Source organism: Algibacter lectus, from assembly GCF_004368925.1.
Taxonomy (GTDB): domain Bacteria; phylum Bacteroidota; class Bacteroidia; order Flavobacteriales; family Flavobacteriaceae; genus Algibacter; species Algibacter lectus.
This window is the reverse complement of record NZ_SORL01000001.1, coordinates 57,672-115,342: the sequence shown is the minus strand read 5'-3', so window position 1 is coordinate 115,342 and position 57,671 is coordinate 57,672. Positions and strand designations below refer to the sequence as shown.

Genomic DNA, 57,671 nt, shown 5'->3' with positions numbered 1-57,671 from the left:
TTTGATGATAATCAAAAAGAAAAAGACTCACCAAATTGTTCTGCCCTATAACAATGTAAGCATATTGCAGATCATTTAAATTCACCACACAACTATATATACCATGGTTCCCTTCACAAATAATTGTATCATTTTCAATATTTACGATGCCATCATCACCTTCTTTTGGAAAAACATTATCGTTCCCTAATTGATTTTTAAAAAGTTTATTGAAAAGATTCATCATTTGAAATGTAATAAATTATTGGTTCTATTTCTTACAAAGGTTTTCATAAAAATAAATTTCAATAGAAAACCCAAGTAAACATTACTGACACCTTATTATGTTGTGAAGTAAAAATATAAATATTTCTTGCAGATTGAATCTGTTGTGGTAATTGTTTTCTAAACCCATTCTTAATTAAATAACGTACTTACCTCTAAATAAATCCGTTAAACAAACAAAAAAGAGAAAAAACATCACAAAAACGTAAGTTAAAGCTTCATTATCCTTAATAAATAGTTAAGTTTGTTTCCCCTAAATACCGAACTAACTTTTATAATTATGATTAAACTCAAAAAAAACATGAGTAATTTCGATAGACTCGTAAGGTTTATTGTAGCCATACTCCTGTTATCTTTATTTTTTTTAGGTGAAATTAGAGGTCTTATTGGTATAGTACTTATTGCGATTTCATTTATGTTCGCCTTTGCCAGTATAACTGCTTTTTGCCCTTTTTACAAAAGCGTAAACTTTAACACCAATAACAAAGACGATTATATTTAAGTATTACAAAATCTTGTAAATTTATCTACCCTCATTTTATTTTTTAAAATTACATTTTAAGTTTAAATACATCCTTTAAGTTTTCTGGTTATTCTACACTAGCTTAACTTAAAACAGGACACTCTCTTTCTTATATCAAAAAATACGTACATAATATTTCCTAGCAGTATTAGTTATTCTTAAATTTGAAAAATCAGCAATGTGTTTTATTTTTAAATTATGAAGAAAATTGATTTCTCTAGAAACCTTCTACTCCGTTTTGTCTTTTGTTTGGCTCCTATTTTAATAAACGGACAAACTTCAAAAAAAATTACAGATCAATGGATTGATAAAGATGAAGATGAAAACTATACTGCACGACACGAATGCTCTTTTGTACAAGCCGGTGATAACTTTATACTTTTTGGAGGAAGAGAATCTGCACAAACTTTAGAATTATACAATTTTAAAAATAACACCTGGAAAAAGGCAACCACTAAAGCGCCAAAAGAGTTTAACCACTTTCAGGCGACCTTGTATCAAGGTTTTGTTTGGGTTATTGGTGCATTTAAAACCAACGCTTTTCCTAAAGAAACACCTGAAGAAGCTATTTGGCTATACCATCCACCAACCGATAAATGGATAAAAGGTCCTGAAATTCCAGAAAATCGTAGACGTGGAGGTGCAGGTTTGGTTGTTTACAACAATGCATTTTATTTAATTGGCGGGAATACTATAGGCCATAATGGTGGTTACGTAAATTGGTTTGACACCTATAATCCAAAAACAAACACCTGGACGGTTTTAGAAAATGCATCTCAAAAAAGAGATCACTTTCATGCCGCAGTTATCGGCAATACACTTTATGCTGCTGGTGGCAGAAAATCTGGTGGAGAAGGTGGTGTTTTTTCTCCATTAATTGATGTTGTGGACACTTATAATTTTGACACAAAAACATGGTCTACTTTAAAAAATAATTTACCAACACCTAGAGCTGCGCCGGGCATCATGGCTTTTAACAACGAGTTGTATGTTATGGGTGGCGAAGGCGAGAAAAAAGGTCCTGCTTTTAAAATTGTAGAAGCCTATAATCCTGAAACTGGGATTTGGACAAATAAAGCACCAATGCTTTACCCTCGACATGGCTCTCAAGCTATTTTATCTGGTGAAGGTATTTATATTGCGGCCGGATCTCCAAAGCGAGCTGGCGGCAGACAACTTAACATGGAGGTATATAATAAGGACAAACCTAAAGGAAAACCCCTAATTGCTTCGAAACTCGTTACTCCTAAACAAATAAAGGTACAAACAAACGGCAATACATCTATTACCGTTAAAAATAAAAAGGGTAATACAGGTAGTTTTATTAGCGCAATTAAAATAATAGGTACAGGAAAAGACAATTACAAAATAGAATCTAAAACTGAGCACTTTTTAGTAGATGCCAACTCAACATTTAACATTGAAGTAAAACATCTTGAAAAACTATCTAATAAAAAAGCAACTTTAGAGATAGTTTACAATGGTGATATTGTTAAAACAATTGCTTTAATAACGGAATAACTTGAGCTTATCTTATTTTCGAGATAACCTCTACTCCAACCAGTTTTTAAAATCTTTTACGCGTTCGCGTGCCACAATAACATCTTGCTCGTTATAAGACTGTAACTTAATTTGCAACCTCGAATTGGTGTAACTCACCATATCTTTTATGGCATTAATGTTTACAAAGAATTTTCGATTTATTCGGAAGAAGGTTTGTGGTTCTAGCTCGTCTTCTAATTGATCTAGCGTGCTATCTAATAGGTAATTTCTGCCTTCTGTAGTATGCGCATAAGTGCCTTTGTTTTCGCTATAAAAACATTCAATATCATCTATATTAATAAGTTTTAGATGCTGCCCTACTTTTATAGAGAAGCGCTTTTTATAAACGCGATCTATTGGGTTAACAAGCAATTTTTTAATGTCGTCAAAATCTAAGGTAACGCCTTGTTTTTGCGGAGCACGTTCTTGATACTTTTTTACGGCAACCTCTAAATCGTCGTCGTCAATGGGTTTTAATAAATAATCAATGCTATTTAATTTAAAGGCTTGTAGAGCATACTCATCATAAGCTGTAGTAAAAATTACAGCGCTTTTAATTTCTACTGTTTCAAAGATTTCGAATGAAAGTCCGTCGCTTAATTGAATGTCTAAAAATATTAAATCAGGATGTGGATTATTTTGAAACCACTCAATTGATTCTTCTACGGAATGAAGCATAGTTTCGGCTTCAATATTTAATACTTTTAGTTGACGTTGAAGTCGGCGTGCCGATGGTTTTTCGTCTTCTATAATAATGACTTTCATAGGTTGATTTTTATTTTCTAATTAATGATAATGTATGATTTCTACACACACATAACATCATTTTAATTGACACTTTACTTAGCTGATTGGCCAGCGTTAGGGATTGATGCAGCATCCTTTTTTGGTGTTTTAAAACCAATGCTTACTTTAAAAATAAGGTTTCTTTTTAAGTTAACAACTGTTCATGGAAACCAAACGCCAAAAAAGATATAGCGGAAAGCCCGACCCTTGGGTAACGTCCAAATTATTTAAACAATCTGAACTTTGTTTATACTACTCCCATTTGGTTTCATCTTTTTGCATGTATTCTCGAACTTTACGTTCTTCCCAACTTTTACTGAATAAGGCATGTTTACCAAATACGCCCAAAGCGTGAAAAGACAAACCGATACCCCAGAAAAAAGCAGTACTAAAGGTTCCAAAACTCCATAAATCTCTACCAGAATTGAAGGCTACCATACCTATTAAAAAAAGATTTATTATCACGTAAAATGAGGCATGAGAATAAAAACCTTTAAGTTCTTTTACTCGTTTTTCTGCACGTAAGTAAGCATCTTCGTTTTCAAAATTATTATCGATATTGTTGTTTATTCTTTCCATGATGTTTTGTTTAAAATTAAAAAAATTTGATTCAATATTGTTCTACTTATTTTGTTCGTTACGCATAAATTCTTCGATTTTGCGTTTTTCCCAGTTGCTACCAAAAAGGCCATTCTTTACGAATACTCGATAAGCATGGATGCATAAACCTAGACCCCAGCCAAGCATTGGAAACCAGAACCATTGTACATTCCAAAAAGTTTTATAGTTCACGAAAATTAGAAAAGGAATTACTAAACAGTATGATAAAAGGCTGTAATAAAAACTTTTTAATTCGTCTACATGATTGCGTGCGCGTAAATATTGATCGTTAATTTGTGTATTTTGTGTTTGCATGATTGTTGTTTTTTTTGTGAGCATCGGTATGCTTACCGCAAAGGTGCTCGCTTGTTGATTAATGTGTATTGTTTTACTGGTTAAGAGTTTGTAGCGTTGTTTTATATTATTTAAACCTACACCTGTACTCTTTTTTACTATTTGTTTGGGTTGTAAATTATTTTCTACCACTAGGTTGCCGTTGCTTTCGTAAATTTTAATATGCAATGGTTTGCTACTTGTTACCATATTGTGCTTTACCGCATTTTCTAATAATAGTTGCAGAGATAGCGGCACGACTTTGCTTTCTGGGTTTTTAGCCATTTCGGGCATTGTAAAAACTATACTGTCTTCGAAACGCATTTTAAGCAGTAACATGTAGGTTTTTGCAAATTTAAGTTCCTCGTTAACGGTTACCAATTCTTTACTTTTTTGTTCTAAAACATAACGATATACTTTAGATAAAGAAGTCGTGAATTTTTGAGCATTTACCGGGTTTTCTTCTATTAAACTACTTAATACATTTAAACTATTGAATAAAAAATGTGGGTCTAACTGGTTTTTTAAAGCATCGAACTTTGCGCTTGCGGTACCTGCTATTACCTTTTGTTCTTTTATTCGGTTTTGTTGATAGCGGTTGTAAAAAAACACCACATGAAACCCAATAACGATAGTTAAGGTAATCCATAAACCAAACTGATAATTTTGCCATCTTTGGTTAGCTAAAAAGACACTAAAGGTGCTCCCAAAGTAAAAGACATTGGTTACGGCTCGCATAATAAAGAGACCAATAAGAGTTATTACTGTAGAACCGGCTATACCAATGGCTATACGTTTTAAATACATACCTTGTTTCCAGGTTCTGTTCTCTAGATAATCGAAATAAAACATATTTGAATACCCTAAAACAAAGGCATAAAGCTGATAAAAAACAAAACTGATTAATAAATCGTTAAAAGTTTTAAACTCAAACTCATTATATAAATAGCCTCCTATTAAAAACACTAAACACCCTAAGATAAAAGTGACTATAATATATTTTACTGATTTTGCCATGTTTTGTTTTTAATAGATTGGTATACTTAATTTACTTTAATTTTTGTTATTTTTTTTGAATCGCTGCCTCTAATTTTAATAATACATTGTTCCATAATTGTTCTTGTTTTGGTTATTGATAGTACAAATATCGAACAGAACTACGTGTTTTTTAAAATTGAATTACCGAACTGTATTTTTTTTATGCTGAATTGTAATTTACAAAAAAAAAGCAGCCTAAAAAATATTTTAGACTGCTTGACTATAACTTGATGGCTTTTATTATTAACCCTCGTATTTAAAGAATATTGGCACGGCATAGGCTACTTTTACGGGTTTGCCACGTTGCTTGCCTGGTTCCATTTTTGGTAACTTACCAATAATACGTTCGGCCTCGGTTTCTAAAATTCTATCTGGACCTCTAGAACGAATATTAGTGGTAACACCTTTAGAATCTATAATAAAGATAACTGATACACGACCTTGAATCCCCATATCTAATGCTGCTTGTGGGTAAGTAAAGTTTTTAACCACATGCTCTTGCATTTTTTTCTGGAAACAATCTTTTGTTTTTTGTTTATCTAAACCTTCACATCCAGGAAAAACAGGTACATCTTCAATTACGGCAAAAGCAACCTCTGCTTCTTCTTCTATTTTCTCAACAACAACATCACCTACTGCTACAATGTGTTCTGAAATAGCATCATCTTGTCCTGTTTCTGTACTTTCGAAAACAGTTTCTTCAATATCAACCATATCTTCTACTACCTCAATCGTTTGCGTAATTACAACCGGAGCAGCTGCCGGAGGTGGAGGTGTAGCTGCTTTTACAATAGGAATATCGTCCTCATAGATTACTTCCATGTCTAAAACATCCATTGCAATTTCATCTTGTGCATCGTAAGTCTTAAATTCTAAGGCTTGCCAAGACAAGAATAACATCAAATTAAGTCCGATAGCGAAATATAAACTGCTATTACGACCAATTTCTAATTGTGGGTTCTTTTTAACTTCCATGACTACTTATTTTGATACTATAAAATTATTGTAATTAGCAAAAATCAACTATGATAATTATCATATTCTCTCAATACCCTTCAAATAATTAAGAAATCAAATAATTTAGTAAGCCATATAAACAAAAAAAGGCCACTCCAAAGAGCAGCCAATTAGCATTTTATATTATAAATAAGTATTCTTATTTTATTTCATTCAGAATAAAACCCAACATTATCTAGTTAAACGTCCTGATGTGTTTCCTCCTAAAATCCCCATCACCTCTTTTACTGTTGCTAAATTTACATCACCTTCATATGTATGTTTTAAAGCACAGGCTGCACTTGCAAACTCTATGGCTTTATAATCATCGTCCAGTTTTTGTAAACCATAAATAAGTCCAGCTGCAAAAGCATCTCCTGTACCTATTCTATCTACAACGTGTGTAATATCTAAATCTTCAGTTTCTCTAAATTCAACACCATTCCACATTCTAGCACGTATTTTATGCCAAGATGCGTTTACAGAAGTTCTAATTTTATCAAAAACTTTTTCTATGGAAGGAAATTCTTTTATCAATTGCTTACTTGCTTCAATAAAAGCCTCGTTAGAGTAATTATATTCAGTACCTAAAACTTCATTTATTTCATTTATACCACCTATAAAAATGGTAGAATAATGAAGTAATTCTGTTAAAGCTTCTTTTGGATCCTTATCATATTTCCATAATCCGCTTCTATATGTAGGGTCGGCAGAAATAGTAAGTCCTTTTTCTTTTGCTAAAATTAACCCTTGTTTTAAAGTATCAAAACTACCTTGGGTTAATGCAGGTGTAATTCCCGTCCAATGAAACCATTTCCCATCGTCTAAAGCACGTTCCCAATTCACCATAGAAGGTAAAATCTCTGAAAACGAAGAGTGCGAACGATTATACGAAATATTACTTGGGCGCATTACAGCCCCTACTTCAAAGAAATAAACACCTAACGGACGTTTAGATAAACTTATAGACGAGGTATCTACACCAAATTTATTAATATAAGATAATGCCGTTTCTCCAATAAAATCGTCAGATACCGCACTAATATGTCTCACATTACCTCCAAAATTAGCAATTGAAATTCCAACATTTAATTCGGTGCCTCCAAAATAAAATTCAACCATGTTAGATTGAATAAATTTTTTGTGTCCACGAGGTGAAATACGCATTAAAACTTCTCCAAAGGTGATTACTTGACTCATAAATATACATGTAAAGTTATTCGAACAAATTTAACATTTGATTTTGGTAATACTCAGCAAACCCATGATTATTTTGTCTTAATTACATAAATCGCACCTAATTTGTAAGCTTATTAAAATTAGAGTAAATTCGTAACGCATCTACTAACAAAACATAAATTCGTTTTATTAATTATGAAAATTATTGCCACCAACCTTGCCAAACCAACAACAATAATTTGGAACAAAAAGGAAGTCGTTACTGGTATCTATAAAACACCAACAGCCTCGCCTATTTTTCTTGGCAAAACCGATGTGGATAATGATGAAGTAACCGATAGAAAATATCATGGTGGCCTATTTAAAGCTTGTTACCTTTTTTCTGAAAAACATTATGATTATTGGAAAGAACGCTATCCCGATTTAGAATGGAATTGGGGCATGTTTGGAGAAAACTTAACCGTTTCTAATTTCGATGAATCGGAAATTTATGTAGGCAATATATATAAAATAGGAGACGCTTTAGTACAAATAACGCAACCTCGTGAACCTTGTTTTAAATTGGGTGTAAAATTTAATGACCAAAATATACTTAAGGCATTTATAGATTATGGATTCCCAGGCTCTTATATTAGAATACTAAAAGAAGGTTTTGTAAAAGTAGGAGACCATATGGTTTTACAAGAAGAAGCTAAAAACTCCTTAACCATAGCCCAAATGTATCAATTGCTATACGCTAAAGAAAAAGACCAAGATTTACTGAAACGCGCTATAGAAAATGATGCCCTTCCGGAGAAAAAAAGAAACAAATTAGCTGCATATTTAAAATAAGCTGAAGCGGTTTATAGTATCTTTGTAGCAAATTATTAATACATGTCATTTAAAGACTTACAATTAAATCGCCCAATTTTAAGAGCCGTTGCCGAAGCAGGTTACGACAATCCAACCTTGGTACAAGAAAAAACCATTCCTTTGGTTTTAGAAGGAAAAGACGTTATTGTTTCTGCACAAACAGGAACAGGAAAAACGGCTGCCTTTGCGCTCCCTATTTTACAGCGCTTATTTAATAACCAAGAAGCTCCTAAAAAAGGTAAAAAAATTAAGGCTTTAATTATTAGTCCTACTCGCGAGTTGGCTATTCAAATAGAGAATAACTTTAAAACCTATAGCACATATACAAACTTAACAACCTCTGTTATTTTTGGCGGTGCACCTATCGAGCCTCAAAAGGACGTGTTAAAAAAAGGTATAGACATTCTAATTGCTACACCTGGACGTTTATTAGATTTACATAAACAAGATGCTTTAAATTTAGATTATGTAGAAACACTTGTTTTAGATGAAGCCGATTTAATGCTAGACATGGGCTTTATTGACGATGTTAAAAAAGTAGCACGCCTTTGCACCAGCGAAAAACAAATTTTATTGTTTTCTGCAACTATCCCTTATAAGGTAGAGCAATTAGCAAACACGATATTAAACGAGCCAGAACGTGTAGAAGTTGCACAAAACTCTTCTACCTCAAAAAACGTAAACCAACTACTCTATTTTGTACCAAAACAAAATAAAATAGAATTAGGTTTACACTTACTACGCAATACTATTAAAGGAAACATCATCATTTTTAGACGTACTAAATTTGGTGTAGAAAAACTGGAACAAACCTTATCTAAAAACGGTTATAAAGTAGAAAGTCTTCATGGCGATAAAAGCCAAACTGCTCGACAAGATGCCTTATTACGTTTTAAGAAAGGCGAAGTAAATATTTTAATTGCTACAGATGTTGCTGCCCGTGGTATTGATATTAGCGATTTAGATGCTGTTGTAAATTTCGACTTACCCAATATACCAGAAACTTATGTACACCGCATTGGTAGAACGGCTAGAGCAGGAAAAGCAGGTATGGCATATTCTTTATGTTCTGCCGATGAAAAAAGCTATGTACTCGCTATACAACAACTTATACAAATGCAACTTGATGTTATAGACGATCATCCTTACCCTTTAGATCCAAAAGCAAAGCCAATAGTGCATAAGTCTCAAAAAACAGGAGGCAGCAAGCATAAAAAAGGTAGAAAAAGTGAAGCTTCTAAAAAGAAGAAAAAACGTTGGTACTAATAGCGTACACAAATATTAAAAATTCAGTATAAAACAAAAAAAAAGAGCCTTAATAGGCTCTTTTTTTTGTTTTATACATTTCACGCTTTTATTTACTCGCAAATAGCTTAACATCCTGCTCGCTAACCTCAGCACCACCAAGAATAATAAGGCGCTCGACTACATTACGCAGTTCACGAATATTACCCGTCCAGTCGTACTCTTGTAATAATTTAACCGCTTTTTCGGTAAACTTCTTTTCGTTTGTACCTTGTTCACCAGATATTTTTGATGAAAAATGTTTTATCAATAACGGAATATCTCCACGTCTTTCATTTAAGGCCGGTACTTTAATTAAAATTACCGCTAACCTATGGTACAAATCTTCTCTAAAACGTCCATCCTCAATCTCTTTCTTAAGGTTTTTATTAGTTGCTGCAACTACACGTACATTAACTTTAATATCCTTATCACTTCCTACACGTTGAATTCTGCTTTCTTGTAAAGCACGTAATACTTTGGCTTGCGCCGAAAGACTCATATCTCCAATTTCATCTAAGAAAATGGTTCCACCATTAGCCGCTTCAAATTTACCTGCACGATCTTTATTCGCACTTGTAAAAGCACCTTTTACGTGTCCGAATAATTCACTTTCTATTAATTCGCTAGGTATGGCAGCACAATTCACTTCAATTAAATTTCCTTTTGCTCGATCACTCTTTTCGTGTAACCAATGAGCAACAAGTTCTTTTCCTGTTCCATTTGGCCCTGTAATCAACACACGCGCATCGGTTGGAGCTACCTTATCTATAATATCTTTTATTTGAGAGATTTCGTCGCTCTCACCTATCATTTCGTATTTCTTACTTACTTTTTTCTTCAGAATTTTGTTTTCTACAAACAACTCTTTTCTGTCTAAAGCATTACGAACCGTGTTTAATAAACGATTTAAATCTGGCGGTTTAGAAATATAATCAAAAGCCCCTAAGCGCATGGTGTTTACAGCCGTATCCAAGTCTCCATGACCAGAAATCATAACCATAGGGATCTCTGGTTTTATTTTTTTAGTAGCTTCTAAGACTTCAACACCATCCATTTTAGGCATTTTAATATCACAAAGCACTAAATCGTAATCTTCGTTTTTTATCTTTTCAATACCAATTAATCCATCTTCTGCTTCTTCAACTTGATAGGTATCATTTTCTTCCGAAAGGATTTTTATAAGCACACGTCTAATGGCTGCTTCATCTTCTATTACTAGTATTTTTGGCATCTTTATATTTTAAATTTTAGTCCACTTCTTAAATAGAACGCATTAATATCGTCTAATTTAAAAATTTCATCTCTATTTTTACTTCTAATTACATTATTTAATCTCACAGTATAACCAGTGTACAAATATGCAGCTAGATGTTTTGTAAAGCAATATTCATACCCCAATCCGCTAACAGCAACAGATAATGATATATGCTCAGCCTCTTTTTCATTAATTACTAAAGGTTTTTGTAAATGCGCCAAGTAACCATCGAGACCTGTAAATACTTGTAAATTATTTTTAGGATTAAAATGATACTTTAAATTCGATTTAGGAATTCCGGCTGTATAACTCCAATTATCATCAATTTTTCTATAATAACTAACAAACGGTAACGGAAAAGGCAAACCGGTTGTAGCATTATAAGTTAAACCTAAAATTAATCGACTGTCTTTTTTTATCTCTTCACCTGCAGTTCTTTTATTAATAAAAAACACGCCACCATTCATAAAAAAATCATCTGAATTTAATTTATGCGTAAGTGTTGATGCTATTCTTGGATTAAATTTAACTCCAAAACGCCATTTTTCATTCCACTTAAACGTATAAGCCAAGTTTAAATCTATAATGTGGATTTTATTTAAACCCGAAGTTTCAAAATCATACTCATCTTCTAAGTTTAATAGAATTCGGTTATACTCGCCACCAACAATAAAATAAGAATCGTTTTTAAGTTCTATAGGATAATTTAATAAGGCCCTTAATCGTGTATATTGATCTTCGGAATTACTCTTTGGAATAAATGAGTATTCTAAGCGTGCCAAATCTGTTAATTGTGCATGCGCCATATAAAAACTGGTCATAAACAATAACATTAACACCTTTTTAAATTCCAGTTTTTCTATCACAATTTAGTCAGTATCTATTGTTTAATAATATGAATATCTCTTTGAGGAAAAGGGATTGAAATTTTATTCTCTCTAAATAAACGATCTATTTCAAAACGAATTTCACTTTTAGGAATTGCCCCTTGAAAACTATCGTTTATAGTGAATACTAATTTAAACTCTAAAGCACTATCTCCAAAATTTGTAAAAAACACATAGGGCTCTGGATGTTGCATTACCGACTCATGATTTGCTGCTGCTTCTAACAATATTTTTTTTACAAGTTGCACATCACTGCCATATGCTACACCAACCTCAACAGCTTCTCTGGTAGACGATCCGTTTTGCGTCCAGTTATACAAACTATTCGCTAAATATAAATGGTTAGGTATTATTAACACTCTATTATCTATAGTTACAGCTCGCGTTGTGCGGAGTTTTATTTCTTCTACGCGCCCAACTTTACCTTCTATTTCAATAATATCTCCAACATGTACCGATTGATCAATTAATATAAAAATTCCAGAAATAATATCTTGGAATAAGGTTTGAAGCGCCAAACCAACACCTATTAATAAGGCTGCTGAAGCGGCAAATATAGCCGTAACATTAATACCAATAGAATCCATGGCAATAAGCAATACAACTAAATATATTAACCAACGAGCAAATGAAAAAACTGTAAAGAATTTACTTTTATCATCATCCGACATTTTACGCGTCATTATATTTCGTGCAAAGCGTAAAAAATAGGTAGTTAATATTAAAATGATAAGCACCAGCAAAACAGACTTTACTTTTAGTACGCCTGTTTCTATGCCACTCCCATCTTTAATGGTATAGGTATAAACATTATAATTTAAAAACCCCATGAACTGTTCCCAAATGGAACTATTCTCGATAGTGTCTTCTATTTGATCTATAACCTTGTCTTGCATTTTAATATTTAATCCATTTAATTAACTCTTTGTATGTTGGTTTTTTGCCATACATTAAAATACCAACGCGGTATATTTTTGCAGCAAACCAAACCGTAAGCATAAATGTGCCTACTAAAATAGAAAACGACAACACTTGCTGCCAAATTGGAACCCCAAACGGAATACGCATAAGCATAACCACAGGCGACGTTAAAGGTATAAACGAAAAAACTGTCGATACGGTTCCGTGTGGATCTTCTACCACTGTAAATATACCAATATAAACGGCTAAAACTAGAGGCATTATAATAGGCATCATAAATTGTTGCGTATCTGTTTCGTTATCTACAGCTGCACCAATAGCCGCGTAAAACGAACTGTAAAGCAAATAACCACCAATAAAAAACAGTATAAACGCCAACACTAAATTCAATAAAGGCAAATTGTAAAATGCTGTTAAAACATCTTGAATTCGCATGTTAAGCTCAGGGTTTTCCATGGCTTGTTGCACCATTTGTTGCTGCGGCGTTTGCACTTGTGCCAAATCTATCCCAAACACCGCCGAAAGTACAAACATTAAAATAAAACCTAAAATAGTCCAAATTAAAAACTGTGTTATTCCTGCTAGAGAAGTTCCAAAAATTTTACCCAACATAAGTTGTACAGGCTTTACAGAAGAAATAATAACCTCTATAATTCGGCTTGTTTTTTCTTCTATCACACTTCGCATAATCATGTTTCCATAAATAATGATGAACATAAAAAGCAAATATCCTAAAGCGCCACCAAAAGCAATTTTGATAACACTGTCTATTTTTGATGTTTTCTGTCCATCAAAACTTTCTTGTGCTATTTCAACGCTAATTTTAGAAGCATTAATCATATCTACATCTACTCCATTTTGCAGAAGTTTCATATTAGTTAACTTAGCTTCTATCTGATTTTCTAAATCTGAAATAGTATTTATCGATGGAGATTCTTCAGAATAAAATGTGATATGCTTAGATAAGTTTTTTAAATCTTGTATTTTATCTACATGCAATAAACCGTAAGCTTCCGTTTCTTTAGATAAATCTTTAGCATCGTCTAAAGACATATCTTCCAAAACATGATATGTGGTATGCTCTGAATCTTTAAAAGTATCTTTTACTAATCCAGATTCGTCCAATACAGATATTAAACGAATTTTATCGTTGTTTAATTGTGTTAAGTATGCAACAACACCAATAAGCGCCATAAAAATAATGGGACTTAAAAACGTCATAATTATAAACGATTTATTTCTAACTTTATTTAGATATTCTCGTTTTATAATAAGTGGTAAATGGTTCATAAAAATTAATTATTCTTTACTGTTTGAATAAAAATATCGTTAACGCTTGGTATTAATTCTACAAAATGAGAAACTTCGCCTTTACTTGCCAAGAAGCCCAATAAATCGTTAGATTTTTGAGAGTCTTGAAGTTTAATATTTAATTTTAATTCGTTTTCTAAAGTTTTAAAATAAGCATCGGACACATCGAATTTTTGAGCTAATTCTTGTTTTAATTCCGGTTGATTATTTGATCGAATTCCAACTTCAAAAGTATTTGATTTAAATTGACGTTTTACATCAACCAATTTCCCTTCTAATATTTTATTCGATTTATGAATTAATGCAATATCATCACATAATTCCTCTACAGATTCCATTCTATGTGTAGAAAAAATAATGGTAGCACCTTGATCTCTTAAATGTAAAATTTCATCTTTAATAATATCAGCATTTATAGGATCGAATCCTGAAAATGGCTCATCAAAAATTAATAGTTTAGGTTCGTGTAAAACCGTTACAACAAACTGAATTTTTTGCGCCATTCCTTTAGAAAGCTCCTGGATTTTTTTATTCCACCAATCGCCAATATCCAAACGATCGAACCAATATTTTAAACGTGCTTTAGCTTCAGTTTTACTTAAGCCTTTTAATTGAGCTAAATAAAGAGCCTGCTCGCCCACTTTCATGGTTTTATACAAACCACGCTCTTCTGGCAAATAACCAATATCTCTAATATGATTTTCGCGCAAGGCTTCGCCATCTAAAATAACAGATCCCGAATCGGGCATTGTTATTTGATTAATAACTCGAATTAAGGTTGTTTTCCCTGCTCCATTAGGTCCTAAAAGTCCAAAAATGCTGCCTTTAGGCACTGATAGAGACACTTTGTTTAGTGCGGTAAAGTTGCCGAAATTTTTAGAAACTTCGTTAACTTCTAATAAATTACTCATTAATTTTTTAGTTGACTTGTTTGCCGTAAAGATATTAAATGTTTAGTTGCTAGCTTAAGTTGAACGGATGCTTTCTTAAAAAATTAGTTTTAATCTTTTCGCTCAAAATTAAGATGTTTTAATAGTTGTAAACCCTATACATTATTTGCTTCTAATTCTATTGTTTTAAACAAACTGATAGCGTTTTTACGTACTCTATAATGCTCTAAAAACAAAACCCACCCTTAAAAAATTAAGGATGGGAAAAAAATTGCTATGAAAAAGAAAAATTATCACTAAAATAAATTAGTGATACATCAAATATAACTTTTTTTTAACAATTATTAACATATCCATTAAGTTTATTCGAGCGTAAACAAAAAAAATCCGCTAAAAAGCGGATTTTTTATTTTGACCTATATTTTTGGTTATGAGAACATATCCTTTACTTTTTCAAAAAAAGATTTATCAGATTTCTCTGGTTTTGGAGAGAAATGATCATCGTCTCTCATAGCTTCAAAAAATTCTTTTTGTTGCTTGTTTAACGTTTTTGGTGTCCAAACATTTACGTGTACTAATAAATCTCCGGTTCCGTACCCATTGATACTCGGGATTCCCTTTCCGCGTAAGCGTAAAATTTTACCAGATTGAACTCCTGCTTCTACTTTAATACGTACTTTACCTGTTACGGTATCTATTTCTTTAGATGTACCCAATACTGCGTCTGGCAAGCTAATGTACATATCGTAATGTAAATTATCGCCTTCACGTTGTAATGTATCGTGTTCTGCTTCTTCAATAGCAACTAGTAAATCTCCCGAAACGCCATTACCTGGTGCTTCGTTACCTTTTCCAGATACTTTAAGTTGCATACCATCTACTACTCCTGCAGGGATTTTAATAGTAACTGTTTCTTCAGATACTTTTAAACCTTGTGCATCAGCATCAGCTGGCTTTTTATCAATAGTTTGTCCCGCTCCACCACAAACATTACATGGTGCAGAGGTTTGCATACGACCTAAAATAGTGTTAGCGATACGTGTTACTTGCCCGCTACCATTACAAGTAGAACAAGTTTTATACGTAGTACCATCGGCTTGTACTTTACGTTTTACTTTTATTTTCTTTTCTACACCGTTAGCAATTTCTTCTAAGGTTAATTTTACGCGAATACGTAGGTTGCTTCCTTTAACACGGCGTTGGCCTCCGCCACCACCAAAACCAGAAAATCCGCCACCTCCGAAGCCGCCACCGCCGCCACCGAAGATGTCTCCGAACTGACTGAATATGTCGTCCATATTCATGCCGCCGCCGCCAAAACCGCCGCCACCGCCGCCGTTTTCAAAGGCTTGATGACCAAACTGATCGTAACGTGCTTTTTTATTCTCGTCGCTTAAAATTTCATATGCTTCGGCTGCTTCTTTAAATTTACCTTCGGCACTTTTATCATCTGGATTTTTATCTGGATGAAACTCAATTGCCTTTTTTCGGTAAGCTTTTTTAATTTCGGCTGCCGTTGCTCCTTTGCTAATGCCTAATATTTCGTAATAATCTCTCTTTGCCATTGCTGTGTAAACCCTTCCGAAAAGGAAGCATTTGTTTTAATTAATAATACCTTCTTATTGTCCGATAACTACTTTCGGGAAACGAATTACTTTTTCACCAAGTTTATAGCCTTTTTCAATTACATCAATAATTTTTCCTTTCATATCATCTGTTGGCGCAGGAATTTGAGTAATCGCTTCGTGATTATCGGCGTTAAAAACTTCACCTTGTTCTACCACAACTGCTTTTAAACCTTTTTGTTCTAGTGTGTTTACCAATTTTTGGTAAATTAAAAGTACACCTTTACGTAATTCTTCAGCTTCTTTATCATCTTCAATATGACTTAAAGCACGTTCAAAATCGTCCAAAATTGGCAGTAATGTTTTCATTACATCTTCACTAGCCGTAGAAAACAATTCAATACGCTCTCTAGAGGTACGTTTTTTGTAGTTTTCAAACTCTGCGAAAAGTCTTAAAAACTTGTCTTTTTCTTGCTTTACTTCAGCTTGTAATTTTTCTTCAACCGTCAGTTCTTCAACCTCTTGCTCTTCTACTGCAACGTTTTCTGCTTCGTTTGCTTCAACTTGCTCGTTCTCTATATCTTTGTTATCTTTATCACTCATTGTAATTTCAATTTTGCAATTCTTAAAATTAGTTGGCAAAAGTACTGCCAATATTATTAAAATGCCATAATGTCATTAATTTATTTTGTACTAAATTCCTTTATATTGCATTCACTTTTGTGTAATTTTACACGATAAACCTTAAAAAAACTATAACAATGAAAACAAAATTTGTAAATATTTTATTCATTACGGCTTTAAGCCTTTCTGTATTTAGCTGTAAAGACAAAGCAAAAGAAGCAACAACTACAGAAGCTGAAACTCCTGCTGTAACTGAAGCTGTTAATACCGAAATTTACACTGTAGACAAAGCTAGTTCTACTATTGCATGGACAGGTTTTAAGCCAACAGGTTCACATAACGGAACTATTGGTTTAGAAAGTGGCGCGCTTAATGTTGCTAATGGAAAAGTTGTTGGTGGATCTTTTATTATTGATATGGCATCGATAACTGTTTTAGATATTCCTGCTGATGATAAAGGAAATGCTAAATTAGTAGGTCACTTAACAAATGCTGACTTTTTTGATGTAGAGAAATACCCAAGTGCTGTTTTTACTATTACAGAGGTTACTGATGCAGAAGGTAAAACTATGCTTTCTGGTAATTTAACACTTAAAGAGGTAAAAAACAATGTAACTTTCCCTGTGACTATCGCTAACGAAGGTGGCGCTATTACTATTATTAGTGAAGCTTTTTCTATTGATAGAACAAAATGGAACGTACAATACGGATCTAAATCTATTTTTGATAATTTAGGTGATAAATTTATCAATGATGATATTGAATTAAAAATCACAGTTAAAGCTGCGAAGTCTTAATTATAATATACCTTTTACCGAAAAGCCACCACGTGAAAACTTGGTGGCTTTTTTTATTTTAAAAAAGCACGTAAACACTAAAGGTTAGCCATTGTAAAACACATCTTAAAACTTAACTTTGTAAAAAAACTATGAAAATAAAAACTAATTTAATCCTTAGCGCCTTTACTATTTTTGCTTTAACATCTTGTAAAAATGAAGGGAAAGAAAACAAAGCAGAAACACCTATTGATAAGGCTGTAGAAGAAAAGCAAAAATTTCAAAATCAGGCTCACGAGTTAGTGTACCAAATGACACAAAAAGTTGGTGATTACAGTAAACTTGCCAGCAAAAAAGATGTAGTCTATACTTACACCTACCGTATACCAGATGGCAAAACCGATATTATTACGGAAAAGTATATTTTTAATGATGAACTATCTTACGGAGCTTATCAAAAGCACGAGCGCACACTTCCTGATTTAGAAGGTTTAATTGAACAAGGTTACGATGGTAATGAATTTTGGATAAAACTTAACGGAGCACCATTAAACGATGCGGCAGCATTAAAGAAAGTTGCTTTTAACAGACCTACAAATTTTTATTGGTTTGCCATGATGCAAAAATTGCTAGATCCGGGTTTACAATATGAGTACGTAAAGGAACTAACTATTAACAATACCACCTATGATGTTATTAAGGTTTCTTTTAACACCAGTAAACCATCAGATATTTATCAATTGTATATTAATAAAGAAACTAAATTGGTCGATCAGTTCTTGTTTACCGTTATGGATTTCGGTAGAACCGAACCTATGTTAATGATAATGGAATATGAACAAGTTGAAGATTTACTAATACCTACAAAACGTAAATACAAAAAATCTAATTGGGACGCAGAAGTAACCGAAGAACCTTGGATACTTGTAAACTGGACCGATATAAAATTTAATAACGGTTTAACGAAAGCTGATTTTAAAAAATAAAACATTCTGAAAAGTGGCTCTTAATTTAGGAGTTACTTTTTTTTTTGCAGAACCGCTTAACCTAGTAAATTATCTAAAGCCGGTTGTAAATGATGAAATTTAAAATCGTAGCCAGCATCTTCTATTTTTTTAGAACTTACACGCTGACTTTCAAACAACAAAAGATGCATTTCGCCAAGTACCAATTTCATGACAAACTTTGGTACATTAGGCATAAAAAAGGGACGGTCTAAAGTTGTGGCTATCGTTTTAGTTAACTCGTAATTAGTCGTTGGGTTTGGAGCAACGGCGTTATAAACACCACTTAACTTTTCTTGTAGTGCAAGCATAAAAATCTGAGACAAATCTTCTATATGAATCCAAGATTGCCATTGCTTTCCGCTACCAAAAGCAGACCCTAAACCTAATTTTACAGGTTTTACCATTTCGGTTAATGCACCGCCATCTTCAGCTAAAACTAAACCAATTCTAATTTTAGCGACTTCTATATTTAATTCTGAAAAACGATCTACAGCAGCCTCCCAAACATTTACAACTTCACTTAAAAAAGAATCGCAACTACTTATTTTAAAATCTTCGGTGTAATAGTTTGTTAAAGAATCGGGATACAAACCAATTGCGCTAGCCGATACCATTTGCGTTACCTGATGCTCTATTTTTTTAAGACTCTCAAAAAGTAAATGAGCTGTATCTTCTCGACTCGATAATATTGTTTTTTTATATGAAGTCGTCCAACGTTTTGAAATAGTAGCACCTGCCAAGTTAATAATAGCATCTACATTTTTAAAACAATCTAAATCTATCTCTTTAGTTTTGGGTTGCCAGTAAAAACCTTGATAGTTTTCGGTGTTTTCAAGTTTAGATTTACTTGTAGTTAAATAGTTAACCTGAATATTTTGAGCATGACAGCGACTAACAATTTCTTGTCCAATTAATCCCGTAGCTCCTGTTATTAAAACTCGCATCTACTTTTTATTTAAAGTTACAAAATAGCCACTTTATTTGCTACTCTTTTAGGGAAGGTTTAACACAATATTAATTATGCGCTTAATCTCTCTTCATTTTTAATAAAATGAAGAATAACGCTCTAAACCTATTGATATATTATAATGAGTGAACTAGTAAGTATCTCTACTATTTTGTACCTCGTAACATTTCGCGCTTTCCTGGAGGCCCCTCTAAACGCTCCACAGTAAACCCAACGGTTTGCATAGCACGACGCACACTACCTTTTGCTGCGTAGGTTACCAAAACGCCACTGGTTTTTAAAGCTTTATACATGGTTTTAAAAACAGACTCTGTCCATAATTCCGGCTGAACGCGCGCACCAAAAGCATCAAAGTAGATGATATTAAAAGCTTGCTCGTCTTCAATTTCTGCAAAAAACTTCTTTTGTTTTTCGATTGAGAAGCTAGGCGTTAAAGCATGTTTTTCGTTCCAAGCAACGTCATGGAGTGCTTTAAAAACAGATTCGTTATTTTCAGCTTTGAGCTCCTTAGCGTAGTTTAATAAACGTATTTCTTCCGTGGAAACGGGGTACGCTTCTACTCCAACATAATCTATTTTTAATTTTAGTTTATCAGCTTCTAGAAAAGTGATAAAAGCATTTAAGCCTGTACCAAAACCAATTTCAAGAATGGCCACTTCTTCACCTTCCGTTTTTATGTTTTCAGAATAAAAATATTGCAAACCATGTTTTATAAATACATGGTAAGCTTCTTGTATGGCACCATGTTTAGAATGATATTGCTCGTCCCAATCTGGTAAATGTATGGTTGAAGAACCATCGGCTGTAATTACAACTTCTCTTTTCAAATTTATTGTTTTAAGAGTACACCATCGGCCTCAAAAGAAAATGTTCTTTTGGGTGCAATAATTTGCTCTATTTCTTCTTTAGTTTTTCCTGCATCTGCGGCATAATGACGTTGCTCATCAACTGAAACTTCAGAAACAAAAGCATTACCATTAATAATAACTTCTTGACCGCTGATATCTTTTGGCATAAAAAAACCATAATCTTTAAATTTCACCATGACCTCGTTACCATCTTCCAAATCTAAACGCATCCAACAGCCTTTTGCCTGACAAACACTATTAACTTTTGCTTTTATTTTTGAAGGAATACTGTCGCCCACATTCATAGATTTATAATGCGAAGCCATAGAGATTGCCGGAATAGCATCATCGGCTATAATTTTATTTCCGAAAGAAGCATAACTAATCGTTTCTGTTTTAGTAGGTTCTGCCTGTTGCACATCTGCTTTCTTTTTACATGATATCATAAAAAAAACGCAAATAAAAGTGAGAAAAAGAGATTTCATTTGATGAATGTTTAGATTTTATACAATTTCTGTAAATATACCCAAATTTTAAAAACGAATTTACTTAAATTTACAATCTAAATAAGAACAATATGAGTGCTATAATCAACAACATCGAGATTATAAAAGCAAAATCGACAAAAATTAATGATGTAGATTTTGACAATTTAAAGTTTGGAAGTGTTTTTTCAGACCACATGTTAGTGTGCAACTATGAAAACGGTAAGTGGCAAGCCCCAAAGGTTACGCCTTACGAACCGATTACTTTAGACCCATCGGCTAAGATTTTCCATTATGGTCAATCGATTTTCGAGGGAATGAAAGCATATAAAGATGCCGATGAGAAAGTCTGGTTATTCCGCCCTTTAGATAATTTTAATCGATTAAATATTTCTGCAAAACGTTTAGCAATTCCTGAATTACCTGAAAATTATTTCATGGAAGGTTTAAAAGCGCTTTTAGAAGTTGATAGCGATTGGATTCCTAAAAATGAAGGAAGTTCTTTATATATACGTCCGTTTATTTTTGCTTCAGGAAATGGTTTTCATGCCTCACCTGCGGATGCTTATAAATTTATAATTTGTACAGCACCATCGGGAGCTTATTTCTCAGGAAAAGTAAAGGTGTTAATTGAAGAAAAATACTCACGTTCTGCTAATGGTGGTGTAGGTTTCGCAAAAGCTGGAGGTAATTATGCTGGGCAATTTTACCCAACACAATTAGCGATAGAGAAAGGTTACCAACAAGTAATTTGGACTGACGATAACACCCACGAATATATTGAAGAAGCTGGCGCTATGAATATTTTTGTACGTATAAACGATACATTAATTACAGGCCCAACGAGTGATAGAATTTTAGATGGTATTACTCGTAAGAGTATTATTCAATTAGCTGAAGCTGAAAACATACCTGTTGAAGTTAGAAAAATTACAGTAAAAGAAGTTGTTGAAGCGGCTAAGAACGGATCGCTAAAAGAAATGTTTGGAGCAGGAACTGCTGCGGTAATTTCACCTATTTCTGGATTTGGGTTTAAAGATGAAGATTTTGATTTACCAGAATTGGAAGATACATACGCTAGCTATTTAAAAAAGCGTATTACTGATATTCAAACGAATAAAACAGAAGATCCTTTTGCATGGAGATACGAAGTAAAATAATTTTACTTACCTCCTATCAAAAATGATAGATAAAAAAAGAGAGAAATCTAAATTAGATTTCTCTCTTTTTTTATGAAATAAATTTAATATTTTAGCTTCTACTTGCTTTTATTGGGCATCCAATAGCTTTTGTAATTTCTGGGCTTGGTTTTGTTCCGTTCTCTAAAGCCGTGATAGCATTTTCAAGAAACTTAACTTTAACATCTTCAGCAGATTTTGCATTATTATCTATAGTACCTATATATTGTACTTTACGTTCTGCATCTAATAAAAACACATGAGGTGTTCTTACCGCACCGTATTGTGGGTATATTTTTTGTCCTTCATCTACAAGGTAAGCAAAAGGAAACCCTTTTTCCTTAGCACGAGCTTGCATAGCAGCATAACCTTCTTTTTCATTCTCAGGACTATTTGGGTTAATAGCTATTACAGGGTAACCTTTAGGCGCATATTCATTATGCAATGCTATTAAACGATCTTCGTACATTTTTGCAAACGGACACTCATTACAAGTAAACGTTACAATGTAACCTTTAGCATTATCATAACTTGCTAGGGACACCATAGAACCATCAACATTTTTAAGATTGAAGTCGGTAGCTCGTTCTCCTATTTTATAACCGCCAATTTCTTCTAAACTCCTAGTTTGTTCCGGAGAACCTCCTTTAGGTGGCCCTTTTCTATCACCTCCATGTGGTGGAGGTCCTGATCTATCTCCATCATGAGGAGGTCCTTTTCGGTCTCCATCGTGCGGATGATCTTTATGATCGCTTTGGTGATTTTCCGCAGATACTTCACTGTTTTTTTGAGAGCTATCTTTGCATGATACTAAAACCGCAAGAGACAATGTTAATGTAGCTATTAATACACTTATTCTTTTCATTTTGAATTCTATTTATTTATTAAAATTTTTACTAATTTCAATTTCGATATCTTGTAAATCATCAAAAGAACGCTCGTAATAAAAACGTTTTTCGCTATTAAACATAATAGTAAACGGTATAGCGCCAGACCATTCAGGATTTATTTTATTTATCCAAGAATTAGCATCAGGATCGTCTAAAAGAACCACTTTAGTCGTTATATTATTTTTCTTTAAGAAGGGTTTCAGCTTTGTTTCGATGTCTTTTGGAAAGTCCATACTAACTAAAATAACTTCTACATTTGGGTTTTTGTTCGCATATTCTTGAATATACGGCAACTCCTCTACACATGGTAAACACCACATGGCCCAAAAATTTATTAAATATGTTTTATTGTTCTGAGTATAAAGTAAAGGCTCTAAGCCTTCAAAGTCGTAAACCGGAATATCTTGAGATATTATAGCTTCGTTTTTATTGTCTTTACAGCTTACCAAAAAACATAGAGTAACAATAAAACTAACTAATATACCTTTCTTCTTCATTCAAAAAATAACTTAATCTTAATTAGACTTCTTTATTTACAAAAGGTTTAATCTTAATAATAAATATTCAAAAAAGTTATTTCTTTAAAATATCGGCAATATTAGGTTGAAAATAATTTGGCCCCTTTAAGACTTTGCCATCTTCTCTATAGATAGGCTCTCCATCCTCACCTAACTTACTCATATTACTACGTTGAATTTCTTCAAACACCTCTTCAATTTTATATTGCATACCATGCTCTATAATAGTACCGCATAAAATATAAAGCATATCGCCTAAAGCATCAGCAACCTCTACAAGATCGTTATTATTAGCAGCTTCTAGATACTCTTCATTCTCCTCTTTCATTAGATTGAAACGCAATGTATTTTTCGCATCACCTAAATCCGCCTTTGGAGTTTCTCTGTATCCAATTTTATATGCCGTATGAAAGGCTTTTACTGCTTCTATTTTATTCTTCATAAATTATATTTTTAAACTTCTACAACCGTAGAAATCTCGTAAGTATTAATTAAATTTGCATAAAAATAGGGATATGTTTAGTAATGGTCAAATGATTTTCGGAGTAATATTTTTTATTGTTTTTGCCATTATTATTGGCTTTACCTACCGAAAAGACTTTAAACTGCACAAACGTTTCTATAGCGGTAGTATTTGGGTTTTAGTTGGGTTTATTGGCTTTATACTTTCTATTGTTGCTATTAAATTCTTTTTTAAATAATTCGTTTTTTTAAACTACCTCTTCCTGTAATCTACAAACGGGATTAATCTTTCATTTTTATAACAATCTTCAATAAAGAATACATTTTCTGTCTTATCAGGAATGCTCCTTTGGAAATTATAATATTAAAAATAAGCACTGCTTACTTATAAATTAGATGCTTTTTAATTCTCTTTCAAGTATTTATCAAGCATATTTGGGGTATTTATAAAAATTTACAACTTTATAACGCAACCTTTTTAAAAACGGTGCATCTACCTAACAGCTATTAAACTAATTTAAAAATGAAACTACTTATCATTATCGGTGTACTCATCTTATTAAATTTAATTCTATTAACGTTTAGTGTAAACAAAAAAACAGAACCCTGAATAAAGGTTCTGTTTTTTTTTATTTACAATTAACTTATTACTTAGTTAACTTCTGGAAGGAAACTATAATGCTTACTGTATGTTAACATTTGATCTACGAAAGACTCCGGATACTCTACATTTACTTTAGTTATTTCTCCTGCATCATTAGTTTCTGGAACTAAAATAGGATTCACATAACCTGTGTAAGGTGCCGAACTAAATTGTTTGTTACGCTCCAAAACATTTGCATGAATATCTTGGTCTACTTTTACACCATAACCTTCAACTAAAGCCTCTACAGCTTTATAATCACCTTCAGATTTTATACGTTGTGTTTCTTTTAATAATTCACCAAAAAGATCGTGTAATTTCGCATAATCATTGATGTTAAAATATGTTTTTCCGTCGCGTGTTACTTTTTCAATAACGTTATCTGCTTTTCCTTTTTCAAAAGCCCAAGCCGATACCCATTGTCTGTTTCTCATGTGAGCCTCTTCAACGTTATCTCCTAAATTTAAACGGATTAATTGCGTCATTAAACCATTTCTAATGTAACCGTCGTAAGCTGTTTTACCAATCTTTTCCCAATCGGTTACTAAACCTAGTTCTTGTAATTTAGGATTGTATAAATAATATAAACCAACTAAATCCGCACGACCTTCTTCTAACGTAGATGCGTAGTTTTTAAGCGTTTCTTTAGTTTCACCAACACCAGGATTTAACTTTCCGGAAGCATGACCAATAACTTCGTGTAAAGCAGTATGTAATTTATCGGCTAATTGCCCATACTCTTCTTCTAAAAGTAATTCTTCTTCATCATGAACAAATTCTTTTAAACGCCCAGTAGTTCCTGCATTGTTTGATGCATTTACAATATTCCCTAAGGATACAGATTTACTACCAACAGCGGCACGAATCCAGTTTGCATTTGGCAAGTTAACACCAATTGGAGTACTTGGAGACGCATCACCAGCCTCACCTGCGACATTAACAACTTTGTAAGTTACACCAACAACATTCTCTTTTTTATGCTCTGCCATTAATGGAGAATTGTCTTCGAACCATTGTGCATTATCTGATAATACTTTCATTTTCTGAGACATATCAAAATCGTTAATTTGAATGATACTCTCGTAAGATCCACGGTATCCTAATGGATCATTATACACCTCAATAAAACTATTAATGTAATCTATATTTCCGGCAGTAGCCCCAGTCCAAGCTACATTATAATCATCCCAAGTTTGTAAATCTCCCGTTTTATAATATTCAATTAAAAGACCTAAAGCATGACCTTGAGCTTCATTTTCGGCAACACCTTTAGCCAATTCTAACCATTTAATAATTTCGTCTATAGCTTCCCCGTAAAGTCCACCCGATTTATAAATACGTTCTTTTAAAACACCATCCTCTTTTACTAATTGGGAGTTTAAACCAAAAGATAAAGGCTTATCAGCATTTGGAGATTGCTTAGCTTTATAGAAACTTTCAACATCGTCGTTAGTAACATTTGGTCCGTAAAAATTAACTGCCGAAAGCGCTACATTATCAACACCTTTTGCCTGGTTAACTTTTTTAGTATCCGCATCATTAAATATAGCATCAAAAGCATCTGCATCTAAAGTTGTATTAGTTGCAGCCAATAATTCTTTTAAATAATCTGCAGAAAACTCAGGAGTTAATTTATCTGTAGAATAGTGATGGTGTATACCATTACTAAACCAAACACGTTTTAAATAACTCTCAAAACTTGCCCAATCTTTAGCATTTTTATCACCAGAATAGCTTGTGTAAACTTGCTCTAAAGCCTTTCTGATTTTTAAATTATAACGGTAATTTTGATCCCACATAATATCGCGACCAGACAAACCCGCTTGAGTTAAATAGTAAACTAACTTTTGCTCTTTTAAAGTTAATTTATCCCAACCCGGAATTTGATACTTTAATATTTTAATATCGGCAAATTGATCTACATTATAATTAAATGCAACAACCTCTTTTACCTCTTCAATAACCTTACTATCACCTTTTTCATTACCACATGAAAACAGCATTAAGTTTATTATTGCAATACCTACAATTGATTTTAGTTTCATAATTTAAATTATTATTATTTTTTAACTTACAAAAACAACTCTTTAAAGCGACTTACTATTCTTATTTTTATAAAAAAAGAACATTTCACTATTAAAACGTTATTATTAATTCAACAAATGTAATAATTTATTAAACGAATTTTAAAATTGATTATCTTTGAGTTAAATATTCTCTCTCTAAACCATATACAATGAAAGCTTTTAAGTATATTTTATTTCTTTTACTTATTACAATTATAGGCGCATCTATATATATTGCGGTGCAGCCCAACACGTATACGTTTTCTAGAAGTAGAATAATTGAGGCTCCAAGTACTGTGGTTTTTAATGAAGTGAATGACTATAAAAACTGGCCAAACTTCTCCCCATGGCTTGAACAAGAACCACTAGCAACACTTACTTATTTAGATAAAACCAGTGGTATTGCTGCAGGTTATGCTTGGAACGGAAACATTTTAGGAGAAGGTAGCATGAAGACTTTGGCTGTTGAAGAAAACAAATCTATTGCACAACAAATTAATTTTGTAACACCTTTTGAAAGTCAATCGGATATTAGTTGGTCTTTTGAGCCTGAAAACAATGGTACAAAAGTAACTTGGACCATGAGTGGGAAGCAAGATTTTATGACTAAAATGTATACCGCTTTTTCTGGACCTATTGAAGAGTCTGTTGGCCCCGATTTTGATCGTGGCTTATTTAAACTAGACAGCGTTGCCGTTGCTAGCATGAAAAAATACAGCATCAATGTTTTTGGAGTTACTCAACACGGTGGTGGCTACTATTTATACAACACCGCTTCTTGTAAAATAAACGAACTTTCTACCAAAATGCAGAATATGCTACCTAAAATTATAGCTTACGCTGAAAACAACAGCATACAAACCGCAGGTAAACCTTTTGTAAATTACCATCAATGGGATGAAGAGAATAACGCCGTTATGTTTTCGTGTTGTGTACCAACAACCGAAAAAGTAATATCTAATGATAGCGATATATTAACGGGACAATTACCACCTTTTAAAGCTGTAAAAACGGTTTTAAAAGGAAATTACACCAACTTAAAAGAAGCATGGGAAAAAGGCATGAATTATATTCCTGAAAATGGATTAGAAGCTTTAGAAAACGGACCGACTATAGAAGTGTATAGCAATTTAGCAGAAAACAACCCAAACCCTGCAAAATGGCTAACCGAAATATATATTGCCATAAAACCACTTGACGATTAATTTTTAAATGAAACAACTTGTATTCGTTTTTCTGGGTGGTGGTTTTGGTAGCGTACTGCGCTATGTAATTGGTAAACTTTTAAACAACACAGAAAACGGAATACCTTATGGTACTTTTGTGGCCAATATTTTAGGAAGCTTGCTTATAGGTATTGTTTTAAGTCTCGCTGTTAAACACGATTCGCTTTCACAAAATCAAACGTTACTTTTAGCTACTGGTTTCTGCGGTGGTTTTACAACTTTTTCTACCTTTGCTTACGAAAACCACATGTTTTTAAAATCTGGAGATTTCACCAGTTTTGCAATTTATACTATTGCTAGTTTTGTGGTTGGATTTTTAGCAGTATTCTTTGGCATGTATTTAGCCAAATAACTAAAATGGTTAATAAAAGCGTGTATCAAATTATTCAATATTTTAAATTTCTTTTAAAATCGACCAATGAGCACGGTGTGCACTCCCCTTTTGTATACGATTTAATTACCAAATGCTTTTACGATAAAGCAAACTACCCAGGTTATAAAACAATAATTGATTATAAAGCAGCACTTCTAAAAAACAACAACCTTATACAAGTAATCGATTTAGGCGCAGGTTCTCAGGTTATGAAACAAAAAGAACGCAGCATTTCTAAAATGGCTAAAAACGCAGGTTCCACCAATAAGCGCGCAAAACTACTATATAGATTATCAAACTACTTTAAACCCGAAAACAGCTTAGAATTAGGCACCTCTTTAGGCATAGCTACAGCAGCTTTACATTTAGGAAATCCCCAAGCTAGCATTACAACTATTGAAGGCTGCCCAAATATTTCCGCTTTTTCTAAATCTAATTTTGAAGTATTTAAGCTGAAAAAAATTGAGGTTATTACAGGTGATTTTAATGATGAAATTGAACAACTTAAAACCAATAGTTACGATTTAATTTTCTTTGATGGTAACCACAAAAAGCAAGCCACTTTAGATTATTTTGAAGCGCTTTTAGAAACAGCTCACAACGATTCTGTTTTTATATTTGATGATATTTACTGGTCTAAAGACATGACCGAAGCATGGGAAACCATAAAAAAACATCCAAAAGTAAAAGTTACTGTAGATACTTTTTTCTGGGGATTTGTTTTCTTTAGGAAAGAGCAAGTTCGCGAAGATTTTATAATTCGTGTTTAACTAAAATTTCACTTTACGTTCTCTCCTTTATTCGATATTCCAAAAAACAAACAAAAGCCTCAGAGTTATTAAACTCTGAGGCTTTTGTTTAAATAAAAACTATCTAAATATTATTAAGTAAAAATTACTTTACTAAGTTAATTTCTACTCTTCTGTTATCAGCTCTACCTGCAGATGTTGCATTAGTCGCAATTGGTCTAGTTTCACCAAAACCAATAGCAGATAATCTAAATTCATCTACACCATTTTTTACTAAATAAGCTTTTACGGCATTTGCCCTAGCATCTGATAGTCTTTGGTTTAAAGTATCACCACCAGAACTATCTGTGTGACCTTCAATAGAAAATTTAGCATCAGGATATTCACCTAAAATGTTAACAATTTCAGCTAACACTTTATTAGATTCTGTTTTAATAGAAGATTTTCCAGAGTTAAACAAGATAGTTTTAGCGTAAGCATTTAAAGTCGCTTGCACCTCTACTGTAGGCACAACTACTTCAGGACAACCTTTGTTTGCTACTGTACCAGCAACGTCTACACATTCGTCAAATTTATCTGCTACACCATCGTTATCTGTATCTTTCCATGGGCAACCACTGTTTTCTACAGGACCTGCAACTTTAGGACAAATATCAATATTGTCTAAAACACCATCGTTATCTGTATCTCCCCAAGGACAACCTTTATTTTCTTTAGGACCTGCAACTTCAGGACAATTATCCTCATTATCCATAACACCATCTACATCACTATCTAACCATGGACAACCGTTGTTTTCAGCTGGCCCTGCTTCTCTAGGACAACCATCTAACTTATCGATAACACCATCATTATCTCTATCTTTTGGCTTTCCTTGGTACACTGGCACTTTTAAACCTGCATAAACATCGGCACCTTTTGTATTATCACTAGCTAAAGCAGTAATTACAGACCCAGAACCTATGTATAGAGGTCCTGCTCTAAATCCTGCTCCGGCTTGAAATCCGTTATACTGCACTAAACTAACTGGTACGTAAAAACTAAACCACTTACTCTCAAAGCGAGGAGTTAATGACACCATGTTTGCAATACGACTCGCTTTTTCTTTTCCTTTAGCAATAAGAGAAAAATCAGTATTTAAGTTTAAAAAGAAACGCTTAGTAAAGCTATAATCTGCATTTAAATGAACAGCCGTTGGTAACTTTACTTTGTAACCATTAGTCACCGTACCAATACCGTAGATATTTTCTAAAGCATCTGCAAAATCATCACCATTATCAAAATCGTCTTCATTAATGTTTGCACCGTTAATATCAAAAACTTCTTGAGTTCCTTCTTTATAATTAATTTGACCGATATCTGTAATAGATAATCCAATTTTCAATTTATATTTATTTTGATCCTTATGATTATAAGCCGGTCCGTTCACACTTTCTGTTTGGTAATCTCTATAATCTGGTCTCCATTCGTAAACAAAACCTAAATCTGCGCCAAAACCAGAAGCATCTGGAAGTTCGTAATCATAATCATCATTATCGAAGTTATCATAATAACCGTAAGTTAACTCGCCTGTAGTATCTAAACTTCCTGTAGTTGGATTTGTACCATCGGCATCATAATCTACAGTTACATTTTTACCATAAGCATAAGCAGTACCACCACCTTGTAAATACTTTACGGTAAGACCACCTTTTAAAAAGTGTTCTTCTTTGTTCATTAAAACTCTAGCATAAGTTACACCTACTTCTGCCCAAGCTTGAGCAAAGGTTGTAAAATCACCTTCGTTTACAACAAAATCATCGGTAGTGTCATCATCAACATTATCAATAGTTTCTCCATTAATTTCGGTTACATTAACCATAGAGCGTGCTCTAGTAAAAATAGCTAAAGAGCTAGTTTCGGTTAAATTAAACATAAATGCTGGCCCCATAACATCTAAATTAATAGCTGCATTGTTATCTGTAGATGGCGATTTTTTTGCATCTAAATCAAAATCGTAATCGTCTTTAAGCGCATCCAAAAGGTTAACACCATAATAGTCGTTACCTGCAAAAGCACTAACACCTACAATGTTAATATCTGTTTTAAAACGAGAATCTGTAATATTAGCAGGGTTAGCAATAACGCTATTTACACCGCTGTAATTATCTGTAAGAAACCCTACGTAAGACTGCGCCTTAGCACCGAAGGAACCTAAAAGTAATAATACTACTAATGAGATTTTTTTCATAATTAAGTTTTGTTTTTTTATGTTGTTTTGTGCAAAAATAATAGTTTTACTTTTAATCTATAAGTGATAATTAACTTACAAGCAATTATTACAAAGTTTCTCTTAATCCCCCCCTTTTTAAAACAGTATTATTAACAATACTGCCAATTTCTTAAAGAATTGTTAAATAATATTCATAGAATAAAATAGCTTATTTAAAAATCTATAACTCAAATACTTCTAAAACGCATCTCCATATTTACAGTAATCTTTTTTGAAATTTCCTTTTTTAACAATTACCTTTAACCTATGAAAATTTACACTAAAACAGGCGATAACGGTACCACGGCATTATTTGGCGGTACTCGTGTACCAAAACACCATATCCGTATAGAAAGTTACGGCACTGTAGATGAGTTAAACTCTCATTTGGGTTTAATTCGCGACCAAGACGTTAATGAAGATTACAAGGAATTACTTACCGAAATTCAGCATAAATTATTTACGGTTGGCGCTATTTTGGCTACCGATCCAGAAAAAGCTGTTTTAAAAAATGGCAAAGACCGACTTAATATCGAAAAGATATCGATTAAGGATATTGAGCGTCTAGAGCTTGCTATGGACAGTATGAACGAAGCTTTACCAGAAATGACGCATTTTGTGCTTCCGGGTGGCCATCAAACCGTGTCATTTTGTCACATAGCGCGCTGTGTATGCCGTAGAGCCGAGCGTTTAGCAACAGCACTTAACGACTTAGAACCTTTTGAAGCGAATGCTTTAAAGTATTTAAATAGACTTTCGGACTATCTTTTTGTATTGGCACGAAAGTTGTCTTTAGACTTACAAGCAAATGAAATTAAATGGATTCCTGAAAAATATTAAATTATTTATTGGAAGTTTAAATTAAAAAGCTATATTTTGATTTGGAAGCGAAATCTGCGTTAGGGATTGAGGCTTTGTTGAAGCTCTCTTTTGTTTTTCTCAAAAAAAGCGACTGCCGAAAACCCGACCCTTGTGGTAACGCCCAAAACAAAAATAAAGCAAAAGTATTGCTACAATTATTAACTATGCAATAATAAATTTCAACTGTTTAGAGTACAAAAGGATACGTTCTTAAAATTAATGATTAAATAATTCATTTTTTACTTGTGTGTTTAAACTAAAAATTTATTTTTGCAAAAAATTAAACGCATTAACACATGTATTGGACTTTAGAATTAGCATCTTATTTAAGTGATGCGCCTTGGCCTGCAACCAAAGACGAATTGATAGATTACGCCATTAGAACTGGTGCACCTTTAGAGGTTGTAGAAAATTTACAGTCGATTGAGGACGAAGGTGATTCGTACGATTCGATTGAGGAAATATGGTCGGATTACCCTACAGATGAAGATTATCTGTGGAATGAAGATGAATATTAAAAATATAAGCATAAAGAATAGTTAAAAAGTCTCGAATTGAGACTTTTTTTTTGTTCTAAAAGGTATCTTTGGTATTAATATAAGCATGGCTTACCCTATGCCTTTAAGAGCCTATAAAATGGCTTATTTTAATACTATATTTTAACTAAAAAACACCTAGGATTGTCCTAGAAAACATATTTATATAAAATTAATAACATGACATTTTTAGATTCTATACTAAAGGTATTTGTTGGCGATAAATCGAAACAAGATGTAAAAGCCATTACACCTATAGTTAAACAAATTACTACATACGAGGCGGCTTTAGAAGCATTATCGCACGATCAATTAAGAGCAAAAACAGCAGAATTTAAAGCTAAAATTGCCGAAGCCACTCAAGCTACCAACGACAATATTGCGAGCTTAGTTAACGAAGCAGAATCTACTGAAGATATTGACCGTCGTGAAGATATTTATCAAGAAATTGATAAATTGAAAGACGAAGCTTATAAAATTACCGAAGATGTTTTAAATACTATTTTACCAGAAGCTTTTGCTGTGGTAAAAGAAACAGCAAAACGTTTTACGAAAAACACACAAATTACCGTTACCGCTAACGAGTTTGATAGATCTATTTCTGCCAATAAAGCTTATGTTAGTCTAGAAGGCGACCAAGCTACTTGGGCAAACTCTTGGGATGCTGCAGGAAAAGCTATTACTTGGGATATGGTGCATTATGATGTGCAACTTATTGGTGGTATTGCTATGCACCAAGGTAAAATCGCAGAAATGCAAACGGGTGAAGGTAAAACGTTAGTTGCAACCTTACCTGTTTACTTAAACGCACTTGCTGGTAAAGGTGTGCATTTAGTAACCGTTAACGATTACTTAGCAAAACGTGATAGCGCGTGGATGGCTCCTATTTTTGAGTTCCATGGTTTAAGCGTTGCTTGTATAGATTATTTTAAACCAAACTCGCCAGAACGTAAAGCGGCTTACAATGCAGATATTACTTATGGGACTAATAACGAATTTGGTTTCGATTACTTACGTGATAACATGGCACATTCGCCAGACGACTTAGTACAGCGCCCACATCATTATGCCATTGTAGATGAGGTGGATTCAGTTTTAGTTGATGATGCGCGTACGCCATTAATTATTTCTGGTCCAATACCACAAGGTGAGCGTCACGAATTTACAGAGCTTAAGCCAAAAGTTGACGATATTGTAACAGTACAACGTAAGTATTTAACAGGTGTTTTAGCAGAAGCTAAAAAACTTATTAAAGATGGTGATACTAAAGAAGGTGGCTTAAAATTACTACGTGTTTATCGTGGTATTCCAAAAAACAAAGCCCTTATTAAGTTTTTATCTGAAGAAGGTGTTAAACAATTATTACAAAAAACCGAAAACTATTTCATGGCGGATAACAACCGTGAAATGCCAAAGGTTGATGAGGAATTGTACTATGTAATTGAAGAAAAAAATAACCAAGTTGAATTAACAGATAAAGGTGTTGAGTATATTTCTGGAAAGGATAATCCAGATTTCTTCATCTTACCAGAAATTGGACTTGAAATTGCTAAAATTGAAAGTCAAGGCCTATCTAAAGAAGACGAGGCTGAACAAAAAGAAGAATTGTATAAAGATTTTGGTGTAAAATCTGAACGTATACACACTCTTAATCAACTTTTAAAAGCTTACGCTTTATTTGAAAAAGACACCCAATATGTGGTGATGGAAAATAAAGTAATGATTGTAGATGAGCAAACCGGTCGTATTATGGATGGCCGTCGTTACTCTGATGGACTACACCAAGCCATTGAAGCTAAAGAAAATGTAAAAATTGAAGATGCTACCCAAACTTTTGCAACGGTAACACTACAAAATTACTTTAGAATGTACCGCAAACTAAGTGGTATGACGGGTACAGCAGTTACAGAAGCTGGTGAGTTCTGGGAAATTTACGAATTGGATGTTGTAGAAATACCAACCAACCGCCCTATTGCTCGTGATGATAAAGAAGATTTAGTTTATAAAACTAAGCGTGAAAAATACAATGCGGTTATTGATGATGTTACCAAATTAGCAGAAGCTGGACGCCCAGTTTTAATTGGTACAACATCGGTAGAAATTAGTGAATTGCTTGGTAAAATGCTTAGTATTCGTAAAATACCACACAATGTATTAAACGCGAAACAACATAAAAAAGAGGCAGATATTGTAGATCAGGCTGGTAAATCTGGACAAGTAACTATTGCAACCAATATGGCTGGTCGTGGTACCGATATTAAATTATCTGCCGAGGTTAAAGCTGCTGGAGGTTTAGCTATTGTTGGTACAGAACGTCACGATTCACGTCGTGTGGATAGACAGTTACGTGGTCGTGCTGGTCGTCAAGGAGATCCAGGAAGTTCTCAATTTTACGTATCTCTAGAAGATAATTTAATGAGATTGTTTGGTAGTGAACGTATTGCCAAAATGATGGATAAAATGGGATTACAGGAAGGTGAAGTCATTCAGCATTCTATGATTTCTAAGTCTATTGAGCGTGCACAGAAAAAAGTTGAAGAAAATCAATTTGGAGTTCGTAAGCGTTTATTAGAATATGATGATGTTATGAACGCGCAACGTGAGGTGGTTTACAAGCGTCGTCACCATGCATTATTTGGAGAACGTCTACGTGTAGATTTAGCAAATATGATTTTCGATACATCGGAAGGTATTGTTGAAACGAACAAAGCTGCTAACGACTATAAGAATTTTGAATTTGAATTAATTCGTTATTTCTCAATGAGCTCTCCAGTAACCGAAGCTGAATTTGGAAAACTTGCTGCTCAAGATATTACTGCTAGAATTTACAAAGCTGCTTTCGAGAATTACAAACAAAAAATGACACGCAACGCTGAAAGTGCATTCCCTGTTATTAAGAATGTATTTGAAACACAAGGCGATAAATTTAAACGTATTGTTGTGCCTTTTACAGATGGTATTAAAACATTAAATGTTGTTACCGATCTAGAAAAAGCATACGAAACTCAAGGTAAACAATTAATTACCGATTTTGAAAAGAACATTACTTTAGCCATTATTGATGATGCTTGGAAAACACATTTACGCAAAATGGATGAGCTTAAGCAATCGGTACAATTAGCGGTACACGAGCAAAAAGATCCGTTACTTATTTACAAATTTGAAGCTTTCGAATTATTTAAAGCTATGATTGATGAAGTGAATAAAGATGTAATTTCCTTCTTATTTAAAGGTGAATTACCTCAGGAAACACAAAACACTATTCAAGAAGCTCGCGATAGAAAACAGGAAAACTTAAATACTCAAAAAGAGGAAATTCCTAATTTAGATGAACGTTCTGCACAAAGCAGAGCTGCCGGAAATACACAATCGCAACAGCAACAAGTTACAGAAACGATAGTGCGTGATCAACCAAAAATTGGTAGAAACGATCGTGTTACTATTAAAAACGTAATGAACGGTGAAAATAAAACAGTAAAATTTAAACAAGCTGAACCTTTATTAGCCAAAGGTGAATGGGTTATTGTTGAAGAATAATCTCAACCCTTTTAAAAAAGGAATCTTATAATATTAAAAATCCCAACAGAAAACTGTTGGGATTTTTTTTGTTTTAAACATATAATTTAATCATACAACTAAAAGAAAACTAAAAAATTAGCCGTTTAAAACCTCTCATATAAAAATGAATTTGAACCTTGACATTGTAAGAAAAAAAGCATACGTTTGTATACCTGTGGTTTACGTGCCCTCAACGAAATTCCATATGCACTTTAGAGATTAATAACTTCATATATATTTAAATATGACACTACGCCGCCTAATCTACTCTAGTCAAGCTGTTAAACAATTTACAAAACGCCAGTTACTAGACCTACTGCATGACTCTCGAGGTTTTAATGCCATTGATAATATTAGCGGTGTTTTAATGCATAAACACGGTTATTTCCTGCAGATAATAGAAGGTGAACCTGAGGTTATAGACGACCTTTTGGTTCGTTTACGCAAAGATACTCGCCATAAAGATTTAAAAATTATTCACGATAGTACAGTACAAGATCGCCTTTTTACAAATTGGGCCATGGGCTGTGTTGACTTTGATGATGCCGAATTAAGTATGCTACCAGGTTTTAGAACCGACTTAACCGACCCTGAAGTGATTGAAGAATTAATTAAACATCTACCTGAAGTTGCAACACTTTTACGTGAGAATTTTGTGGATCAATAAGTTATGTTTTGGAAGGTTATAGGTTTAGTATCAACTTTGGATCCGGACAATTACGCTCATAAAACGTCAAATCCGTTTTAGAACAAACTCCCGGGTAATCACCTTTAAAACCTTGAATATCTTTAATAATTTGAAAATGTAAGTGCGGTGGATAATCACCATTTATAGAAGCATCACCCAATTCGGCTATTTTATCAGCTTGCTTGAAACGCTGTCCAACTTCAAGATTGTCTATGGAAGCTAAACTTAAATGACCATAGAGCGTGTAGAAATCTACACCCGAAATATGATGCTTTAAAATAATCGTTGGTCCATAATCACCAAAGTTCTCATTATTATTAAAGCTATGCACCACGGAATCAAACGGTGCGAAAATAGACGTTCCAGCAGAACACCACAAATCGACGCCTAAGTGGATATTTCGTTCCTCTTCAGCTTGACTGCTAAAATGCGTACTACGCTTATAAATGTTTCTTACCTCTAAATAACCACCATAAGCTACTTCAGCATTATGATTTTTAATATGGGTGTTTACAAAATCAGCTAACACATCAGATGATGATACATCTATGACATTTAGGACGTCGTTAGATTCAGATAAACTTATTGGTATATATTTAGATTTCGGAATATTAGCATCCAAAACAGACATACTTTCAGCACATAAATCTCTTAGAAATTTCAAAAAATTGATATCCTTCATCATACCAATACTTAGAAACTAAAGAACTACTTCTGCATATAAATCAAAATCTTCTGCTTCTGTTACTTTTACAGTTGCAAATTCGCCTGTTTTTAAATAACATTTAGAGGCATCGATTAATACTTCGTTATCTACATCTGGAGAATCAAACTCAGTACGACCAACAAAATAATTACCTTCTTTTCTATCGATAACCACTTTAAACGTCTCTCCTATTTTATGCTGATTCAGTTCCCAAGAAATTTGAGATTGAATTTCCATGATTTGGTTTGCTCTATCAACTTTAACCTCTTCTGGCACATCGTCCTCTAGAGTGTAAGCATGTGTGTTTTCTTCATGAGAATAAGTAAAACAACCTAAACGCTCAAAACGCATATCGCTAACCCATTGTTTCAATTCTTGGAAATTCTCTTCTGTCTCTCCAGGATATCCAACAATTAAAGTTGTTCTAATAGTCATCTCTGGCACAGCTTCTCTAAACTGACTAATTAATTTTGTTGTTTTGGCTTTATTAGTACCACGGCGCATACTTTTTAAAACAGCATCTGAAATATGCTGCAATGGAATATCTAAATAATTACAAACTTTAGGTTCGCGTTTCATAACATCAAGTACATCTAACGGGAAACCTGTTGGAAATGCGTAATGTAAACGAATCCATTCGATACCTTCTACTTTCACTAAAGCCTCTAAAAGCTCTGCTAAGTTTCGTTTTTTATAAATATCAAGACCATAATACGTTAAATCTTGAGCAATTAAAATCAATTCTTTAACACCTTTGGTTGCTAACTTTTCCGATTCGGTAACTAAATCTTCAATCGGTGTACTTTTATGTTTCCCGCGCATTAAAGGAATGGCACAAAAAGAACATGGCCTATCACAACCTTCTGCAATTTTTAAATAAGCATAGTTTTTAGGTGTTGTTGTTAAACGCTCACCAATTAACTCGTGCCTATAATCGGCACCCAAAGCTTTTAGTAATCCTGGCAACTCAGTGGTTCCAAAATACTCATCCACATTAGGGATTTCTTTTATTAAATCCGGCTTATAACGTTCACTTAAACAACCGGTAACAAAGACTTTATCTACATCGCCATCGTTTTTTTTCTGTACGTATTCAAGAATAGTATTTACACTTTCTTCCTTCGCATTATTGATAAAACCGCAAGTGTTTATAACCACAATATTACCTTCTTCTTCATGTACAACATCTTTTCCGCTGGCCTTAAGTTGCCCCATAAGCACTTCGCTATCGTAAACATTTTTACTACAGCCTAGTGTTACTACGTTGATTTTGTTCTTTTTAAGTGTCTTTGTTCTCATACCAAAAATTAAGTGTGCAAAGATACGCAATGCGGATTGATTTACTAGGAATGATTGAAGAATAACACCATTAGAAATTTAGATTAAACCAATAGTCCGTTTTACAGTCTAAATTATTAAATTTACTACAATGAAGTCTTTATACTATATACACCTGTTTTTTGCGCTATTCCTTTTAAGTTGTTCTTCTGAAAACAAACCAATTACAGAAGAAGAACACAATACCGAATCGACTTATTTCCCCTCCATAAACTCTGATGTTTGGGAAACAAAATCCATAAGCGATTTAAACTGGAACGCTAACGAACTACAACCATTACTCGATTACTTAGAAGAAAAAAATAGTAAAAGCTTTATCATTTTACATGATGGCAAGCTTGTAGTTGAGCACTACATGAACGACCATAACAGTATAAAATCTTGGTATTGGGCAAGTGCAGGAAAAACATTGACCACAGCAACCGCAGGAATAGCACAAGACCAAAGTTTTTTAGATATAAACGCTAAAGTATCCGACTATTTAGGAACCGGATGGACTAGTGCTACAATAGAAAAAGAGAACCTAATTTCAACTAAAAACTTACTATCTATGAGTTCTGGTTTGGACGATAGTTTAGGAGACGAAGTAACTCCAGAAAACCTACAATATATAGCGGATGCAAACTCGCGTTGGGCCTACCACAATGTTTATGTAAAAACACAAGATGTAGTCGCCGCAGCAACTGGCCAAAATTGGGACACTTATTTCAGTGAAAATCTTAAGGATAAAATAGGTATGAGTGGTCAATGGATTTCTCTCAATAATTTAAGTGTTTATTGGAGCAACACACGAAGTATGGCACGCTTTGGACTTTTAATGTATGCCAACGGAACATGGGATGAAACACAAATTATATCTGAAGCTTTTTTAAATGAAGCGACTAATACCTCGCAAAACATTAATGAGGCTTACGGCTATTTATGGTGGCTTAACGGAAAATCGAGCTACCGTTTACCGCAAAGTCAATTAGAGTTTAATGGAACACTAATTCCGAATGCCCCTGATGATATGTATGCCGCTTTAGGTAAAAACGATCAGAAAATTTATATTGTACCAAGTAAAAAACTAGTAATTATAAGAATGGGTAACGCTGCCGATAGCGAAAATTTCGCCTTATCTAGTTTTGATAGCGAGTTATGGGCTAAAATCAATGCTTTAATTGAGTAAGCTTTACCTATCTTCTTCATATTAAAAATAAAACGAACACTGTCATTTATCTAAACAGTCTGATTAATACAATTGACAAATACTTACTAGCAACATCAATGAGCCTCTATTGAAACTTTAAACGCAAGTTTTTCTTCTAAAACACATCTAAACGTTATTACTAAATCAGCGTATTAAAAAGTAAAGTATTAGTAAAACTTTGTTATTACTACTTCCTGCTGAAAAACTCGTTTAAAGAAAAGACTTTGCAAAAGAAACATTTATTCTCTCTACTTACAATATTCTGTATTTACATCCAATCTCACGCGCAATTATGTGAAGGTAGCTTAGGCGACCCTATTGTAGAAATCGACTTCGGATCGGGCTCAAATAGAGGAAGCGCATTAGGTTCGGCCATTACAGCTTTCACTTATAGAGCTAGTGGTGAGTTAGACGAAGGTGAATACAGCATAGTAAACTCTTCAAGTGGCCTAAAAGGGAATGCCTGGCACGTAACTACCGATCATACCGGTAATTCAAACGGTTATATGATGGTAATTAATAGCGCCGTAATAGCTAGTGAAGGTGTGTTTTATACTAAAACAATTTCAGGGCTTTGCCCGAATACTACTTATGAATTTTCTGCATGGTTAATAAATTTACTAAACCCCAACGCAGGACTTACGGATCAATATAGTCCAAATGTAACGTTTAGAATTAGTGATACTTCCGGCACCATTTTAGGGTCTTATAGTACAGGGAACATCAACCAAACATCGTTACCAACATGGTTACAATATGGTTTATTTTTTACATCTGGTGCAGACGCGGAAGTTGTTATTAGTATTTTAAATTCTGCCCCTAGCGCTCATCCGGGTAACGATATTGCATTAGATGATATTAGTTTTAGACCTTGTGGTCCAACTATAATCAATTCTATTGATAACGGCGCTGCAACAGCTTTATCTATTTGCCAAAACGAAAGTGTAAATTATACTTTTCAAGCTGATGTTTCATCCGGATATACCGCCCCACAATATCAATGGCAGTTTTCTAATGATACTGGTAATACCTGGACGGATATTGTTGGGGAGACCACCCCAAACTATCAATTTTCGGACACAAGATCCTCTGGATCATTTCTATATAGATTAACTATTGCCAACGGCAGTAATATAAACTCTGCCTTTTGTAGAATTACTTCAGATGATTTTGAAGTAGAAATTATTGCAACCCCACAAGCCCTAACTGGTGAAGCCGAACAGTTATTTTGCACCACACAAAACCCAACTATAGCGAATATTGAAGTTAGCGCAACTGCCATTTGGTACGATGCCCAAATAGGAGGAAATATTTTACCAGATGAAACAAGTTTAACCAACGGAGTTACTTATTACGCAGCAAAAAAAACTATTAATGGCTGTGAAAGTGGTGATAGATTGGCTGTTTTGGCAAACATAGTATCGCCCACACTCTACATAAATAACATCTCAATTGTAATCTGTGATAATTTAAATGATGATGAAGAAGTTATTGATTTTACAATTTACGAATCTCTATTAACCAACTGTAGTGATTGTAATTTCAATTTCTTCACATCTCTATCGGGAGCAGAAAACTATTATGAAGACCAACATATGACTGAACCGACTAGTTATAATTGGTCTATAGAGACCCCTACAATTTACGCTCGAATTGATTCGGCCGATCATTGTTATCAAATAGCAGAAATAGCTGTTTCGCTACAAGCGACACCAATAATTGATATTCCGGACTTCATAGGCATGTGTGAAGACGATAATGAAATAACGGTAGATGCAGGAAATGGTTTTGATAGTTACCTATGGTCTACCGGAGAAACAACACAAACTATAAATATTCTAACTTCAAATATTGGCAGTTACACCATAACAGTAACTAAAGATTATGCCACCTACACCTGCTCTACAACTAAAGATTTCGAAGTCATATTATCTAACGAAGCCATTATTCAAAATATTGAAATTGAAGATTGGACCGACACTAACAATTCAATAACCGTTCATTTATCTGACTTAAGTCTTGGAGATTATGAATTCTCTCTAGATGACACCAACTACCAAGATAATAATGTATTTACAAGATTACCAATAGGAGAATACACTATTTACGTAAGAGACAAAAATGGTTGTGGTACTATTACAGAAAATGTTTACATATTAAATGCACCTAAATACTTTACGCCTAATGGAGATGGATTTCATGACACATGGTATATTAAGTATTCCGAAACGGAAGAAACTTTAGATATAAAAATATACGATAGATTTGGAAAACTACTTAAAACCTTAGATAAAAACACATCATGGAATGGCAGTTATAATGGAAGAAACATGCCTACTTCAGATTATTGGTTTGTAGTAACACGTACCGATGGCAAGAATTACACCGGACACTTTACACTAAAAAGATAATTTCTATTTGAAAAATGAATCTACAAATTCATATTTATTGAACACTTGTAAATCTTCGATACCTTCACCAACACCAATATATTTTACAGGAATTTTAAATTGATCGGAAATACCAATAACAACTCCTCCTTTTGCCGTACCATCTAGTTTGGTAACTGCTAAAGATGTAACCTCTGTAGCCGCAGTAAACTGCTTAGCTTGCTCAAAAGCATTTTGCCCTGTAGAGCCATCTAAAACCAAAAGAACATCGTGAGGCGCATCTGCAACAACTTTTTGCATAACACGCTTTACTTTGGTAAGCTCGTTCATTAAGTTTATCTTGTTGTGTAGACGTCCCGCTGTATCAATAATAATAACATCAGCATCTTGATTAACACCAGACTTTAATGCGTCGAACGCTACAGAAGCAGGATCACTACCCATTTCCTGACGAATCATTGGTACATCTACACGATCTGCCCAAACTTGTAATTGATCTATAGCTGCCGCACGGAAAGTATCTGCTGCACCTAAAACCACATTTAGACCTTGTTTTTTAAATTGATAAGCCAACTTACCAATAGTGGTTGTTTTACCAACACCATTAACACCAACGACCATTAGCACATAAGGTGTTTTTTTACCATTCTCTTGTTTTGGTAAAGTAGGTATGGTATAATCTGTATCTTCTCCAGAATTTGTTTCGCTTAATAAGGCAGCAATTTCTTCTCGAAGTATTTTATTAAGCTCATCAGTACCAAGGTATTTGTCCTTTGCAACGCGTTCTTCAATACGCTCTATAACTTTAAGCGTGGTATTTACACCAACATCACTAGACACAAGAACTTCTTCAAGGTTATCTAAAACCTCGTCGTCTACTTTAGATTTTCCGGCTACCGCTTTACTTAGTTTTCCAAAAAAACTAGATTTAGTTTTTTCTAATCCTTTATCAAGGGTTTCCTTTTTATCCGACGAAAATATTTTTTTAAAAAAGCTCATTTTCTTGTTAGTTGTTAGTTATAGAGTGGTTATGCTCTTTATATTTCTACTTTAATTGTTAGGTTCGTTATCATAAATTAAACAAAGTTACTTTTACATAAATGTCTTTTTTGTAGAACGTTCCTAATTACTCTTGTCAAAATCCTTACCACATTTTTTTACTGCTAATGTGTCAGTTAAATTAACATATTCAAATATAAAAATAAAAAAGCTGCTTTCGAAAACGAAAGCAGCTTTTAATATTGTATAACACTGTAAATTACTTTTTAGCTAAAAAGTCACTTACTTGTTCTGGATTCATAATAGATTCAACAAACATGTAAGCTCCAGTTTTAGGAGACTTTACCATTTTTATTGCTTTTGTTAATCTTTTAGATCCTGTTTGTAATGATGCTACGGATTTCTTTGCCATGACCTATATATTTTTAAGGTATTTGAAATTTTATAAATAAAATTCCTAATTATTTAATTTCTTTATGAACTGTCATACGCTTAAGAATTGGATTAAATTTCTTAATCTCCATTCTATCTGGCGTGTTCTTTTTATTCTTAGTAGTAATGTAACGAGAAGTTCCCGCTTGACCAGATTCTTTATGCTCTGTACATTCTAAAATTACCTGTATTCTATTGCCTCTTTTTGCCATTTCTTTATATTTTTAATACAGCGAATTACTTCGTTAAAAATCCTTTAGATTTTGCATCTTTAATTGCTGCAGAAATACCTATTTTATTAATTGTTTTTAAAGCAGATGTTGAAACCTTTAAAGTTATCCAGCTGTCTTCTTCTGGAAGGTAAAAACGTTTCTTTACTAAATTCGCATTGAATTTGCGTTTAGTTCTGTTTAATGCATGAGACACGTTGTTTCCAACCATCGCCTTCTTTCCTGTAAGTTCACAAACTCTTGACATTCTATATAACTTTAATTTTGTTGCTTAAAATCGAGGTGCAAATATATAAAATCTTTACGGTATGACAATCAATTTTTTATCAATTTTTAAAAATTTCTTTCAATAACATTTCAAAAGCCTTGTTAGCCCCTTTATTTATTACTTTTAATCTCAAATCACCTAACATAAATTTTTCTGAATAAACTCCGGTTTTTGTCGCGATTGCAATAAAAACTGTTCCAACCTCAACATCAGAATCTCCTTTTGTTGGTCCTGCATTACCCGTTGTAGCAATTGCAAAATCCGTGTCAAACAATTCTAAAACTTGTTTCGCCATAGATTCTGCTACTTTTGCGCTCACCACAGAATCGGTGTCTATAGCCTCTTTAGAAACGCCTAAAATGTTAATTTTAGATTCGGTTGCATAGCTCACTACACTTCCTTTAAAATATGCCGAAGCACCAGAATTTGCCGTAAAACGTTCGGCAATCTTACCTCCTGTACAACTTTCTGCTGTAGCTACAGTTTTACCTATTTTGGTAAGTTGTTTTCCAATTATAGCTTCAATCGAAGCATCATCCTCCTCAAAACCTACAAATTCTTCTTTAATTAAAGGAATAAGGGTATCAATTTGTTTCTGCACCTCACTTATTACTTTACTCTTATCAAAACCTTTAGATGATAATCGTAAGCGCATATTCCCTAAACTTGGTAAGTATGCTAATTTAATTTCAGGAGGTAGTGCATCTTCCCAATCTTCAATTCTGGCAGCTAAAGTGCTTTCACCTAAACCAAAAATTAAAAGGGTACGATGTAAAATATAAGGACAATCAAATTTATCTCTAACGCGTGGTAACACTTCGCGGTCTATTAAGCCTTCCATTTCAAAAGGTACACCAGGTAACGAAACAAAAACTTTGTTATTTCTCTCCATCCACATACCAGGCGCTGTACCCAAAGTATTCATTAAAACTGTAGCTTTAGATGGCACTAACGCCTGATCTAAATTAACTTGTAATAATGTTTGGCGCACGTATTTATGCCAAAGGTCTTGTATGTTTTTCTCTACCGAATCATCTCTAATTAAAGTATCATTAAAATACTCGGCAATTGTTTTTTTGGTAATATCATCTTTTGTTGGCCCTAAACCACCGGTAATTATTATAACATCTACGCGGCTTTCAGCATCTTTAAAGGCCTGAAGAATATGGGTCTTATCATCTTGAATAGATGTAATTTGGTACACCGAAACTCCAATTTTATTAAGTTGCTTGCCAATATAAGCAGAATTAGTATCTATTACTTGCCCAATAAGTAGCTCATCTCCAATGGTAATAATTTCTGCTAACATAAGCTATAAATTAAAATCTGCCTTAATTTCAGCTACGGCACTATCTACAGCAGTAATCACGGTATTAAGCTGCCCGGTAACATCCAGTTCTTTTTTAGTGAATTTCCCCCAATCTTGCACTTCAATTAAGGTATCTAGTACACCTAATTCAAATAAATCAATTGTTGGTTTCATTTTATGTGCTGCCTGATAAGCTTCTTGATAATTTTTATCGGCAACCGCTTTTTTTAAGCGTTCTGCATCTTCTGGTACTTCTTCCAAAAATGCTTCGGCAAGCGCCGCAATAAAACTTTCGTCGTTGTCTGCCAGCTCTCTTACTCTAAATAACTTGTAGTGTTGTTCCATTTATTTAACTGTTATTGAAAATAATTCTTTATTTTCTATAAATCCTTTTAGTTTGTCGTTTGCATTCACTTTTCCTACACCAGCAGGCGTTCCCGTAAATATAATATCTCCTATCTTTAAAGTAAAATATTTAGACACATATTCTATTAATTCATCAATTTTCCACAACATAAGGCTCGTATTTCCATTTTGCACAATAAAATCGTTCTTTTTTAAAGAAAAATTTATGTCATCTACGTTTTCTACCTCTTCAACCGGAATCCAATCACCAATAACAGCCGCACCATCAAAACTTTTTGCTTTCTCCCAAGGCAAGCCTTTCGCTTTTAATTTTGCTTGCAAATCGCGTGCTGTAAAATCTATACCCAATCCAATTTCTTGGTAATACTTGTGTGCAAATTTTCTATCAATATGCTTCCCTACACGGTTTATTTTAACCAAAACCTCAACCTCATAATGTACATCATCAGAAAAATCAGGAATAAAAAATGGCTGTTTTTTTAATAAAATTGCCGTGTCTGGTTTTAAAAACACCACCGGATCTGTTGACTTTTCATTATTCAACTCTTCAATATGTTCAGTATAATTACGGCCTATACAAATAAGTTTCATGCTTAATAAATTTTAATTTGGGCGTTACCCTAGCGGGTCGGGCTTTACGTTACAAGTCCTCACACCTCCTTTGTCGGGCTGTGGGCTTTTCTCTGCAATCCCTAACGCGGTATTCAGTAATTCAATTTTAAGTCACAGTTTTCCGTGAGCAAGATTCTTAATAAAGTATTCAAAAGTACCCCCTCGATTACCTAAATATTATTTCCAATTCTACCTTTTCACAATATAAACTTCAGTCTCTCTTCTAAACTCCAACTTCTAGTACCTTCCTTTTTTAAAGCTTCGTATTTAAACTACGTAACTTAATTCCGGTAAGCACTTTTTTAGTGTACAACGGAAAATCGGCATTTAACAACCAACCAAAATAACCTGGCTCCTGCTCTAAAACATCGGTTACTAATTTTCCTTTATGCTTTCCGAAAGAAAAACACTCTACACCATCTTTATTATAGTTTATAAAACCTGCAAAATCGGCAAATTTATTTCTAGAGCTAAATTCAGCTAAAAACTTAGTACTGTTTTCTAACTCGTCATATCGATCTAATTGTGCTTTTAAAATTTCGTAAGTCGCATTAGTATCTGCTTCGGCACTATGTGCACCTTCCAAATCTTCATTACAATAAAACTTGTAAGCAGCGCTTAAAGTACGTTGTTCCATTTTATGAAAAATAGTTTGTACATCTACAGCCAAACTGCTTTTCATATCAAAATCGATATCGGCACGTAACAATTCTTCAGCTAATAAAGGAATATCAAATCTATTAGAATTAAATCCTCCTAAATCAGAATCTTTAATCATACTATAAATATCCTTAGCCAACTCTTTAAAAGTAGGCTCGTTTGCAACCTTTTCATCACTAATACCATGAATTTCAACAACCTCTTGTGGTATGGTCATTTCCGGATTCACTAGCCAAGTTCTACTTTCCTTATTCCCATTAGGGTAAACTTTTAGAATAGAAATTTCGACTACGCGGTCTTTAGATATATTAATCCCTGTAGTTTCTAAATCGAAAAAACAAATGGGTTTTGTAAGGTTTAACTTCATTTTTAATTAAATATTTTTACAAATATACTTTTAAAATTTGTTTAAATTTGTTCATACTATGAATAGAAATCACAAAATAGCATATTCTTTTATTGTATTACTTTTTATTTCTTGCCTCAGTTTTGCTCAGCAAACAAAGAATGAAAACGTAGAACTTGTTAAAAAACAAAACGGTAAGCGTTTAGAGTTTTTTGCTAAAAACAACGACTCTGTAAGCTATTCCGTTTTTTTACGCATAGAAACCGAAGATTACAGAAGAAGCAGCAATAGGCCCGTACTACAAGTTATTTCTGCCAACAGCGAAACTCACTTAATTACACTTATAAAACTTAGTGATAAGCCTGGTGACTATAAAGAGCAGTTTATTGTAAATAAAATTAGCCAAAGCTTAAATTTCCGTAAAGATTTTGATGATATCCAAATAAATATAGACGAGGCTTTAAAAACCGAAGACATCACCATTTTTGAATCTGAAAATTGCGAGTTATGTAACGAAGCCAAAAGTTTATTTAATGCTTACCAAATAGCGTTTAAAACCAAAAACATTACAGAAGATCAGCAAAAATTAGAAAAACTCTTAAAGAAAGCTGGCCAAGCAGATTACAATATTAAAAACGCGGTTTTTATACTTAAAATAAAGGAGTCTATCTACACCAATATTACTACAAAAACCGCGCTTATAGATACTATAAACAACTACAACAAGTAGACACTTATATTTCTCTATTTATATCCCAAGCTTCTAAGTAATCGCTAACAGCTTTTACAAACATACCTCCCAAAGCGCCATTAACAACACGATGATCGTAAGAGTGAGATAAAAACATTTTATAACGAATACCAATAAAATCACCTTCCGGAGTTTCGATAACTGCAGGCACTTTTCTAATAGCTCCTAAGGCTAATATACCAACTTGTGGTTGGTTGATTATAGGTGTTCCCATAATACTACCAAAAGTACCCACATTAGTAACAGTATAAGTTCCGCCCTGCACATCGTCTGGTTTAAGCTGGTTTAATCGAGCTCTGTTTGCTAAATCGTTTACCTGTTTTGTCATGCCAACTAAATTAAGCTGATCGGCATTTTTAATAACAGGTACAATTAGATTTCCATCTGGTAAAGCAGCTGCCATACCAAGATTTATATTTTTCTTCTTTATTATAGTATCACCTTGTAATGAAATATTCATCATTGGGTAATCACGAAGTGCTTTTGCAATAGCTTCCATAAAAATAGGTGTAAACGTTAAGTTTTCACCCTCACGTTTCATAAAGCCATCTTTAACTTTCTTTCTCCAATTCCAAACATTAGTAACATCGGCTTCTATAAAACTTTGTACATGTGCAGAAGTTTGAATTGACGCTTGCATATGGTGCGCAACTAATTTGCCCATTCTAGTCATTTCAATAATCTCGTCTTCACCACTAGAAATAACAGGCTTAACTGCTTCTTTTGACTTAGCAGTCTCTGACTTTGCTGCAACAGGAGTTTCTGTTTTAACATTATTCACAACCGGAATTGTGCCTCTATTATCAATATAATTTAGTATATCTGCTTTTGTAACTCGGTTATCTTTACCTGTACCCACAATAGCATCCAAATCTTCCTGAGAGATTCCTTCTGCTTTTGCAATGTTTTTAACTAGCGGCGAATAAAAACGCGTTTCGTTAGAAACTATTGGAGCTACAGTTTCTTTAGCTATACTTATAGTTTGTTCTATTTGTTCGGCGGCCTGCTCCTCTGTTTCGTCTACTTCTGTAACAACAGTTGCGGTATTAGTAGTGCTTTCAACATCACCATCAGTTTCAATAATAGCTAAAACCTCTCCTACTTGAACAACATCATCAACATTGAAAAACTTTTCTACTAAAACACCTTCAAATTCACTCGGGACTTCGCTATCCACCTTATCGGTAGCAATTTCAAGAACTGCCTCGTCTAATTCGATAGTATCTCCAACTTCTTTTAACCAAGAGGTAATTGTTGCCTCAGCAACGCTTTCTCCCATTTTAGGTAACTTTAGTTCAAACTTTGCCATATTAATAATAAAATACTTGTTTTTTAAATTTAGACTGCAAAATTAATGAAAAATCAGCAAATTCCTTAAATAAATCTCATAATACTATTATAAAATTATAACTTCTCCCTGACTAAATCCATCATTACTACCCAAAATAAAATTAGATTCGTTTGGTAATATTTTATAAGTTAACTCTTTATCAGAGGTTTTAATAAATTTAATAATGTCTTTATACGCCATTGTATTCGCATCGAAAATCACCTCAGCATTATGTTCAATTGAAGATAATTGGTTAGGCGAACTCAATTTCACAGGTAACTTAGCCTCCAAGGCTTTATTTACAGTATTTGAAACAAACACATATCCTGTAATAGCTTTATATGTTTTTCTATTTCTTTTTCTAAAAATAAAAGCTAATTTAATGCCAACCCAAACAACCATATCGAACACAAGGTTTTGCTTAAAGTGTTTTTCGTAAAAAATTTGCATAGCACCAAAGAATCGGCGTGCATAATTACGATCTTTTAAAGTGCTTTCACCTTTAAAATGAATCACTGTAGTCTCGCCATAATAGTAATTCTTATACCCAGCCGTTAATACTTTGTATGACAAATCTATATCTTCACCGTACATAAAGTAATCTTCATCAAAACCACCAACAGCCTTATAAACACTTTTTTTAATCAGCATAAAAGCGCCTACCAATATATTAACCTCACCTTGATCTTCTTGAGATAAATGATTAGCATAATAATCTTGAGAGTTACCTAATATCTTTTTTAATGAAACTTTTACCGTTGGAATATTTCGTTTGCTTTCTGGTAAAAAAGTACCACTTCCATTCATTAACCTACACCCAACAATACCTAATTTAGATTTAGCTTCTGCAAACTTTAGAAGTTTTACAAAAGTATCTTCTGCTACAACAGTATCTGGGTTTAGAATACAAATATATTCGCCTTTAGCCGTGGCGACACCAATATTATTTCCTTTTGAAAAACCAAAATTCTCTTTATTCTCAACAAGTTTAACCTTAGGGAATATGGTTTTCACCATTTGACAACTCGTATCACTAGAGTCATTGTCAACCACAATTATTTCGGCATCAATACCAGAAATTGCTGCTTCTACACTTTTTAAAGCTAGCTCTAAAAAGTAACGCACATTATAATTTAAAATAACTATTGAGAGCTTCAAGTACTAAGGGTTATAGTTTTAAGGATGATTCAAATGGTATTCTATTTACAATACTACGGCCAAGTGTAATTTCATCGGCATACTCTAATTCGTCGCCAACCGAAATACCTCTTGCAATAGTAGATGTAAACACATCGTAATCCTGAATTTGCTTATAAATATAAAAGTTTGTAGTATCACCTTCCATCGTAGAGCTTAATGCAAAAATAAGCTCTTTAGCCTTACCTTCTTTCACCTTATTAACCAAAGACTCTATATTTAAATCATGAGGTCCAATACCATCCATTGGAGAAATTTTCCCACCTAATACATGATATAAACCTTTATACGAACTCGTATTTTCAATAGCCATTACATCTCTCACATCTTCAACCACACAAATCATAGCTTCATTACGCCCAGGATTAGAACATATTTCACACAACGCTACGTCGCTAATATTATTGCAAGACTTACAAAATTTTATATCATTACGCATCGTCTTTAATGCTTCGGCCAAACCAATAGTTTGTTCCTTAGGTTGCCTCAACATATGCAAAACTAAACGCAATGCAGTACGCTTACCAATACCTGGCAATTGAGACATCTCATTTACAGCACGTTCTAATAATTTCGAAGAAAATTCCATGGCTGCGAATTTACTATTTAGCACGGAATTTCGCTAATTTTCACGCACACTTTTAAATAACATCTTTTGCACTTGTTTTTTGATGTTTAATATTCGTATTTTGAAACTTGAAATTTAATTTTAAATGACGGCTACACAAATACTTTTACTAATCGCTGCTTACTTTGGCGTATTAATTTTAATCTCTTATTTTACAGGAAAAGAAGACAGCAACGATGCCTTTTTTAAAGCTAACAAATCGGCTCCTTGGTACTTAGTAGCCTTTGGAATGATTGGCGCATCGCTCTCTGGAGTTACTTTTATTTCTGTTCCTGGCTGGGTTGCTGGTTCGCAATTTAGTTACATGCAAGTCGTTTTTGGCTATCTCGTTGGCTACTTAGTAATCGCATTTGTACTAATGCCCATTTACTATAGACTCAATGTTATTTCCATTTATCAATATTTAGAAAGTAGATTTGGAACCGTGAGTTATAAAACAGGTGCCTTTTTCTTCTTTATTTCTCGTGTTTTAGGAGCTGCTTTCCGATTATACTTAATTGCTATTGTTTTACAAAAATTTGTTTTTGATGCTTACGGAATTCCGTTTGTTGTAACAGTAAGTATTTCCATATTACTTATTTGGCTCTACACTTTTAAAGGCGGTATAAAAACCATTATATGGACAGATACCTTACAAACGCTTTTTATGCTTACTGCGCTAGTAGTAGCTGTGTACCTCATTACAGATGAGTTGAATTGGAGTTTTGCAGATTTTTTAGCTTCGGAAGAATTAACGAAGTACAACAAAATTATGTTTACCGATTCTATTTTGGCTAAAAACCACTTTATAAAATCGTTTTTAGGAGGTATGTTTATCGCTATTTGCATGACTGGTTTAGACCAAGATATGATGCAAAAAAACCTGAGTTGTAAAACTCTTAAAGACGCCCAAAAGAACATGCTGTCTTTTGCTTCAGTATTAATTGTAGTAAATTTTGTTTTCCTTTTACTTGGTGCACTATTATTTATTTATGCTGAAAAACATAACATTGCCACACCTATGCTAGATGGTAAAGTAAAAACAGATTTACTTTTTCCTGAAATAGCACTTAATGGCGGATTGAGTATAAGCTTAGCTATTTTCTTTTTACTAGGTTTAATTGCTGCTGCTTATAGTAGTGCCGATTCGGCATTAACCTCACTAACCACATCGTTTTGTGTAGATTTTTTAGGTATTGAAAAACGAGAAATAAACACGCAAAAAAGCTTAAGAAAACGCATACATATATTAATGAGCGTTTTGCTTGTAATAGTTATCGTGATTTTTAAATACGTACTAGACAGCAACGTTATAGACAACTTGCTAAAAGTTGCTGGCTATACCTATGGGCCACTTTTAGGTTTATTCGCTTTTGGAATTTTCACCAAACGAATTATTAAAGACAAACTGGTTTGGGTTGTTGCACTAACAGCCCTAGCACTATCTTTTATTATAGGAAACATTCCTACCGAAAATATTGGCGGTTATATTATTGGCTACGAGCTTTTAATAATAAATGGATTATTAACTTTTATTGGACTATTCCTTATATCTAAAAAAAGCGAAGCTTAATATTGCTTAATAGACAAAAGCACCAAAGTACAAGCAACCTCAACGTCAATGTTATTTTGCTCTAAAAGTTTATAAAATTCAGGATTCTCTGTACCTGGATTAAAAATAACACGCTTTGGATTTAAGCTAAGTATATAATTAAAATATGACTCTTGTCGGCTAGGGTTTAAATATAGCGTTACGGTATCTATAAATGCATATGGTACTAATTCCGTATCGATATTAACACCTGCCACTGTTCCTTCCCTTAAACCAATAGCTACTACTTCGTGTTTATGTGTCACCAGTTTATTGATAGCCATATTGGAATATCGAGATGACTTTAATGATGCACCTATTACTAATGTTTTTTTACTCATTTCTATTTGTTTGTTATATGTATTTAGACGTTGTTATCAAAACTTCCTTTCGTTTAATAAAACACGCGCTATTCTTACAGTCTGATTAAGTTTACTCATATGAAAAGATAAAAATATGTTTAACTAACTTAAAGCCTCATTATTTTATTCGAAAAAAAATACAATTTTGTAAAATAAAACTAAATAGAATTCGTTATATTACAGATATACAACCAAATACGAATATAATTATTTAGAGTTAGTCGTCTTCACATTACAAAAACCGTAACAATTTGGTTGTTATTTAATAAAAAGCTCGGGTTTACACTCGAGCTTTAGTTACTTATAGTCAATACGTTAAAATTTGTTAAATTTTAGACGCTCATGAAATATAAATGACTTTTCTACGTCTTAGTTATTAAGATTCTTCACTTATGTGTTAGTGGAAGTTGATTAATAGCTAGAAAAACCCAAAACTTTAATGTTTTGGGTTTTTCGTTTTTATAGCGATTATGAGCAGGAGATCTAGAACTACTAACTCTGCAACCTTTCGGCTATCGTTTTTTCAATCCAATCGTTTGATTTATTCCCATATACAAAACAATTAAAGCTATTATTCCAATTATTAAATTTCCTGTTAATGTAATTTTAAAAGGATTAAATATCACCAAAATTAAACTTCCTACAACCCAAGTATAGTCTTGAATAATAATCCAAATTACAGCTAGTTTTCTCTGTTTATTTATTTCATACCAGATAGTAATTGCAAAGTAAACCAGTATCAATCCAACTATCCAAAAAACAGTACTATTACTAGTTCCAAATAATTTTGCAATTGGTTGATTTAATAAAATCATTATTATACCTGATATGCTTGAGAATAAAGCATTGATTTTTAAAGCTTTTTGTAATTTGTTCATTTGTCTAAAGTTTTATTTAAGCAAATTTCTGTAAACAAGCTTTAATTCCTCTTGACAAATGATAGTTAATTCATTTTTCTTAATCTACTTAATGACTCTGGTGTAATTCCTAACATGGAAGCTATATATTGTAGAGGAATATTTTTAAAAAGCTCGGGCTCTTCACTAATTAATTTATCATAACGTTGTTTTGCTGTTGTATGTAATTGAGAGAACATACTTTTTTCTAATAGAGCAAAAGAGTTTGCTAATAATATGTTGTCAAATTCCAACCATTTAGGTTCTGTTTTATTAAGTCTAAAATGATTTTCTCGATTGATGATATAAACTTTACAGTCTGTAATTGCTTGAATATTCCAATTATTACTAGTCTCAAAAACAAAGCTTGAAAGTGAAGTTATAAATTTACCTTCACTACCAATCCATAAGGTTATTTCTTTACCATCTACAATGTCATACATTCTCATATATCCAGATTCAATAAATGCCATTTGTCGACAGATTTTTCCTGATTTGAGAAAGAACTCTCCTTTAGTTATTTGTAATGGTTCAAAAACTGCAAGAATATTATCCATTGAGTTTTTCTCAACGACCACTTGACTTAAAATACAGTTCTTTAATTTTTCCATTTTGTTTAATTACTGCCAATGTTTACGTATAAGAATAGTTGCGGGTTTGTATGCGAGGATTTTCCGAAGGAAAATCAGACGTTACAAACACGCAACGACCTTTGATTAAGCACTAAACCGCAATTATTTTTATACGGTGTTATCCAACGTTTTTTTTAATTGTCTTTTTTAATTTCCGTTTTCCGTTATTTAATTCTATCAGTTTTTCTTTTTTTAAACGAAATTCTAAAACATTAAATTCAATCCATCTTGCACTAGATAACGCAAAGCTTATACTGTCAGTTTTATTTAAAGCTCTAGAGTTTAAAATTAGCTTATCACTTTTGTTTTTCCACAAACCTTCTGTGAAATCTGAGCCGTGTCCTTTATTTAACCAAAATTTGAATGTTCTGTCGTCTTTTAGGACTAATTTCATTTCGAATTTGTCTTTATCACGACCTTCGAATTCTCCGTAGAATGATTCTGTTTTTATATTCGGTGGTTGAATTTCCATCAAAGAATACATTTTGTTATTAAATACTTTGATGAAGTTTTCGTCTCGATATGAGTCAGTACAACTATGACAAAATTTTAAATTAGTTATATCAATATTATTTAATTTAATAATATCAATCATTTTATCAGGACAACCTGAATAACCTCCAACAGCACTAATTAAAATTCTTTTTCCATCATTAAACAATTCAGTTGCAATTTGGTCAATTCTCTCTTCTAGCCATTTTCTATCTTTATCTGAAAATTGAAAATTATCTTTGAGTAAATTATATCCTTTCAAACTTCCGATAGTGTTAAAGTCTGTCTTTAGTAATCTGCTGTCGGGTTTGTAAATAGAATCAGAGTTGAGATTTTTCGGAATGTAATTCATTAAGTCATAATACTCTTTTTCAAACAGAGTTGATGATTCGGAATTTTGAGCAAAAATCAATGTGCTAAAAATAAAACTTAATATGAAAACAGTTTTTTTCAAATGTTGGGTAACTAAGATATAAGATCACATCAAATTAACATAACCCCCACCCTAGCGGATATTGCGTTAAGGATTGCAATGAAAAGCCCACAGCATCCCTGATGAAATCGGGATGCGAGGACTTGTAATGTAAAGCCTGACCCGAAGGGAAACGCCCAAATATTTAAACTCTACTGGCTTTTACCATTTTATGATGGCACTTGCCCATGTAAAGCCACTACCGAAAGCCGCTAAAACAACATTATCGCCTTCTTTTATTTTACCCTCTTCCCATGCTTCGGTTAGGGCAATAATTACAGATGCGGCTGTTGTGTTTCCGTATTTTTCAATATTATTAAAGACTTGATCGTCGTTTAATCCAAATTTTTTCTGAATAAACTGCGCGATACGCAAATTGGCTTGATGCGGAATTAACATATCGATATCTTCTTTTTGCATATTGTTTTTTGCCAAACCTTCCATGATTACCTCACTGAAACGCACTACGGCATTTTTAAAAACAAATTGACCATCCATGTATGGAAAATACGAGGTATCATCGTCTCCGGCTTCTTTTAACTCCGGAACCCAATGCCCAATACTTGGTGATTCTACAATAAGTTTATCGGCATATTTACCTTGACTATGCAGGTGTGTAGATAAAATTCCTTTGTTGTTATCTTCTTCGCGAGATAATACACAGGCTCCAGCTCCATCTCCAAAAATAACACTTACGCTACGGCCTCGTGTTGTTTTATCGAGTCCGTTACTGTGATATTCGGCTCCTATAACTAGTATGTTTTTGTACATACCGGTTTTTATAAATTGGTCGGCTACAGAAATAGCATAAACAAAACCAGAACATTGGTTACGCACATCTAGCGCGCCAATGGTTGGCATATCTAGCATATCTTGTATTTGCACGCCACAACCAGGAAAGTAATAATCTGGACTTAGGGTTGCAAACACTATAAAATCGATATCGTCTTTGGTAAGACCAGAACGTTCTATGGCAATTTTTGCAGCTTTTGCTCCCATAACGGCCGAGGTATCTTCGGTGCCATCTTTTATCCAACGGCGTTCTTTTATACCGGTTCGTTCCTGAATCCAAGCATCATTGGTCTCCATTATTTTTGACAAATCGTCGTTTGTCACCACGTTTTCAGGAAGGTATTTTCCTAAACCTATTATTTTTGAGTTGTACATGTTATTGGCAGATTAGAAAGGCAAAATACAATAAGTCTGTTAATTCCTCAAATTTCAAATTTATTTTTTTGTAATAATTTAAAAGGAGTCTTTTTTGACACTTAGAAATTACGAATTATGAAATACCCTCAAAAGCGTGTCACTTTGTCATATTTTTTCAATTGGCATTTTTGTTGACTATTAGAGAACAGAAGTTAAAAATTTAAATTAATCTGTTTCTCTTCTTCAAGGGAAAAAAATAAATTATATATCATGACAAAAGGAAGTATTAATGTATCGGTAGAGAATATCTTTCCGCTTATTAAAAAATTCTTATATAGCGATCACGAAATTTTTCTACGTGAACTTATTAGTAACGGTACCGACGCCACTTTAAAATTAAAACACTTAACGA

Annotated in this window: 58 protein-coding genes (2 of these 58 cut by a window edge); 19 read left to right on the top strand and 39 right to left on the bottom strand. The window is 33.3% G+C overall.

Features of this window, described 5'->3' with window-relative positions; translation table 11 throughout:
- Positions 1-226: the 5' portion of a hypothetical protein gene (locus tag DFQ06_RS00595; RefSeq protein WP_133965424.1), read on the bottom strand. It extends 1,067 nt beyond the left edge of the window; 226 of the gene's 1,293 nt are visible here — the first part of the coding sequence; the start codon lies at positions 224-226; the stop codon falls past the left edge of the window.
- Between the two features lie 318 nt (positions 227-544).
- On the opposite strand from DFQ06_RS00595, the gene DFQ06_RS00590 reads away from it, so the two are divergent.
- Both DFQ06_RS00590 and DFQ06_RS00585 read left to right on the top strand, forming a co-directional pair.
- Positions 545-766: a YgaP family membrane protein gene (locus tag DFQ06_RS00590; RefSeq protein WP_042501579.1), complete on the top strand. Its 222-nt coding sequence runs from the start codon at positions 545-547 to the stop codon at positions 764-766.
- Between the two features lie 219 nt (positions 767-985).
- A complete protein-coding gene (locus DFQ06_RS00585) occupies positions 986-2,308 on the top strand; it encodes a Kelch repeat-containing protein (RefSeq protein ID WP_133965422.1) in 1,323 nt (440 codons plus the stop codon).
- Between the two features lie 30 nt (positions 2,309-2,338).
- Here the strand turns inward: DFQ06_RS00585 and DFQ06_RS00580 are convergent, their stop codons facing one another.
- From DFQ06_RS00580 to DFQ06_RS00560, 5 genes are all read right to left on the bottom strand, one after another.
- A complete protein-coding gene (locus tag DFQ06_RS00580) occupies positions 2,339-3,094 on the bottom strand; it encodes a LytR/AlgR family response regulator transcription factor (RefSeq protein ID WP_042501572.1) in 756 nt (251 codons plus the stop codon).
- Positions 3,095-3,367: 273 nt separating this feature from the next.
- Complete coding sequence (locus tag DFQ06_RS00575) at positions 3,368-3,694, bottom strand: 2TM domain-containing protein (RefSeq protein WP_042506737.1); 327 nt, start codon at positions 3,692-3,694, stop codon at positions 3,368-3,370.
- 42 nt (positions 3,695-3,736) lie between these two features.
- A complete protein-coding gene (locus DFQ06_RS00570; protein WP_133965420.1) occupies positions 3,737-5,065 on the bottom strand; it encodes a 2TM domain-containing protein in 1,329 nt (442 codons plus the stop codon).
- Positions 5,066-5,329: 264 nt separating this feature from the next.
- The gene (locus DFQ06_RS00565) at positions 5,330-6,061 is read right to left on the bottom strand and encodes an energy transducer TonB (RefSeq protein ID WP_074940231.1); all 732 of its coding nucleotides are present in this window, start codon (positions 6,059-6,061) and stop codon (positions 5,330-5,332) included.
- Between the two features lie 213 nt (positions 6,062-6,274).
- Positions 6,275-7,282: a sugar kinase gene (locus DFQ06_RS00560; protein WP_042501566.1), complete on the bottom strand. Its 1,008-nt coding sequence runs from the start codon at positions 7,280-7,282 to the stop codon at positions 6,275-6,277.
- 174 nt (positions 7,283-7,456) lie between these two features.
- Here DFQ06_RS00560 and DFQ06_RS00555 point away from each other — a divergent pair, with 174 nt between their 5' ends.
- Together DFQ06_RS00555 and DFQ06_RS00550 are read left to right on the top strand one after the other, a co-directional pair.
- The gene (locus tag DFQ06_RS00555; RefSeq protein WP_133965418.1) at positions 7,457-8,092 is read left to right on the top strand and encodes an MOSC domain-containing protein; all 636 of its coding nucleotides are present in this window, start codon (positions 7,457-7,459) and stop codon (positions 8,090-8,092) included.
- 42 nt (positions 8,093-8,134) lie between these two features.
- The gene (locus DFQ06_RS00550; RefSeq protein ID WP_042501562.1) at positions 8,135-9,379 is read left to right on the top strand and encodes a DEAD/DEAH box helicase; all 1,245 of its coding nucleotides are present in this window, start codon (positions 8,135-8,137) and stop codon (positions 9,377-9,379) included.
- An 88-nt stretch (positions 9,380-9,467) separates the two neighbouring features.
- On the opposite strand, the gene DFQ06_RS00545 is transcribed toward DFQ06_RS00550, so the two are convergent.
- The 7 genes from DFQ06_RS00545 to DFQ06_RS00515 form a co-directional block, all read right to left on the bottom strand.
- Entirely contained in the window at positions 9,468-10,631 is a 1,164-nt protein-coding gene (locus DFQ06_RS00545) for a sigma-54-dependent transcriptional regulator (protein WP_074940225.1), read from the bottom strand.
- A 2-nt stretch (positions 10,632-10,633) separates the two neighbouring features.
- Positions 10,634-11,476 (bottom strand): DUF6268 family outer membrane beta-barrel protein, encoded by an 843-nt coding sequence (locus DFQ06_RS00540; RefSeq protein WP_083415857.1) that lies wholly within the window; start codon positions 11,474-11,476, stop codon positions 10,634-10,636.
- A 59-nt stretch (positions 11,477-11,535) separates the two neighbouring features.
- Positions 11,536-12,438 carry a mechanosensitive ion channel family protein gene (locus DFQ06_RS00535; protein ID WP_042506728.1) on the bottom strand — a complete coding sequence of 301 codons (903 nt, stop codon included), beginning with the start codon at positions 12,436-12,438 and terminating at the stop codon, positions 11,536-11,538.
- Between the two features lies 1 nt (position 12,439).
- On the bottom strand, positions 12,440-13,753 hold the full coding sequence (locus DFQ06_RS00530) for an ABC transporter permease (RefSeq protein ID WP_074940218.1): 1,314 nt from the start codon (positions 13,751-13,753) through the stop codon (positions 12,440-12,442).
- Positions 13,754-13,758: 5 nt separating this feature from the next.
- Positions 13,759-14,685, bottom strand: coding sequence for an ABC transporter ATP-binding protein (locus DFQ06_RS00525; protein WP_042506724.1), 927 nt, complete (start codon positions 14,683-14,685; stop codon positions 13,759-13,761).
- 407 nt (positions 14,686-15,092) lie between these two features.
- Positions 15,093-16,229 carry a molecular chaperone DnaJ gene (gene dnaJ / locus DFQ06_RS00520; protein ID WP_042500070.1) on the bottom strand — a complete coding sequence of 379 codons (1,137 nt, stop codon included), beginning with the start codon at positions 16,227-16,229 and terminating at the stop codon, positions 15,093-15,095.
- Between the two features lie 54 nt (positions 16,230-16,283).
- Positions 16,284-16,832, bottom strand: a complete 549-nt coding sequence (locus DFQ06_RS00515; protein WP_133965416.1) for a nucleotide exchange factor GrpE — start codon at positions 16,830-16,832, stop codon at positions 16,284-16,286.
- Between the two features lie 158 nt (positions 16,833-16,990).
- Here DFQ06_RS00515 and DFQ06_RS00510 point away from each other — a divergent pair, with 158 nt between their 5' ends.
- Complete coding sequence (locus DFQ06_RS00510) at positions 16,991-17,650, top strand: YceI family protein (protein WP_042500064.1); 660 nt, start codon at positions 16,991-16,993, stop codon at positions 17,648-17,650.
- A gap of 131 nt (positions 17,651-17,781) precedes the next feature.
- On the top strand, positions 17,782-18,615 hold the full coding sequence (locus tag DFQ06_RS00505; protein WP_133965414.1) for a DUF6503 family protein: 834 nt from the start codon (positions 17,782-17,784) through the stop codon (positions 18,613-18,615).
- A 56-nt stretch (positions 18,616-18,671) separates the two neighbouring features.
- Here the strand turns inward: DFQ06_RS00505 and DFQ06_RS00500 are convergent, their stop codons facing one another.
- The 3 genes from DFQ06_RS00500 to DFQ06_RS00490 form a co-directional block, all read right to left on the bottom strand.
- Positions 18,672-19,580, bottom strand: coding sequence for a TIGR01777 family oxidoreductase (locus DFQ06_RS00500; protein ID WP_042500060.1), 909 nt, complete (start codon positions 19,578-19,580; stop codon positions 18,672-18,674).
- Positions 19,581-19,749: 169 nt separating this feature from the next.
- Positions 19,750-20,430, bottom strand: a complete 681-nt coding sequence (gene mnmD / locus DFQ06_RS00495) for a tRNA (5-methylaminomethyl-2-thiouridine)(34)-methyltransferase MnmC2 (RefSeq protein WP_133965412.1) — start codon at positions 20,428-20,430, stop codon at positions 19,750-19,752.
- A 2-nt stretch (positions 20,431-20,432) separates the two neighbouring features.
- A complete protein-coding gene (locus DFQ06_RS00490; RefSeq protein WP_042500055.1) occupies positions 20,433-20,936 on the bottom strand; it encodes a DUF4920 domain-containing protein in 504 nt (167 codons plus the stop codon).
- Positions 20,937-21,028: 92 nt separating this feature from the next.
- Between DFQ06_RS00490 and DFQ06_RS00485 the strand changes: the two genes are divergently transcribed.
- Positions 21,029-22,096 carry a branched-chain amino acid aminotransferase gene (locus DFQ06_RS00485; RefSeq protein WP_133965410.1) on the top strand — a complete coding sequence of 356 codons (1,068 nt, stop codon included), beginning with the start codon at positions 21,029-21,031 and terminating at the stop codon, positions 22,094-22,096.
- Between the two features lie 91 nt (positions 22,097-22,187).
- Here DFQ06_RS00485 and DFQ06_RS00480 read toward each other — a convergent pair whose 3' ends face one another.
- The 4 genes from DFQ06_RS00480 to DFQ06_RS00460 all read right to left on the bottom strand — a co-directional run bounded on the left by DFQ06_RS00480 (position 22,188) and on the right by DFQ06_RS00460 (position 26,672).
- Positions 22,188-22,979 (bottom strand): redoxin domain-containing protein, encoded by a 792-nt coding sequence (locus tag DFQ06_RS00480; RefSeq protein ID WP_133965408.1) that lies wholly within the window; start codon positions 22,977-22,979, stop codon positions 22,188-22,190.
- A 12-nt stretch (positions 22,980-22,991) separates the two neighbouring features.
- Complete coding sequence (locus DFQ06_RS00475; RefSeq protein ID WP_133965407.1) at positions 22,992-23,501, bottom strand: TlpA family protein disulfide reductase; 510 nt, start codon at positions 23,499-23,501, stop codon at positions 22,992-22,994.
- Between the two features lie 76 nt (positions 23,502-23,577).
- Complete coding sequence (locus DFQ06_RS00470) at positions 23,578-23,964, bottom strand: pyrophosphohydrolase domain-containing protein (RefSeq protein WP_042506352.1); 387 nt, start codon at positions 23,962-23,964, stop codon at positions 23,578-23,580.
- A gap of 671 nt (positions 23,965-24,635) precedes the next feature.
- On the bottom strand, positions 24,636-26,672 hold the full coding sequence (locus DFQ06_RS00460) for a dipeptidyl-peptidase 3 family protein (RefSeq protein WP_133965405.1): 2,037 nt from the start codon (positions 26,670-26,672) through the stop codon (positions 24,636-24,638).
- Positions 26,673-26,863: 191 nt separating this feature from the next.
- Between DFQ06_RS00460 and DFQ06_RS00455 the strand changes: the two genes are divergently transcribed.
- The 3 genes from DFQ06_RS00455 to DFQ06_RS00445 are packed head-to-tail and all read left to right on the top strand — an operon-like array spanning position 26,864 to position 29,062.
- Positions 26,864-27,898, top strand: a complete 1,035-nt coding sequence (locus DFQ06_RS00455; protein ID WP_133965403.1) for an SRPBCC family protein — start codon at positions 26,864-26,866, stop codon at positions 27,896-27,898.
- Between the two features lie 7 nt (positions 27,899-27,905).
- Complete coding sequence (gene crcB / locus DFQ06_RS00450; RefSeq protein WP_133965401.1) at positions 27,906-28,271, top strand: fluoride efflux transporter CrcB; 366 nt, start codon at positions 27,906-27,908, stop codon at positions 28,269-28,271.
- Positions 28,272-28,276: 5 nt separating this feature from the next.
- Positions 28,277-29,062, top strand: coding sequence for an O-methyltransferase (locus DFQ06_RS00445; protein ID WP_074940177.1), 786 nt, complete (start codon positions 28,277-28,279; stop codon positions 29,060-29,062).
- 124 nt (positions 29,063-29,186) lie between these two features.
- Here the strand turns inward: DFQ06_RS00445 and DFQ06_RS00440 are convergent, their stop codons facing one another.
- Positions 29,187-31,271: a DUF5723 family protein gene (locus tag DFQ06_RS00440; protein WP_042506344.1), complete on the bottom strand. Its 2,085-nt coding sequence runs from the start codon at positions 31,269-31,271 to the stop codon at positions 29,187-29,189.
- 288 nt (positions 31,272-31,559) lie between these two features.
- Here DFQ06_RS00440 and DFQ06_RS00435 point away from each other — a divergent pair, with 288 nt between their 5' ends.
- The 4 genes from DFQ06_RS00435 (at position 31,560) to DFQ06_RS00420 (ending at position 36,914) form a co-directional block, all read left to right on the top strand.
- Entirely contained in the window at positions 31,560-32,132 is a 573-nt protein-coding gene (locus DFQ06_RS00435) for a cob(I)yrinic acid a,c-diamide adenosyltransferase (RefSeq protein WP_042500041.1), read from the top strand.
- Positions 32,133-32,449: 317 nt separating this feature from the next.
- Positions 32,450-32,671 carry a DUF2795 domain-containing protein gene (locus tag DFQ06_RS00430; RefSeq protein ID WP_019387375.1) on the top strand — a complete coding sequence of 74 codons (222 nt, stop codon included), beginning with the start codon at positions 32,450-32,452 and terminating at the stop codon, positions 32,669-32,671.
- 198 nt (positions 32,672-32,869) lie between these two features.
- Positions 32,870-36,226 carry a preprotein translocase subunit SecA gene (gene secA, locus DFQ06_RS00425; RefSeq protein WP_133965399.1) on the top strand — a complete coding sequence of 1,119 codons (3,357 nt, stop codon included), beginning with the start codon at positions 32,870-32,872 and terminating at the stop codon, positions 36,224-36,226.
- A gap of 265 nt (positions 36,227-36,491) precedes the next feature.
- The gene (locus tag DFQ06_RS00420) at positions 36,492-36,914 is read left to right on the top strand and encodes a BLUF domain-containing protein (protein ID WP_133965397.1); all 423 of its coding nucleotides are present in this window, start codon (positions 36,492-36,494) and stop codon (positions 36,912-36,914) included.
- A 16-nt stretch (positions 36,915-36,930) separates the two neighbouring features.
- Here the strand turns inward: DFQ06_RS00420 and DFQ06_RS00415 are convergent, their stop codons facing one another.
- Both DFQ06_RS00415 and rimO read right to left on the bottom strand, forming a co-directional pair.
- Positions 36,931-37,599 carry a peptidoglycan DD-metalloendopeptidase family protein gene (locus tag DFQ06_RS00415; protein WP_317129981.1) on the bottom strand — a complete coding sequence of 223 codons (669 nt, stop codon included), beginning with the start codon at positions 37,597-37,599 and terminating at the stop codon, positions 36,931-36,933.
- Between the two features lie 36 nt (positions 37,600-37,635).
- Positions 37,636-38,940 carry a 30S ribosomal protein S12 methylthiotransferase RimO gene (gene rimO, locus DFQ06_RS00410; protein WP_133965395.1) on the bottom strand — a complete coding sequence of 435 codons (1,305 nt, stop codon included), beginning with the start codon at positions 38,938-38,940 and terminating at the stop codon, positions 37,636-37,638.
- Between the two features lie 130 nt (positions 38,941-39,070).
- Here rimO and DFQ06_RS00405 point away from each other — a divergent pair, with 130 nt between their 5' ends.
- Positions 39,071-40,147 carry a serine hydrolase domain-containing protein gene (locus DFQ06_RS00405; RefSeq protein WP_133965393.1) on the top strand — a complete coding sequence of 359 codons (1,077 nt, stop codon included), beginning with the start codon at positions 39,071-39,073 and terminating at the stop codon, positions 40,145-40,147.
- A 245-nt stretch (positions 40,148-40,392) separates the two neighbouring features.
- On the top strand, positions 40,393-42,579 hold the full coding sequence (locus DFQ06_RS00400; protein WP_133965391.1) for a T9SS type B sorting domain-containing protein: 2,187 nt from the start codon (positions 40,393-40,395) through the stop codon (positions 42,577-42,579).
- 3 nt (positions 42,580-42,582) lie between these two features.
- Here DFQ06_RS00400 and ftsY read toward each other — a convergent pair whose 3' ends face one another.
- From ftsY to DFQ06_RS00360, 8 genes are all read right to left on the bottom strand, one after another.
- Entirely contained in the window at positions 42,583-43,557 is a 975-nt protein-coding gene (gene ftsY / locus DFQ06_RS00395; RefSeq protein ID WP_042500022.1) for a signal recognition particle-docking protein FtsY, read from the bottom strand.
- A gap of 259 nt (positions 43,558-43,816) precedes the next feature.
- Positions 43,817-43,969, bottom strand: a complete 153-nt coding sequence (locus tag DFQ06_RS00390; protein ID WP_074940165.1) for a DUF4295 domain-containing protein — start codon at positions 43,967-43,969, stop codon at positions 43,817-43,819.
- 49 nt (positions 43,970-44,018) lie between these two features.
- Complete coding sequence (gene rpmG / locus DFQ06_RS00385) at positions 44,019-44,201, bottom strand: 50S ribosomal protein L33 (protein WP_042500020.1); 183 nt, start codon at positions 44,199-44,201, stop codon at positions 44,019-44,021.
- A 25-nt stretch (positions 44,202-44,226) separates the two neighbouring features.
- Positions 44,227-44,466, bottom strand: a complete 240-nt coding sequence (gene rpmB / locus DFQ06_RS00380; RefSeq protein ID WP_042500017.1) for a 50S ribosomal protein L28 — start codon at positions 44,464-44,466, stop codon at positions 44,227-44,229.
- Between the two features lie 79 nt (positions 44,467-44,545).
- Positions 44,546-45,796: a CinA family nicotinamide mononucleotide deamidase-related protein gene (locus tag DFQ06_RS00375; RefSeq protein ID WP_074940162.1), complete on the bottom strand. Its 1,251-nt coding sequence runs from the start codon at positions 45,794-45,796 to the stop codon at positions 44,546-44,548.
- Positions 45,797-45,799: 3 nt separating this feature from the next.
- Positions 45,800-46,141 carry an Hpt domain-containing protein gene (locus DFQ06_RS00370; RefSeq protein ID WP_042506336.1) on the bottom strand — a complete coding sequence of 114 codons (342 nt, stop codon included), beginning with the start codon at positions 46,139-46,141 and terminating at the stop codon, positions 45,800-45,802.
- Positions 46,142-46,753, bottom strand: coding sequence for a fumarylacetoacetate hydrolase family protein (locus DFQ06_RS00365; RefSeq protein ID WP_133965389.1), 612 nt, complete (start codon positions 46,751-46,753; stop codon positions 46,142-46,144).
- 274 nt (positions 46,754-47,027) lie between these two features.
- Positions 47,028-47,801, bottom strand: a complete 774-nt coding sequence (locus DFQ06_RS00360) for a 3'-5' exonuclease (RefSeq protein ID WP_133965387.1) — start codon at positions 47,799-47,801, stop codon at positions 47,028-47,030.
- A gap of 58 nt (positions 47,802-47,859) precedes the next feature.
- On the opposite strand from DFQ06_RS00360, the gene DFQ06_RS00355 reads away from it, so the two are divergent.
- Positions 47,860-48,510, top strand: coding sequence for a glutaredoxin domain-containing protein (locus tag DFQ06_RS00355; RefSeq protein ID WP_133965385.1), 651 nt, complete (start codon positions 47,860-47,862; stop codon positions 48,508-48,510).
- Positions 48,511-48,514: 4 nt separating this feature from the next.
- Here DFQ06_RS00355 and DFQ06_RS00350 read toward each other — a convergent pair whose 3' ends face one another.
- From DFQ06_RS00350 to recR, 3 genes are all read right to left on the bottom strand, one after another.
- A complete protein-coding gene (locus DFQ06_RS00350) occupies positions 48,515-49,840 on the bottom strand; it encodes a dihydrolipoamide acetyltransferase family protein (protein WP_133965384.1) in 1,326 nt (441 codons plus the stop codon).
- Between the two features lie 87 nt (positions 49,841-49,927).
- Positions 49,928-51,019 (bottom strand): glycosyltransferase family 2 protein, encoded by a 1,092-nt coding sequence (locus DFQ06_RS00345; RefSeq protein WP_133965382.1) that lies wholly within the window; start codon positions 51,017-51,019, stop codon positions 49,928-49,930.
- 10 nt (positions 51,020-51,029) lie between these two features.
- Positions 51,030-51,647 carry a recombination mediator RecR gene (recR, locus tag DFQ06_RS00340; RefSeq protein ID WP_042500083.1) on the bottom strand — a complete coding sequence of 206 codons (618 nt, stop codon included), beginning with the start codon at positions 51,645-51,647 and terminating at the stop codon, positions 51,030-51,032.
- Between the two features lie 124 nt (positions 51,648-51,771).
- Between recR and DFQ06_RS00335 the strand changes: the two genes are divergently transcribed.
- Complete coding sequence (locus DFQ06_RS00335) at positions 51,772-53,238, top strand: sodium:solute symporter (protein WP_133965381.1); 1,467 nt, start codon at positions 51,772-51,774, stop codon at positions 53,236-53,238.
- Here DFQ06_RS00335 and DFQ06_RS00330 read toward each other — a convergent pair.
- The 5 genes from DFQ06_RS00330 to DFQ06_RS00310 all read right to left on the bottom strand — a co-directional run bounded on the left by DFQ06_RS00330 (position 53,235) and on the right by DFQ06_RS00310 (position 57,277).
- The gene (locus DFQ06_RS00330; RefSeq protein ID WP_042500000.1) at positions 53,235-53,597 is read right to left on the bottom strand and encodes a CoA-binding protein; all 363 of its coding nucleotides are present in this window, start codon (positions 53,595-53,597) and stop codon (positions 53,235-53,237) included. The genes DFQ06_RS00335 and DFQ06_RS00330 overlap by 4 nt on opposite strands.
- Positions 53,598-54,130: 533 nt before the next feature.
- The gene (locus tag DFQ06_RS00325) at positions 54,131-54,496 is read right to left on the bottom strand and encodes a hypothetical protein (RefSeq protein WP_074940146.1); all 366 of its coding nucleotides are present in this window, start codon (positions 54,494-54,496) and stop codon (positions 54,131-54,133) included.
- A gap of 65 nt (positions 54,497-54,561) precedes the next feature.
- Positions 54,562-55,125 carry a Crp/Fnr family transcriptional regulator gene (locus DFQ06_RS00320; RefSeq protein WP_133965379.1) on the bottom strand — a complete coding sequence of 188 codons (564 nt, stop codon included), beginning with the start codon at positions 55,123-55,125 and terminating at the stop codon, positions 54,562-54,564.
- A gap of 139 nt (positions 55,126-55,264) precedes the next feature.
- Positions 55,265-56,092: a hypothetical protein gene (locus DFQ06_RS00315; protein WP_133965377.1), complete on the bottom strand. Its 828-nt coding sequence runs from the start codon at positions 56,090-56,092 to the stop codon at positions 55,265-55,267.
- Positions 56,093-56,272: 180 nt separating this feature from the next.
- Positions 56,273-57,277, bottom strand: coding sequence for a 3-oxoacyl-ACP synthase III family protein (locus DFQ06_RS00310; protein ID WP_042506324.1), 1,005 nt, complete (start codon positions 57,275-57,277; stop codon positions 56,273-56,275).
- Between the two features lie 252 nt (positions 57,278-57,529).
- Here DFQ06_RS00310 and htpG point away from each other — a divergent pair, with 252 nt between their 5' ends.
- Positions 57,530-57,671, top strand: partial view of a molecular chaperone HtpG gene (gene htpG, locus DFQ06_RS00305; protein WP_133965375.1) — the 5' end (the start) only. It continues 1,772 nt past the right edge of the window; 142 of the gene's 1,914 nt are visible here — the first part of the coding sequence; it begins with the start codon at positions 57,530-57,532; its stop codon lies beyond the right edge, outside the window.

Bases quoted from the DNA above. Each gene is read 5' to 3' on its own strand.
- DFQ06_RS00555 (WP_133965418.1), top strand. From the start codon at position 7,457: ATGAAAATTATTGCCACCAACCTTGCCAAACCAACAACAATAATTTGG.
- DFQ06_RS00445 (WP_074940177.1), top strand. From the start codon at position 28,277: ATGGTTAATAAAAGCGTGTATCAAATTATTCAATATTTTAAATTTCTT.
- DFQ06_RS00440 (WP_042506344.1), bottom strand. From the start codon at position 31,271: ATGAAAAAAATCTCATTAGTAGTATTATTACTTTTAGGTTCCTTCGGT.
- DFQ06_RS00310 (WP_042506324.1), bottom strand. From the start codon at position 57,277: ATGTACAACTCAAAAATAATAGGTTTAGGAAAATACCTTCCTGAAAAC.
- DFQ06_RS00545 (WP_074940225.1), bottom strand. From the start codon at position 10,631: ATGCCAAAAATACTAGTAATAGAAGATGAAGCAGCCATTAGACGTGTG.
- DFQ06_RS00335 (WP_133965381.1), top strand. From the start codon at position 51,772: ATGACGGCTACACAAATACTTTTACTAATCGCTGCTTACTTTGGCGTA.
- DFQ06_RS00540 (WP_083415857.1), bottom strand. From the start codon at position 11,476: ATGACCAGTTTTTATATGGCGCATGCACAATTAACAGATTTGGCACGC.
- DFQ06_RS00505 (WP_133965414.1), top strand. From the start codon at position 17,782: ATGAAAATAAAAACTAATTTAATCCTTAGCGCCTTTACTATTTTTGCT.
- rpmB (WP_042500017.1), bottom strand. From the start codon at position 44,466: ATGTCAAGAGTTTGTGAACTTACAGGAAAGAAGGCGATGGTTGGAAAC.
- DFQ06_RS00525 (WP_042506724.1), bottom strand. From the start codon at position 14,685: ATGAGTAATTTATTAGAAGTTAACGAAGTTTCTAAAAATTTCGGCAAC.
- DFQ06_RS00570 (WP_133965420.1), bottom strand. From the start codon at position 5,065: ATGGCAAAATCAGTAAAATATATTATAGTCACTTTTATCTTAGGGTGT.
- DFQ06_RS00350 (WP_133965384.1), bottom strand. From the start codon at position 49,840: ATGGCAAAGTTTGAACTAAAGTTACCTAAAATGGGAGAAAGCGTTGCT.
- DFQ06_RS00460 (WP_133965405.1), bottom strand. From the start codon at position 26,672: ATGAAACTAAAATCAATTGTAGGTATTGCAATAATAAACTTAATGCTG.
- dnaJ (WP_042500070.1), bottom strand. From the start codon at position 16,229: ATGGCAAAGAGAGATTATTACGAAATATTAGGCATTAGCAAAGGAGCA.
- DFQ06_RS00485 (WP_133965410.1), top strand. From the start codon at position 21,029: ATGAGTGCTATAATCAACAACATCGAGATTATAAAAGCAAAATCGACA.
- DFQ06_RS00575 (WP_042506737.1), bottom strand. From the start codon at position 3,694: ATGGAAAGAATAAACAACAATATCGATAATAATTTTGAAAACGAAGAT.
- secA (WP_133965399.1), top strand. From the start codon at position 32,870: ATGACATTTTTAGATTCTATACTAAAGGTATTTGTTGGCGATAAATCG.
- rpmG (WP_042500020.1), bottom strand. From the start codon at position 44,201: ATGGCAAAAAGAGGCAATAGAATACAGGTAATTTTAGAATGTACAGAG.
- DFQ06_RS00550 (WP_042501562.1), top strand. From the start codon at position 8,135: ATGTCATTTAAAGACTTACAATTAAATCGCCCAATTTTAAGAGCCGTT.
- DFQ06_RS00535 (WP_042506728.1), bottom strand. From the start codon at position 12,438: ATGCAAGACAAGGTTATAGATCAAATAGAAGACACTATCGAGAATAGT.
- crcB (WP_133965401.1), top strand. From the start codon at position 27,906: ATGAAACAACTTGTATTCGTTTTTCTGGGTGGTGGTTTTGGTAGCGTA.
- DFQ06_RS00480 (WP_133965408.1), bottom strand. From the start codon at position 22,979: ATGAAAAGAATAAGTGTATTAATAGCTACATTAACATTGTCTCTTGCG.
- DFQ06_RS00490 (WP_042500055.1), bottom strand. From the start codon at position 20,936: ATGAAATCTCTTTTTCTCACTTTTATTTGCGTTTTTTTTATGATATCA.
- DFQ06_RS00475 (WP_133965407.1), bottom strand. From the start codon at position 23,501: ATGAAGAAGAAAGGTATATTAGTTAGTTTTATTGTTACTCTATGTTTT.
- recR (WP_042500083.1), bottom strand. From the start codon at position 51,647: ATGGAATTTTCTTCGAAATTATTAGAACGTGCTGTAAATGAGATGTCT.
- DFQ06_RS00375 (WP_074940162.1), bottom strand. From the start codon at position 45,796: ATGTTAGCAGAAATTATTACCATTGGAGATGAGCTACTTATTGGGCAA.
- DFQ06_RS00430 (WP_019387375.1), top strand. From the start codon at position 32,450: ATGTATTGGACTTTAGAATTAGCATCTTATTTAAGTGATGCGCCTTGG.
- DFQ06_RS00370 (WP_042506336.1), bottom strand. From the start codon at position 46,141: ATGGAACAACACTACAAGTTATTTAGAGTAAGAGAGCTGGCAGACAAC.
- DFQ06_RS00355 (WP_133965385.1), top strand. From the start codon at position 47,860: ATGAATAGAAATCACAAAATAGCATATTCTTTTATTGTATTACTTTTT.
- ftsY (WP_042500022.1), bottom strand. From the start codon at position 43,557: ATGAGCTTTTTTAAAAAAATATTTTCGTCGGATAAAAAGGAAACCCTT.
- rimO (WP_133965395.1), bottom strand. From the start codon at position 38,940: ATGAGAACAAAGACACTTAAAAAGAACAAAATCAACGTAGTAACACTA.
- DFQ06_RS00455 (WP_133965403.1), top strand. From the start codon at position 26,864: ATGAAAGCTTTTAAGTATATTTTATTTCTTTTACTTATTACAATTATA.
- DFQ06_RS00435 (WP_042500041.1), top strand. From the start codon at position 31,560: ATGAAAATTTACACTAAAACAGGCGATAACGGTACCACGGCATTATTT.
- DFQ06_RS00390 (WP_074940165.1), bottom strand. From the start codon at position 43,969: ATGGCAAAGAAATCCGTAGCATCATTACAAACAGGATCTAAAAGATTA.
- DFQ06_RS00510 (WP_042500064.1), top strand. From the start codon at position 16,991: ATGAAAACAAAATTTGTAAATATTTTATTCATTACGGCTTTAAGCCTT.
- DFQ06_RS00515 (WP_133965416.1), bottom strand. From the start codon at position 16,832: ATGAGTGATAAAGATAACAAAGATATAGAGAACGAGCAAGTTGAAGCA.
- DFQ06_RS00585 (WP_133965422.1), top strand. From the start codon at position 986: ATGAAGAAAATTGATTTCTCTAGAAACCTTCTACTCCGTTTTGTCTTT.
- DFQ06_RS00420 (WP_133965397.1), top strand. From the start codon at position 36,492: ATGACACTACGCCGCCTAATCTACTCTAGTCAAGCTGTTAAACAATTT.
- DFQ06_RS00560 (WP_042501566.1), bottom strand. From the start codon at position 7,282: ATGAGTCAAGTAATCACCTTTGGAGAAGTTTTAATGCGTATTTCACCT.
- DFQ06_RS00530 (WP_074940218.1), bottom strand. From the start codon at position 13,753: ATGAACCATTTACCACTTATTATAAAACGAGAATATCTAAATAAAGTT.
- DFQ06_RS00565 (WP_074940231.1), bottom strand. From the start codon at position 6,061: ATGGAAGTTAAAAAGAACCCACAATTAGAAATTGGTCGTAATAGCAGT.
- DFQ06_RS00330 (WP_042500000.1), bottom strand. From the start codon at position 53,597: ATGAGTAAAAAAACATTAGTAATAGGTGCATCATTAAAGTCATCTCGA.
- DFQ06_RS00590 (WP_042501579.1), top strand. From the start codon at position 545: ATGATTAAACTCAAAAAAAACATGAGTAATTTCGATAGACTCGTAAGG.
- DFQ06_RS00365 (WP_133965389.1), bottom strand. From the start codon at position 46,753: ATGAAACTTATTTGTATAGGCCGTAATTATACTGAACATATTGAAGAG.
- DFQ06_RS00320 (WP_133965379.1), bottom strand. From the start codon at position 55,125: ATGGAAAAATTAAAGAACTGTATTTTAAGTCAAGTGGTCGTTGAGAAA.
- DFQ06_RS00325 (WP_074940146.1), bottom strand. From the start codon at position 54,496: ATGAACAAATTACAAAAAGCTTTAAAAATCAATGCTTTATTCTCAAGC.
- DFQ06_RS00360 (WP_133965387.1), bottom strand. From the start codon at position 47,801: ATGAAGTTAAACCTTACAAAACCCATTTGTTTTTTCGATTTAGAAACT.
- DFQ06_RS00405 (WP_133965393.1), top strand. From the start codon at position 39,071: ATGAAGTCTTTATACTATATACACCTGTTTTTTGCGCTATTCCTTTTA.
- DFQ06_RS00470 (WP_042506352.1), bottom strand. From the start codon at position 23,964: ATGAAGAATAAAATAGAAGCAGTAAAAGCCTTTCATACGGCATATAAA.
- DFQ06_RS00500 (WP_042500060.1), bottom strand. From the start codon at position 19,580: ATGCGAGTTTTAATAACAGGAGCTACGGGATTAATTGGACAAGAAATT.
- DFQ06_RS00580 (WP_042501572.1), bottom strand. From the start codon at position 3,094: ATGAAAGTCATTATTATAGAAGACGAAAAACCATCGGCACGCCGACTT.